The sequence below is a fragment of the Burkholderia sp. AW49-1 genome (assembly GCF_053427845.1).
This window is the reverse complement of sequence record NZ_JBSAXF010000005.1, coordinates 283,325-338,603: the sequence shown is the minus strand read 5'-3', so window position 1 is coordinate 338,603 and position 55,279 is coordinate 283,325. Positions and strand designations below refer to the sequence as shown.

Here is a 55,279-nt window from a genome sequence, read left to right as displayed (position 1 = left end):
ATGCGCTGTGCAAGCAGCGTCTCGAACACCGTGCGCATGCAAGTGCGCGTGTCGCGCGCTTCGAGCCACAACGTCGCACCGCCCTCCGGCGGACTGAACGCGAACACGTCGTCACCCGCGTGACGGACGATCTCGCTCATCTGGGTCATGCGTTCCTGCAACAAGCGGCGCAACGCGAGCGTGTGCTGCCTGACGCGATCGGACGCATACAGGCGTGCTAGCGCACGCTGGCGGATGGGCGGCACGCGAAACGAACGGGCGAGAAACGCATCGGCAATGGCGTGTGTCGTGTCGCGGGCCAGCACGTAGCCGTAAGGCGCCTCGGCGCCAACGATCTTGTCGAACCCGGAATACACCACAAGCCGCGCGGGATCGGCGAAATCGCGAAAGGGCGGCGGCGTATCGCCGAAATGCAGGCCGCCGTAGCGGTCGTTTTCGAACAGCCAGATGCCGCGCTGCGCGAACAGCGCCGCCAGCGCGCGCTTGCCGTCCGGCGACACGCTACGTCCGCTCGGCATGCTGACGCCCGAAGAGAACAGCGCGAGGCGAACCTGCTCACGCTCGACCAGCGCCGCGATCGACGAGACGTCGATATCGCCATGCATGTCCAGAGGCATTTCGATCACGCGAATCGCGTGCATGCGTAACAGGCGCAGCACGGCCCACGAACACGGCGATTCCACCAGCGCGACCGAGTTACCCAGCCGAAGGCCCGCCAGCGTCGTGTCGAGGGCGCTGCGCGGATCCGGCCCGATGTAAAAATCGTCCATTGACCATGCACCGCTGCTCGAAGCACCAAGATGCGTCGACAGCGCCTGCCGCAGCGGCTCTTCACCGAAGGGCTGATAGGACGGAGGGCCCGCTCGTGGATACTGCCGCACGAGCTCGCGCTCGGCCGTGAGCAAGGGCGCATCGAGCGACAGCAACAGCGGTGGTGCATCGCTCGACAAGGCGAGCATGCCCGGCTTGCGCGCGTTCACGTACACCGAGTCGAGCAGATCGGCACCGCGCCAGGGGGCAGATTGTGGCGCGGCGACGCAGAAGTAACCGCACTTCGGCACCGAAACGATTTTGCCCTCGCGCTCCAACAACCCGTAAGCGTACTGAATAGTGGGCACCGAAACGTCGAGCTGCCCCGCGAGTTCGCGCAGCGACGGAAGTTTCAGATTGCTCTCCAGCGCGCCCTTCTCCATCAGATCGAGGACGTAGCGGTAGACCGCCTGATAGGCGAATTTGATTTCTTTGGCGATTGACATGGCAAGCCATCCTGCTACGTGCCGACGCACGCACGTTCCACTAGGTAACGGAGCCGCTGCGGGAATGCGTGCAGACAACGTCGCGGCTTGTCCACATTGCGCCAAACCACGTCTTGCGTCCGTAAAGCCCGGTGGCCACGATACCCAGTAGCCCCGCGAGCAGGCTGAATGTCACGCAGGCCCAGGGCGTGAAACGCGTCGCCGCGATAAGCGCGAGCGGCGACACGCTTGCCCAGATCGCATAGGTGATGTTGTACGAAAACGAAATGCCCGAGACGAGAATATCGGTCGAAAACAGCGAAACGATCACCGAAGGCACCGCGCCCACCACGCCCGAAAGCAGGCCCGCGGCCGCATAGGCGAGCGCAAGCTGGACGCCGCCGTTTTCACCGTGGATCAGCGTGGCGTAGAGCGCCGCAGTGCCGATCGGCAACAGCACGCTGTAGAGCGCCACCGCCTTCCACGCGCCGATCCGGTCCACGACTTGCCCCGCAAGCACACAGCCCACGTTCAGAAACACAATGCCGATGCTGCTGAGCATGAACGTCTGTTGCGCGGAATGGTTGAACCGCGTCTGCATGAGGGTGGGCGTCACGACCACCAGCATCACGACCGCCGAGGTCAGCAGCACCGTCAACAGCATGGCCGGCATCAACGCGCGGCGCTGTCCGCGCAGTGCCTCGCGCAGCGGGAAGCGAGCTGCGCTTTGTTCGCGAGCCTGCAACGCCAGGAAGCGCGGCGTCTCGCTCAGACGGCGGCGCACCCAGACGCCGGACACACCGCAGATCCCACCCAGCACGAAAGGTACGCGCCAGCCGTAGGCCAGCATCTGCTCGGGCGTGAGCATGCGCGCGAGCAAGGTCGCGGTGAGTGCGCCGAGCAGGTAACCGACCGTCAGCCCCGCCTGCAGAAAACCCAGCGCGTAACCGCGCCGGCCCATGGGCGTGTGCTCCGCGACGAAGGTCCATGAACTGGGCACTTCGCCACCGACGGCCGCGCCCTGGCACACGCGCAGCACAAGCAGCAACAATGGCGCGACGAAGCCGGCCTGAGCATAGGTCGGCATGATGCCCATCAGCAGGCAGGGAATCGCCATCAGAAAAATGGTCAAGCTGAATGTGCGCTTTCTGCCGTTTCGGTCGGCGAAATGCGCCATTGCGATACCGCCAAGCGGCCGCGCGAGATAACCGGTCGCGAATATTGCCACGCTCTGCAACAGGCGCAGCCAGTCCGGCATTTCCGGCGGAAAGAAGACTTTGGCCAGCGTTGTCGAGAAAAATACGAACACGATGAAATCGTAAATCTCAAGCGTGCCGCCGAACGCGGCCAGCGAGAGCATCCTGTGGTCTACGCTGGCGGCACGGTGCGAGTTCGGGCCGGAAACGGTGGTCGTGGACATAGGCTGACTGGTGCGGAAAGATAATTCGTTTTTTGCAGATAATCGCTCGGGAAATCAAGTGCGTCCTGAAAATAACAGCACACAAGCATCATCCGCATGCGAACCGGTAAAATCGGTGAATTCGAACAACGAGACTTGACCGTTTCGCGGCCGGTTTACGCATTCAATCACTCATTAATTCACGCATCGTGCATGAAAACGCGTTCAGACAGCGGATTAAAAGCCTTATTAGCGTGTATTGACGACTTCCCCCGGCATCGGAAAAACGGGAGTCGGCGCTTGAATCGCTGGCACGGAAAAGTACAGCACACGACGTGCGGCGGCAAGAGAGATGTCTATCAGGATGTATTTTTCTAAGGATCTCATCGGGCGAAATCTCAGACCGGATGGCCCCTTGTTTGAGAGCCGAACGACCGTGCGGTACTGTACCACATCGTTGGCAAAAACAAGCCTCGCAAATCGATCACGGGCGCATCACACAATGGCCGTGCATTACCTCCATATCCGATTGCATCACCCGATGAGGGGCCAAGCTTCGGGGCTGATAATATTCCCGGGAAGCCGGCTCTCAACGCGATGACATTGCACGTGGAAAGCGTGCCTTATGTGCGACCCGATTCTGCTGAATACCTTTAGCCAGAGAGCTTGACCACGCACGAAAAGCAAACGGTATTGATTGCTGGCACGCTCCAACTGATTACAGGCGACTGCGGGCGACATGAGTCGGCTATCCTCAATGTCATTTGCGAATGCGAACAGGCCATGGCAGATGAGCGCGAAGGTACGATTGGGCCCTGGATCGCCTCGACTATCGGGGACAGCCCTTGCGCTCGTTTTCATTGACGATACGGCCGGCAAATTCCTGTGCGGTTGGCTCGGCGCGCGCATGGGCATGGTCCGGGCGGTGCGGCTCACGGAAAGGGCTACCGCTGCGTGCAGCATCGCGGTAATGTAACTTTCGCTGTCGCCGACCATTGCGCTGCCGCCGATTCTGGGCATGATGCTCAACGACACGCACAGGACGAACACCATGACGAAATCTGCCTACCCGTCCATCGCCCTCGTCGGTCCGGGCGCAATCGGAACGACCGTCGCCGCAGCCCTTCATGAAGCCGGCCGCACGCTGGTGATTTGCGGCCGCTCGGCGCACGCGCAGCTGAAGTTGCGCTTTGACGGCGGCGAGATCGTCGTGCCCGGGCCGGTCCTGACCGATCCGCAAGCGGTCAAGGAAAGGGTCGATCTCGTGTTCGTCGCGGTGAAGTCGACGCAGACGCCGAGCGCGGCACCCTGGATCGCCGCGCTATGCGATGCGAATACCGTCGTGTGCGTGCTGCAAAACGGCGTCGAGCAAAAGGCTTCGTTCGCACCGTATGCGGCCGGTGCCACGGTCGTGCCGTCGGTCGTCTGGTTTCCGGCGCAACGCGAAGCAGATGCATCGGTGTGGCTGCGGGGCAAGCCTCGACTCACCGTGCCCGATACGCCGGCGAGCGACGTGGTGGTCTCCGCCTTGCATGGCACGCGCTGCTCGCCCGAGGTTGCGGAGGATTTCATCTCGCTCGCCTGGAGAAAGCTTTTGCAAAACGCGGTGGCGGGACTCATGGTGCTGACCGGCCGTCGCGCCGGCATGTACGCGCGAAGCGACATCACCGAACTGTCGCTCGCCTACCTCCGGGAATGTCTCGAGGTCGCGCGTGCGGAAGGCGCGAAGCTGGGCGATGAAGTGCCGCAGGAAATCATCGATGGGTTGCATGGCTTTCCGCCCGATTTAGGTACGTCCATTCTTGCTGATCGGCAGGGCAACCATCCGCTCGAATGGGACGCCCGAAACGGCGTCGTGCAACGCTACGGACGATCTCACGGAATTCCGACGCCGATAAGCGACCTCGTCGTGCCGCTTCTCGCGGCCGCTAGCGACGGCCCGGGCTAATGGCAAGGAAACCGCGGTCCGGCCCGACCGGCGTGAACCTTCATCGGGGTCGAGGCTCCCCACAAGACAGCCCCATTTGGAAGTGGACCATTCCGGTGTGACGGCGTCGTCAAGACCAGGCGTCGTGCAGTCACCTGAGCATTATGCTGCGAAGGCCCTCCTGACCGGAAAACTCCGTGGCAATCCAAGTGTCCCTACCCGGAGCAACTGCGCAGGCCGACACCACGCAGGCTTCATGCGTCCGTATGCTTTCCGCTTAACGTGGTAATCGGCTTCTCGGGTTCCCGCGCGAGCCGCTGCGCGAAGACTGTCAGTCCCTCGAGCAACGGCGTAAGCGCGTCCCACTGCCGGTACACACCGCGCACGCCTGGCGCCGCGCGCTCGTGTTCGGACGGTTTCCGGGCGCCGACGTGGCGCAGCGCGTCTGCGGCCGCGAACATGGTCTTGCCGAACTGCTCGGGCGGAATGCGTTTCACGGGCTGGCATTCGGGCCTGACGGCGCCTGCGCCCGAGCACCCGGCGATCGCATGCCGCCGCGTGCCGCGCTTGCCCGCGGGTTGTCGTGCGAGAGCAACGGCGCCGTGCTGGTCTGGCGCGATAGCGAAGATGCGCAACCGGGCTGGGAGATCGATGAAATCGACACGCGCGACGGATTCAGTTCGCCGAAGACAACCTGCGATCTGTTCGACGGTTACGTGCACGAAGTTGGCGAGAACAGTGCGGACGTCCTGCATTTTGCGTATCTGCAAGGGTTTACCGATACATCGATGACCCACGAAATCGGGCATTTATCGATAGTTTTGTTGTGAGAGCCAAGCTGCGCATGATGCGGCGGCGTTCAACCCGCATCCATGACGTCCCGCGCGTTCCGGACGATGTATTCGCGACCATCTTCCTCGGCCAGCTTCACGTATTGCGCCAGCTTGCCGGATTTGATGTCCTTGAGCACCCACAACGCGGCAATCCGCTGATATTTATGTCCGGTGCGCCACGCACGTTCCGCAAGCGTTTCGGCATAAGCGGACTTCAGTGAGCCCAACGCAAGCAAGGCACGCCGGCGCACGTATTCGTCCTCGTCGTTCACCAGGCGCAACAGCAGTGCTTCGGCCTCTGCGGCATGCGAACCCAGCCCGCCGAGTCGCGCGGCCAACTGCCATTTGGCGTTCGGCTCCGACGCGTCGATCGAGGCACGCGCGAGTGCCAGCAACGCGTCGGGTTGCGTCCAGAGCATGCTCGAAATGTGTTCCAGCGCGTGGTCGCGGGCAATCGCGTACAGCAGATCGGCGCACGTGGTTGTGGTCCACGCGGCTGGCGCAAGCGAGTCGACGACGGCAAGCGACGCGTCCCACAGCGCTTCCCAATGGCCGTACTCACATTCCCACTCGACACTTCGCTGGCGGACTGGGTATAGCGCCGCCCATTCCCTGAATTTTTCGACCTGTTCGTGCAGTGTGTTCAACGCGTGCATGGAAAGTGTATTGATTGCGGCCTGCGTCACGGTGCGATGCATGCGGCGTGAAACTGCGCCATCAGGCGCCGAACGTCGCACTGGCAGCCCGCAACCGGATGGATCGAGCCGCCCCGCTCGCTACGGTCGTCGCGGCGCGCGGCAACCGGCATGCCGCGAGACTCGCATCCCGCGCCGGCTGTTCGGCGGCGCTCGCGCGATCCTGCGCTTGTGCTGGCGCGGCGCCGTCCGAAGCAAGCGTCCGGGACAAGCGGATCGGCGTCGTCCGCTACCGGGCAATCTCCGGGCGATATCGGGCCGCATCTACGGCAGTGGGCAGGATTGTGCCAGTTTTGGTCGTGTTCAGCGTGCCGGATTGTGCGCCACGCATTCACGTGCGAGGGCGCGCCCTGCCCTGATTCGCTTGGAGAGCCGTTCGACGAGGCGTGTGAGGTTCAAATCAGGAGCGTTTTCGTATCTGCGAGTTTTTATGAAATATAAGGCTATTGTGATAAGAAAAGTTATCCGCATATTTTTGATAAAAATCAGAAGTGCCCGCCGCGTGACGCACGATCCGGTATAGGGCATTCACAGCGGTTCATTGCGCAAACCTTCGAATTCACAACGATCGACGCGTGTCGCCGTGTATGAAAAACGGCGCTCGAGCGGTCGCGTCGACTTATCTCCGCAGGCACCCTCGCCGCTGCGGCCATCCCCGCGCTTCCCTGCATTTGTTCCCGCGACGCAAGACTGTTGGTCCATGGTGGGTATTCGAACTCCGGCCCGCCGCGCCTAGAGTTGCGTCCATCGGATTCATCGATCCGGTCGGCGCTGAAGCCGAAAACCAGTCACCTGTCGAGGCATACCATGAGCACTTCCAGAGTCATCATCGTCACCGGCGCATCGCAAGGCATCGGTGCCGAAACGGTCAACGCATTCCGCGCCCAGGGCCATCGCGTGGTCGCGACGTCCCGTTCGATCGGGCCGTCGGACGATCCCGATCTCGTTACCGTCGCGGGCGACATCGGCGACCCGGCTGTCGCACGGCGCGTGGTCGACGCCGCCATCGAGCGCTTCGGCCGGGTCGACACGCTCGTCAACAATGCGGGCATCTTCATCGCGAAGCCGTTCACGCAATACACGGCGGACGACTACGCAGCCGTCACCCGTGTGAATCTGGACGGCTTCTTCCACATCACGCAGCGTGCGATTGCGGCGATGCAGCGAAACGGAAACGGCGGCGGTCACGTTGTCACCATCACGACGAGCCTCGTCGATCACGCGAACAGCAACGTGCCGTCGGTGCTCGCGTCGCTGACGAAAGGCGGGCTCAATGCGGCGACGAAGTCGCTCGCAATCGAATATGCGAAGGCCGGCATCCGAGTGAACGCGGTGTCGCCCGGCATCATCAAGTCGCCGATGCACGCGCCCGACACGCACGCGACGCTCGCATCGCTGCATCCGGTCGGCCGGATGGGCGAGATGAGCGACATCGTCGGCGCGATCCTGTATCTCGATTCGGCGCCGTTCGTCACCGGCGAGATTCTGCACGTGGACGGCGGCCAGAGCGCCGGGCACTGAGCGGCAACGTCGTGAGCATGCGCCGGCGCGGATGGTGCGGGCGCCCCGATGCCGGCGCAGGCGTGGCGTCGGCGCCCCGCTCTGCCCGGTTGACGGCATGGCTGGCCGCGGCTAACGAGTCCGCCTTCCGGGTGCCTGTCCGAGATGTTCGACGAGAAAGTCGACGAAGACGCGCACGCGCGACGACAGATGGCGTGCATGCGGATACAGCAGCATGAACGGCCGCGATCGCCCGCCTTGGCCGGATAGCACTTCGGTGAGCGTGCCATCACGCAGATCCCGCTCGACGATGAAGCGATAGGTCTGGAACAGGCCCGCACCGCTGCGCGCGAGCGTGACGCCGGCGAGGACGTCGCCCGACGTGCCGTAGCCGCCCGTCGTCGCGACGTCGATTTCCGCCGATCCGTCGCTGAACAGCCATGGAATCGGGCGGCCACTGCTCGGAAGCTCGAACTGGATGCATTCGTGCGCGTGCAGATCGTCGACCGTGCGTGGCACGCCTGCGCGCTTCAGGTACCCCGGCGTCGCGACGACGACGAGTTCGGCGTCCTCGAGCTTGCGTGCGACCAGGCTCGAATCCGCGGGTGCGCGGCCGCGGATCGCAAGGTCGAAACCTTCCTCGGCGAAGTCGATGTTGCGATTGCTGAGATGGGTTTCGACGCGTACGTCCGGGTATCGCTCGCGAAACGCGGGCAGCAGCGGCAGCACGCGATAGTGTCCGTATGGCGTCGGCATGCTGATGCGCAGCACGCCGGCCGGCGTTGCCTGCTGCCCCGTCGCTTCGCGCTCCGCGTCGACGAGCTGCGACAACGCATCACGGCATTGCTCGAAATAGCGCCGCCCGGAATCGGTGAGTCGGATCTGGCGCGTCGTCCGGACGAACAGGCGTACGCCGAGACGTTGCTCGAGCCGCGCGACCGACCGGCTCACCGCGGCCGGCGTGACGCTCGCGGCCGTTGCGGCGAGCGTGAAGCTGCCGAGTTCGGCTGCCAGACAGAACAGCTCGATGCTGCCGAGCAGGAGGTCATCGAATTTTCTCTGCATGGTGGGCGGTTCCTGCTTCCTCGTGCTGCCTGGCGCGATTGCAAGACGGCGGATCCGGCGTGTTTCGCGGCGGGATGCCAACGCTCCGAGTGTGCACGAATCCCCGCCGGGAAACCATCGTACCGGCGACACCGGTGGTACGCGTTCGCGCCGTGTTGCACCGCGGGCGATTCGTTACACCGTGTGTCGAGTCAATTGCGCGAACGATATTTACCGACCCCGACCGCCTCACTAGAGTGGTGACTGAGGAAGGCCCTGGCGAGTCGCGCGTCCACACCACGGCCGATTCATCGACGATCCCCGAAGGAGAATGCCATGACGATCGAACAGAAGCTGGCCGAACTCGGCTTCACGCTACCCGAACCGCCGCAACCGCTCGGCAGCTACACGGCCGTCAGCGAGGCGGGCAACCTGTTGTTCATTTCCGGGCAATTGCCGCTCGTCAACGGAAAGGTGGCCTATACGGGGCGCGTCGGCGAACAACTGAGTGTCGACGACGGTCGGCGCGCCGCGCAGCTCGCGGCGCTGAACGTGCTCGCTCAGATCAGAGGCCACCTCGGCGGATTCGACCGCCTGCATCACATCGTGCGTGTCGAAGGGCACGTCGCGTCTGCCGACGGTTTCCACGGTCAGCCGGCCGTGATCGACGGCGCCTCCGACCTGTTCGCCAACGTGCTGGGCAACAGGGCCGGACACGCGCGCTCGGCCTTTTCCCACCGCCAGTTGCCGGCCGACGCGGCGGTGGTCCTGGTCGTGATCGCCGAAGTCCGCCCGGCATGACCGGATTGCCGAAGGCCCCGGGCGGCCGCGATTCCGGCGCGGCCATCTGCCCTACCATCGCTGAATCTTCCGGTCCGAGTCGTCTTTTCAATATAAGGGTTTGATCGTGCAAGAGCCCTGTCCGGCAAGGCTCGCCATGATCTCGATACATTGGAATACAAAATATCGCATACGATTTAATCGAATCCGCTTGACGCGATCAACCGCCTCGACCAAACTGCATCGCATGCGATCTAATCGCATCAGAGAAAAACCTTCCCATTGACGGAGTGAACGATGAGCAAGATCGAAAAAGTGCTGTACACGGGCAAAACGCATACGACTTCCGGCGGACGCGACGGCGCGGCTCGCAGTTCCGACGGCCGCCTCGACATCCAGTTGTCGTCGCCGGGCAGCGCCGGGAACGGCACGAATCCGGAACAACTGTTCGCGGCCGGCTGGTCGGCCTGCTTCATCGGCGCGATGCAGCTCGCGGCGCGCGCGGCGAAGGTTACGCTGCCGGCCGATCTCGCGGTCGATGCCGAAGTGGACCTGGGCACGGGGGGCAACGCGTATTTCCTGCAGGCTCGCCTGAACGTGAGCGTGCCGGGGCTCGATCGCGACGTCGTGCAGCGCATCGTCGACACCGCACACCAGACCTGCCCGTATTCGAAGGCGACGCGAGGCAACATCGACGTCGAGATCCGCATCGTCTGAGCCATGCACCGGGCGGCCATGTGCTGCCCTCCCGAATGTCCTGCCATTTTCTTGTCGAGGTGAATGATGAAAACCCAACTGATCGCTGCCCTTCTCGTTGCCGTGTCCGCTGCCATTGCCGCGCCGGCCTTTGCCAGTGACGCCGTCGTGACGCGTGCACAGGTGCGTGCCGAACTCGTCCAGCTGCAGCAGGCCGGCTACGTGCCGGGCCGCGCGAACGATCCGCACTACCCGGACGACCTCCAGGTCGCGCTGACGCGTATCCACGCGAACGACGCCGTCGCAGCCGATACGGCGACGTCCGGTTATGGCGCAGACGCCGCCGCCGTCACGCAATCGGGCAGCCGTCCTGTCACGCGCATTGCCGAGCGTTCGATCTACTTCGGCCATTGAACGAAGTCGCGATCGACACCGATCGCAGGCATGCGGCACATCCCGATTACACTTTTCTGTCGAGGTAAATAATGAAGACCCAACTGATTGCAGCCCTGCTCGTCGCCGTGTCGGCCTCTGTTGCCGCACCGGCCTTCGCGACCGAAAGCACCGTGACGCGTGCGCAAGTGCGGGCGGAACTGGCCGCCCTCCAGCAGGCCGGCTATTTGCCGAATCGCCCGAACGATCCCAATTATCCGGACAACCTGCAGGCAGCGCTGAAGCGGGTGCGCGACAACGACGCAACGGCGGCCGACACCCGGACAGCCGGTTACGGCAACAATGCCGACGCTGCGACGCAATCCGGCAGTCGCATCGCGATTCGCACGGCCGAGCGATCGATCTATTTCGGTCACTGAGCGTCGCGACGAAATCGGCGACACCGTCGGTCAAAAAAAAGCGCATGCGATGTAATCGCGTGCGCTTTTTGTTCGTCCGCCACCTGCGCGGACGATCGCGTCTATGCTGTGCGACGGGCGGCCTTCAATCAAGGAGCAGACGATGCTGAAACCAACGACGGAGCAGAAAGAAGGCGGATCGCATCCGCTCGACAATGCCGTATGGCATGCGCTCACCGGGGAGCAACATCGTTTCGCCCTCGGCGACGCGCTTGCGCGTCGATTTCCTCCTGCACTCGCACCGTTTGCGAGCATAGCCGAGCGTAGCCCGACCGCTTTCGACGCGTTGCGCGGATTGATCGACGAGCATGGACCGGCGGCACTCGTCACGCCGGACGAGATCCCGACGCCGGCCGGATTTTCCGTGCTCTGGCGGGCGATGCTGCATCAGATGATCTGGCAGGGAACGCTCGACGGCGCGCCTGCCCTGGAACATGTCCGGCTCGCCGAAACCGATGTGCCGGAGATGCTCGAACTGATCGCGGCGACGGAACCAGGCCCGTTCGGCCCGCGCACGATCGAATTCGGCGGCTATATCGGTGTACGCCGGCAAGGCCGCCTCGTGGCGATGGCCGGTCAGCGGCTGAGGGCCGGCGGTCATGCGGAGATCAGCGCCGTGTGCGTGGATGCGGCGTTCCGGGGCCAAGGCCTCGCGGCCGGACTGATCCGGTCGTTGGTCGCGACCATCCGCGCGCGCGCGGAAACGCCGTTTCTGCACGTGCTCACGTCGAATCACGGCGCGATCGAGCGTTATCGCGCACTCGGCTTCGTGACGCGTCGCGACATGCATTTGCTGGTGCTGGGGCACGAGGAGACCGGGACGGGCCGGCCATCAGGACCGGTCGCGGCGGTGCGTCGGTCCTGACGGCGGAAAATGGACTGAAATTGTGGAGGGACCAGCGGCAATCGCACCGCAGGCTCGACATCGAGCCTGCGTTCATTCGTCTATTCGTCGATCGACTTGATCAGGTTGCCGCGCAGCGTGACGATGGCCTTCTGCATCTTCGCGAATTCGTCGGGTTTCAGCCCGGTGGCTTCGACCAGATTCATGTCGAGCCCCTTCTCGCGCACGCGGCGGCCGCTTTTCGTCAGGCTCACGAGCACCTGGCGCTCGTCCGATGGATCGCGGTGCCGCTCCAGATAGCCCATTGCCTCGAGCTTTTTCAGGATCGGCGTCAGCGTGTTCGATTCGAGGAACAGCTTTTCGCCGAGTTGCCCGACCGTCTGGTTGCCCTCCTCCCACAGCGCGATGATCGTGATGTATTGCGTGTACGTGAGGCCGAGCTCTTCGAGGATCGGCTTGTATGCCTTGCCGAACGCGAGATTCGTCGAGTAGATCGCAAAACACAGGAACTCGGACAGCTTCGGTGTGACGGGAGATTGTGCTTCGGTCGGTTTCATGGGCGTTCTCCAGCGACAGCGGTTCGTGTCGCAGATGGACGCATTATATATCGCATGCGATCTTATCGCGAGCATGATTATCGTTTCCGATCAGCACGATGCGACACCCACGGCGCCGGCTTGGGTTCAGTCTCGCCCGCCGTCGTTTCGACCCCGTCGGTCACCGGTCCGCTGACGGCTGATCGACAGCAGCGAGCACTGCACCGGATGGGCTATTTCGGTCGCGAGGCCGCCTGCGGCAAACAGCATGATCATCAGCCAGCGCTTCATGCGTCCTCCACGACCGAAAGGCTTGCGCCGTCGGCGACGGCTGCATCGAGCGCATAGGGATCGACGCCGTCGAGGCAGCCGAGGTTGACGCGCCAGCACGCGGGATCCTTGCGCGTCTGATGGAACGGATAGACGCCGCAGCGGCTGCAGAAATAGTGACGGGCCGTGTGCGTGTTGAAGCGGTAGAGCGTCAACGCGCCCTCGCCTTCGACGATCTTCAGGTCGGCCGCGGCGAACATCGGGCTCATCAGCGCGCCGCGACGGCGGCACAGGCTGCAGTTGCAGCGAGCCGCCGGCGCAAGCGCGGTCCGGACTTCGAATTTCACGGCGCCGCAATGGCAGGATCCGTTGAACCATGTGGCAGACATGTCGTGCTCCTCAGGAGGTCATGTCCGCTTTATAACGGGCCTTCGCCGATGCGTTGTATCACGCTGTATCCACGCCGCGCGCAGATACAGAACGATGCAATTTTGCCCCGCCCATGCACATTGCGGCCCGTCCGCCGAGCGTCGGCGCGCCGCAGGTAACCGGGAAATCAGTCCAGCGCGTGCTGTAACCGTGCAATGGCCGCCCGTGTCTCGCGCTCGAGCGTCGCGACCAGTTCGGCTGCCGGCAGCGATCGCGCGAGCATCGCCGCCTGCCCGGCCCATTGCGCGCCGTAGCCGAACTCGCCGTTCGCCTTCGCGGCCGCATGCAGTGCCTTGCCCGCGTCGTATGCGATCGGATAGGCCGGCGTGGCCGGTGCGTGCGGATCGTCGCCGAGCGCGGTCAGCCGGTTCGCGATGCCGCGCGCGATCCGTCCGGAGATCGCGGTCGTAAATGTCGTGCGGCGCGCCGCGCCGCCGAGGATCGCGCGGCGATAACCGTCGTCGATCGACGTCTCCGGGCACGCGACGAAGGCGGTGCCGAGCTGCGCGGCCTGCGCGCCGAGCGCGAGCGCGGCGGCGATGCCGTCGCCGTCCATGATGCCGCCGGCGGCGATCACCGGCAGCGCGCATTCGCGCACCAGCAGGCGCGTCAGCGCGAACGTGCCGAGCCGGTCGTCGGCTGCCGTCGGGTCGAATACGCCACGGTGCCCGCCGGCCTCGATGCCCTGTGCAACGATCGCGTCGATGCCGGCCGCGGCGATCTGCCTGGCCTCGTCGGGATTCGTCGCGGACGCGAACAGCGTGATGCCCGCGCGCTTCAGCACGGCAATGGCCTCATCGGACGGCAACCCGAAATGAAAGCTGACGACCGCCGGTTTTTCTTCGATCAGCATCGCGAGCATCGCATCGTCCGCGACGAAGCTCGTGTAGATCTCCGACAACGAAGCCGGCGGCATCGCGCCCTGCTCGCGGAACGCGGGTGCGAGCCAGTCGAGCCACGCGCGTTCGACGGCTGCGTCGGCGCGGGCCGGCTGGTGGCAGAACAGATTGATGTTGAACGGCCGGTCGGTGAGCGCGCGCGTGTCGCGGATCATCTTGCGCGCGCCGTCGGCGTTCGTCGCGCCGACGCCGAGCGAGCCGAGCCCGCCCGCGTTCGACACGGCGGCCGCCAGCGCGGGCGTGCTGACGCCGGCCATCGGCGCCTGGATGATCGGGGTGCGGATGCCGAGCGTGCGCAACAGCGTCCGGTTGTCGGTCGGTCGATTCATGTCGTTGCCTCCTGCAACGTCCGGGATCGGAATGCTGCGGCCAGTTGCCGGCCGAAGCCGCTGGGTCGGGTCCGGCATGCGGCACGTTCACGGCGCGGCGCGGCGCGCATCCGAATGGTGCGCGAAACAGTCACCCGCAATTGCGCCCATGCTACGCCAGCCTGCGGTCCGCGAGCCAGCCCAACCTTGCTGCTATCGACTGCGTACCCGATAGGCGAGCCCCGCGCAGCCAGCCAGCAGCGCGGCCGTCACGAAGAACACCGAATGCAGGCCGAGCACGACGCCGATCTGTCCACCGATCACGGGGCCGACCACCTGGCCGCCGAACTGCGCGGATTGCAGGTAGCCGAGCATCTGGCCCGTCGCGCGCTCGTCGACGGACTGCCGGACCAGTTTGCCGATCGACGGCAGCAGCCCGGCGAGCGTCATCCCCATCAGCACACGCAGTGCCGCGAGTTGCCACCAATGCGAGACGAACGCCTGCGGCACCATTGCGAGCGCGGTCAGCAGCAGGCAGCCGACGATTACGTTCCAGCTACCGATACGGTCGGCAAGCGCGCCGAGCCGCGCGGCGGTCAGCATGCTGCCCAGCGCGGAACAGGCCATCACGACGCCGGCGACGCGCGCCAGATGACGGCCGTCGACGCCGAGCCCGCCGATATAGACCGTGATGATCGGCTCGATCGACATGTTCGCGAGCAGCACCATCATAGCCGTCACCAGGAGTGCGGCGACCGCCGCCCGATCGGTGCGCCGTGTCGTGTCCCCGGTCGTTGCGCGGGCGTGTCGCGCCAGTGCGTCGGTGTCCGCGTGAAAGTCCTCCTTCACGACCAGGATCGTCAGCAGCGCGGCGACGGCGATCATCGCCCCACCCGCGAAAAACGTCCCGCGGATGCCGAGCCAGCCCGGCAGCAGGCCGCCGACGAGCGGCCCGACGAGGTTGCCCGCGAGCGCGCCGGTCGACAGGATGCCGAGCGCCCAGCCCGCGCGCTCGCGCGGCGCCTGGGTGCCCACCATCACGGTCGATGCCGATGCATAGCCGCCGATGAGCCCGGCGACGAGCCTCAGTGCGACGAGTTCCTGGACGTTGTGCGCCATGCCGATCAGCGACATCACGACGGCCATTCCGAGCGCAGCGCGCACGAGCATCGGTTTGCGGCCGAAGCGATCCGCAAGACGGCCCCACAGCGGCGCGGTGACTGCCGTGCCGAGAAACGTCGCACCGAACGCGACGCCGGACCACTCGATCACGGCCGATTGCGCATCGACGCCGAGCTGCCGCACGTACAGCGGCAGGAACGGCAGCAGCATGCTCAGGCTGACGAGCGTCGTGAACGAGCCGAACACGCACACGGCGAGATTGCGCTGCCAGTAGCGCGCGTTGCGTTCGGCGTAGCTGGCGGCGGCCGGGCCGGCGCGCACCGTGCCGGGTGCCGGGATGGTCGTGCTCATCGCGCCCTCGCCGTGGCGGCGACGTCGACCGCGAGCGCCAGCAGCAGTGCGGCGGCACCGACGGCGAACAGCGTGTCGTATCGTCCGCCGCTCGATGCGAACAGGTAAGACAGGCCGTACGCCGCCATCGCCTGCATGATCGCGAAGCTGGTCGTCGCGCTGCGCCATGCGCGTTTCGCAACCGACGGATGATGCGCGAGCAGTTCATTCACGCGGCCGAGCGCGAGCGGGACGATGCCGGGTGTGAACGCACCGACCAGCACGCTCGATACGATCAACGCGGGGGAGCCCATCCCGAGCAGCGGCAGCACGACGGCGACGGCCTCGATCGCGAATGCAATGCGCAGTGCGCGACCGAATCCCGCTCGATCGGCGAGATGCCCGCACGCGAGCGGCCCGACGATCGCGCCGAGGCCGTACAGCACCCAGTACTGCGCGCCCGCGTCCACGCCCTTGTCGAGTCCGCGCGCAACGTAGTCGACGAGGAAGATCATGTGCGGGACCAGCCCGACCGCGTTGAGCCCGTATTCGACGTACAGCGCGCGCAGGCTGCCGGTCGGGAGGTTTCTCGCGTGGGTGGCCGGCGACGCGACCGCCGCGGGCGGCGCATCGTCGGCGGGCCAGCCGCGCCACGCGACGGCGGTCAGCAGCAGCGACACGATCGCGAGCCCGAGCCACGTCGCGGTGAGACCCTGCCGCAGCAGGATCGGCACGATCGTGCCCGACGCCGCGATGCCGAGACCGATTCCGGTAAAGATGCCGCCGCTCGCGAAACCGCGGCGCGCCGGCGGCACGTGCGCGAGGATCGCCGGCGCGGCCAGCACCATCAGGGCGCCCCCCGACAGGCCGGACGCGAAGCGCCACGCGAAGAACCACAGGAACGACACGGGCGCGGCGCATGCGACGAACGCAAGGGTCGCGAGCAGCATCATCGCGCGCAGCACGGCGGTCGGGCCGGCGCGGCGCGCGAGCGAGCCGGCGACCAGCGCGCCGGCCAGATAGCCGCCGAGGTTGGCCGCACCCAGATAGGCGGCCGTCGACGCGGGAAACCAGTGCGCGCCGATGATCGCGGGCAGCAGCGGCGTATACGCGAATCGCGCCAGACCGATGCCGATCAGGCTCGCACTGGCACCGGACACCGTGCCGCGCCACACGTTGAATGCGGGGACGTGCTGCCGGTCGAGAAGCGCTTGTTGCATTGAAGGACCTCCATTCGCTGGGCAGACGCATGCGCGTCCGACGGTTGAAGGAAGTCTAGATTGAACCGGATTTCGGGAGAATCCATGCATTGCGGAAGCCATTCTTCCGCAACGCGGTTCAATCTTCGTCGGTGATGGTGGCCAGCCGTGCAAAGTGCTCGCGCAATCTCGGTGCGGCGAAATCGACGAACGTCCGCACCTTCGGCACCGACAGCCGTCCGTAAGGCGTGACGAGGTGGATCGGCAGCGGCGCATGCTCGCTCTCGCGCAGCACGATCCGCAGCGCGCCGTCCCGAACCTGCTCGGCGACGTGATACGAGAAGAGGCGCGTGACGCCGTGGCCGGCGAGCGCCGACGCGAGTGCGCCGCGGATCGTGTTGACGATGAAGCGCGGAGCGAACTGGACCACCTGCGGCAGCGCCGACTGGCCGGACGGCGGGAAGCTCCAGGAATCGAGCCCGAAGTGCGTCATCGAGATGATCCGGTGCCGTGCGAGATCGGCCGGCGCGGTGATCGGCGGATGCTCCGCCAGATAGTCGGGTGACGCAACGACGACGCGCCGCACCGCGCCCACCGGAATCGCGACGAGCGTCGAATCCGTCAGATGTGCGATGCGCAGCGCGACGTCGATTCCCTCGTCGATCAGGCTGACGGGGCGGTCGAGCAGTTGCAGGCGAATCGACACGGCCGGATGGCGGTCGATGAACTCGTCGATGAGCGCGCGCAGCACGTCCTCTCCCGCGGCGACCGGTGCCGTGATCGTCAGCAGGCCGCGCGGCGCCGAGCGTTCGTCGGCGATCAGCATGTCCGCTTCCTCGAGGTCCGCGAGGATACGGCGGCACGCTGCGGCGTAGCGTTCGCCGGCCTCGCTCAGGCGAATCGTCCGGGTGGTCCGGTACAGCAGCGCGGTGCCCGTGTGTTCCTCGAGAAACGCGATCGCGCGGCTGACTGCCGCCGGCGAGCGGCCGAGACGGCGGCTCGCGCCTGCGAGACTGCCTTCGTCCAGCGTGGCGACGAACACCTTCATCGCATCGATTCGGTCCATGGCGTGTGAGTGGGCGCGAGTGGTCGTGTCATTGGCGGCGGGAACGCCAGCGAGCAGTCTACCGTACGCGTTCGGCGATGCCCGGTCGGCCTCGTCGTGCCGCTTCGTGAAATACTGCGGCCACGCGTCCTCCGGAACTCCGCAATGAGTGAAATGCCCGCCATGCCCTCGTTCTGTTGCCCGATCGTGCGTTTCGCACTGACGTGCGTCGTGGCGTTGCTGGTCGTCGGGCCGGCGACGGCCGCCTCGGCCACGGATGCCACGCACGTGCCAGGCGGGTCGCCCGTACCGGCAGCACGCACGTCGCAACGCATCCTGTTCGTCGGCGACAGCCTCACGCACGGCCGTTACACGCCCGTGCGCTCGTACGGCGCGATGCGGTCCGGCGGCAAGGACGTTGGCGGCACCGCGCAGGTCGTCGACGAAAACTTCGGGCAGACCGGGGCCCGCGCCGAACGCGAGCCGGGCCCGTGGGGCGGGATTCCGGGGATCTTCGCGCGCTTCGCCGCCGAAGCCGGACTCGACTACGCGGTTCATCTGGAAGCGATGTCGGCGACGAGTCTCGCGAAACATGACCGCGTCGCATCGGACGTGATCGACCGGCCTGCCTGGGATGTGGTGGTCCTGCAGGAACTGAGCGCGAAGCCGCTGCCGTTCGCGCTCACGCACAGCCGCGCCAGCGATCCGGCCGGTTTCCGTGCGAGCGTCGCGAAGCTCGCACGCGGCATTCGCGCGGCGGCGCCGCAAGCGCGTGTCTATCTGTATGAAACCTGGCCACGCGCCGATCTCGCGAAAGCGCTGGCGGGCGAGCCGGACAGCGCCGGTTTTCACGCGCGGTACGTCGATCGTCTCGCCGACCTCGTCGCGGCGTATCGCGATGCATACGAAGGCGCGCGCCGCACCGATCCGTCGATCGCCGCCGTCGTGCCGGTCGGCCGCGCGTGGCAGCGTGCGTGGACGACCGGCGTCGCCGATCCCGACCCGTATGCGCCGTCCGGCGCGCCGCTGCTGTGGTACGGCATGCGCGCGCAGAACGACCCGCCGATCTCGCGGCCCGATTATCTGCATCCGGGCGTGCTGGGCGCTTATCTGAGCGCGCTCGTGCTGTTTCAGCAGATCGCCGGGGTCGACGTCCGTACGTTCGGCCCGCGGGAGCAAGCGGCCGTGCAGCTCGGCATCGCGCCGGACATGGCGGCAAGGTTGCAGGCCGTTGCGTCGGATACGGTCCGCCAGGAACGCGCCGACGCCGCCTCTGCCCCCGCTGTCGATGCCGGTCAGACGGCGACAGCCGGATGCCCTGATCCGTGCGCGTCGCAATGAGCGGCGATGCGGCGCGTCCGACGCGCCACGCCGAGCGGTAGACGCATGACGAATGCGGAGCGTTGCGCTTGCCGCTCCGCACGGCATCGCGGTCGGCCGAACGCACGCAGTGTCACCCATGGTTTTCCCTGCCCTCGCCTTCCAGCAGCGGCCTGATCTTCGTCCGAAGCCCGCCCCGCGGGCGTTCCGCAGCCTTTCTGCGCAGGAAAGGATGCTTGAAGCATCCGCAATTATCGTGTCGCGCAAATTCGCCGACGATGTTTCCGACGATCGGCGCCACCCACGCAGCCGGCTTTTCGCGGGCCTGGCACGCAGGCGCGCCGCGTTGCGCGAGCGGACCCGCAAGACCGGCCGCGAGCAGCCGGGCGTCGCGCCACGGCAAATCGATAATCAGGAGACACGATGAACAGCCAATCCCTCGACCTCGGCGGCACCGCGGGTGACCCCGCGTCCGCCGTACCGTCCGTGGCCCGGGCCGGCGCCGGCGCGACGGCCCTGCCCGCCCGTGGCGTCACGCTCGGCGAATTCATGGACGACCTGCCCGTCGGTGCGCTGCACCGCTTCGTCGTCTGGGTGATCGGCATCGGGCTGTTCTTCGACATGTACGAGATCTTCCTCGTCAGCACGATCGGCTCCGCGTTGCAGAACGAATACGGGCTGAGCCGGCAAAGCGCCGATTTCAAGCTGCTGCTGGCATCGGCATTCATCGGGATGTTCGTCGGCGCGATGTGTCTCGGCAGCCTTGCCGACCGCATCGGCCGGCGCAAGGCGTTCCTGTTGACGCTCGTCTGGTACAGCGCGTTTTCGCTGATCGGCGCGTTCTCCGTGAATGCGGACATGCTGGTTGCATGCCGGTTCCTGACGGGCATCGGCGTCGGGGCGATCTATCCGGTCGCCGACAGCTTCCTGTCGGAAATCCTGCCGAAGGACAAGCGCGGGCGGCTCGCCGCTTGGGGCTATACGACTTCGTACGTCGCGGTGCCGCTGGTCGGCTTCCTCGCGCTGTGGCTGAATCCATTGCATGTCGCGGGGATGGCCGGCTGGCGCATCATCCTCGCGATCGGCAGCCTCGGCGCGGTGTACGTGTTGCTGGTCCAGCATCGGCTGCCGGAAAGCCCGCGCTGGCTGCTCGCGCGGGGCCGCGTCGCGGATGCGCATGCCGCGGCGCGGCGCTTCGCGGACAGCGCGGGCGTGCGCGTGCCCGAGCAGTTCGCGGCATCGGCCGAGCCGCAACGGCCGCTGAGCCTCGGCGAGCGTATCGCGCTGCTGCGTCGCCGGCCTTACGGCGCGCGCTACCTGATGCTTGCGGTGTTCCACCTGTTCCAGGGCTTCGGCTATTACGGCTTCGGCACGCTCGCGGGCACGGTCGTCAAGAGCCGTGGGTTCGATGTCACGGACAGCACGCTGTTCATTGCGCTGTCGTTCATCGGGTATCCGATCGGCTCGCTGCTGTCGATTCCGTTGTTGAACTGGATCGAGCGGCGCACGCTCGTGATCGGGTCGATCCTGTCGATCGCCGCGTTCGGGCTGTGCTTCGCGTATTCGGGCAATACGGTGCTGATCGTCTGCTTCGGTTTCCTGACGACATGCGCGTCGAACGTGTTCAGCAATGCGTATCACGTGTATCAGGCCGAAATCTTTCCGGCACGGGCGCGCTCGACCGCGATCGGCAGCACGTATGCGTTGTCGCGCATCGTCAGCGGCGCGCTGCCGTTCGTGCTGCTGCCGGTGCTGGCCGCACATGGCGCCGGTGCGATGTTCGGCGTGATCTCGGTCGCGCTCGGGATCGTTGCCGTCACGCTGCGCGTGCTCGGGCCGCTGACCACCCGGCGCAGCCAGGACGACATCAACCCGGTATGACACGGCGACGGCACGGGGCACGCGCATGCGTGCCCCGTGCACTGCGCATGCGGCGCGCTATTGAGCGGATTCAGCGTGCCGACATGAAATCGAACAGCTTCGCGATGTCGGAGGTCAGCACGGTGCCTGCCTTCACGCCGACCCACAACGTGCGCGTCGCCCATGCGTCGTCGAGCTTCACGATCCCGAGCCGCGCCGCACGCTCGCCGGTCACCGCATCGCGCGGCAGCACGCCGATCCCGAGCCCGGCCTCGATCATCCGGCTCACGCCGTCGAAATTCGACACCTGGATGCGCAGCTTCAGCGAGCGCTCGGCCGCGAACGCGGCGTCGGTCATCCGCGCGAGCAGCGAACTGCCGTCGCTCAGGCCGACGTAGTCTTCATCGAGCGTATCCGCGAAGCGGATGCCGTCGTGCGCGGCGAAGCGATGCCCGCGCGGCACGAGCAGCACCAGTTCGTCGCGCCGGTACAGGCGGCGTTCGATGCCGGGCGCCGGCACGTTGTCCGCGAACACGCCGAGATCGGCCTTGCCGGCCGCGAGCGCGTCGACGATTTCGTGACTCAGCCGCTCCTCCAGGCTGACCTTGATGCCCGGGTTGTCGGTGAGAAACGCGGCGAGATCGGCCGGCAGGAACTGGACGATGGCCGACGTATTGGTCCACACGTGAATGTGGCCGCGCACGCCCGCAACGTAGTCGCTCATCTCGTGCGCCATCCGGTTGACCTGCTCGATCACCTTCGTCGCATGGTCGAGCAGCGCCCGGCCCGCCGGCGTCAGCTCGACGCCGCGCGCATGCCGGACGAACAGCGCGCTGCCGGTCACGCTTTCGAGTTCCGCGATCCGCTTGCTGACCGCGGACAACGTCAGCTGGCCGTGTTCGGCCGCCTTGGTCAGGCTGCCGTGCTCGGCGACGAGCGCGAACACGCGCAGCGACTGCAGATCGAAATGAAGCGGGTTCACCATGATGAAGGTCCTGGGAAGCGCCGTGCGGGGCGCGCGAACGGCGCCAGGCTGGCCTGATGGCGATCATACGCCCGGCCGCGCACGGCGCGAAATCGCACAAGACGACGCAATACGGCGCGATCAGCGCGGCGCGATTGCCTGCAACGCAGCGAGCATCGCGCTGTCCGGTTTCGCGAGATCGTCGAGTACCGTGAAGTGCTTCACGCCGGGCAGCCATGCGCGCGCGATCCGTTCGCCGGCCGCTTCGCAGGCGTCCGCGTATTCGTGTGCGTGGCGCACGAGCTCCGGCAGCTCGGCCGTGCCGACCGCGACGGCAGTCGGCGCGCCCGGCCCGATGTGATGCAGCGGGCTGTACGCGGCAATTTCCTGCGCGGTGAGCTTCAGCTTGTCGTCGAGCACGCACAGAGAGATCGGTTCGAGATCGACGAGCGGGCTGATCGCGAGCGCAGACACGACGGCCGGATGCGCGCGATGCACGGCCGTCAGGTGGCCGCCGGCCGAGTGGCCGCTCAGATGGATCGGTCGTCCTGCCGTGCCGATGCCGTCGGGATCGGCCGCGAGATGGTCGAGCAACGCGCCGATCTCGCCGACGATGTCGGTCATCGATGCGGCCGGTGCGAGCGTGTATTCGGCGAGCACGACGTCGAAGCCGCGTGCGAGCGGCCCGGCGGCCGCGTACGCGAAATCCTCTTTCGCGCAGTGCTGCCAGTAGCCGCCGTGAATGAACACGAACAGCGGCGCGTCGGCCAGGCCGCACCGCAGCCAGTCGAAGCGCTGCGCCGGACGCGCACCGTAGCGCAGGTCGCGCTGCCCGGGCGTCGCATCGTAAAGCGCCGCGCTGCGTGCCTGGCAGGACGCGAGCACCGCGGGAAAATCGGGAATGGCTCTCGTGTTCAGGTAGGCGGCGTCGAGCGCCGCGCGGTCCATGCCGCGATAGAGGATCGTCATTCGGGAAGCGCCTGGTCGGATTGCAGATGCGCGGGACGTTCGCGGTGCCCCGCCACGAAGGCGCCGGACGGGCCGACGCCGTTGCGCCATTATGCGTAGCGCAACCGGCGCCGGCTATCCGGAATCGGCGGGGGCGGCATGCGCCTGTCCGCTTTCGGCGGAGGACTGTCGAGCAGCGCACGCGTCGTACCGGCGCATGCGCGAACGGGCGGACCGGCGCGACGAAGCGGCGATGGTATCCGCTCGGCGCAACGGATCGGCACTCAGATCAGTTCGGATATCTCGATGAGGTTCAGATCCGGGTCGCGCACGTACACCGACCGGATCTTCTGCGTCGCGCCGGTGCGCTCGACGGGCCCTTCGACGATCGGCCAGTCGACGCGGCGCAGATGCGCGATCACGTCGTCGAGCGGCACCGTCGCGATGAAGCACAGGTCGAGCGCGCCGGGCACCGGCACGTGCGCTTTCGGCTCGAACTCCGCGCCGCGCACGTGCAGGTTGATCTTCTGGTTGCCGAAGCGGAATGCGAGCCGGCCCGCACCGAAGGTTTCGAGCTGCATCTGCAGCACTTCCGTGTAGAAGTGCCTGGTCCGCTCCGGATCGACGCAGGTCAGCACGAGGTGGTCGAGGTGGTCAATCAGCGCCATGTGGTTCGCTCCTGTTTCCACGCGTTCACGAGAAAGCCCGCTGCATCGGCATGTCGCCGCGTTCGGCGCGCGGCAGCGGATGAAGGTCCGAGCGGCGCCCGGCCTTCAGGATCTGGCTCGGCACGTCATGCCCGATCAGCGCGGGCAGCCGCGCCGCCGCCGCGAGCACGGCCGCGAGGTCCACGCCCGTATCGTAGCCGTCGAGCGCGAGCATGTGGACCAATTCCTCGGTGCACGCATTGCCGGTCGCGCCCGGCGCGTACGGGCAACCGCCGAGCCCGCCGAGCGACGCGTCGAAGCGGTCGATACCGGCGTCGAGCGCGGCGAGCGTGTTGGCGAGCGCCATTCCGCGCGTGTTGTGAAAGTGCAGCGTGAGCTGCAGCGCGCCGAAGCGCTCGCGTGCGCGTTCGGCCAGCTCGCGCACCTGCGACGGGTATGCCATGCCGGTCGTGTCGCACAGCGTGACGCCGTGCACGCCGAGATCCGCGAAGCGCTGCATCCACGCGAGCACGGTTTCCGCGCGCACGTCGCCCTCCATCGGGCAGCCCATCGCGGTCGACAGCGACACGTTGATCGCGACGCCGGTGCCGCGCACCGCGTCGATCACGTCGCGCAGCTGCGCGAACGACTGCTCGCGGGTCATCCGCAGGTTCGCGCGGTTGTGGCTCTCGCTCATCGACATCACGAGGTTCACCTCGTCGACGCCGCACGACAGCGCGCGCTCCGCCCCGCGCACGTTCGGCACGAGCACCGTGTAGACGACGCCCGGCGCGCGCACGATGCCGTGCATCACGGCCTCCGCGTCGCGCAGCGCGGGGATCGCTTTCGGCGACGTGAACGACGTGACCTCGATCTTCGCGTAGCCGCATGCGCTCAATGCGTCGACGAGCGCGATCTTGTCGTCGGTGTCGACGAACGTCGCTTCGTTCTGGAAACCGTCGCGTGTCGCGACTTCGTGGATGTAGAGTCGTTGGGGAGGCTTGCTCATGTGTTCGTCCCGCTGGCGGGTTAGCCGGTTCAGATCACGCCGCGCGCGCGCCAGTCGTCGCGCGTCGCGGCATCGATGCCGATCGATTCGAGTACCGAGTCGGTGTCGGCGCCGAGGGCGGGTGCCGGACGCTCGATGCGTCCCGGCGTCGCGCAGAGTTTCGGCACGATGCCCGGCACGAGCACGGGCGTGCCGTCGGGCAGCGCGGCGTCGACGATCATGTCGCGTGCGCGGTAATGCGGATCGGCCGCGATGTCGGCGACGTCGTAGATTCGCCCGGACGGGATGCGTGCGTCGTTCAGCGCGGCGAGCACGTCGTCGAGATCGTGTCGCGCGCTCCATTCGCCGATCGCCGCGTCGATGCGTGCGACCTGCGCGACGCGTCCGTCGTTGTGCGCGAGCGCCGGATCGTGGCCGAGATCGGGGTGCCCGATCAGTTCCATCAACCGCCGGAAGATGCTGTCGCCGTTGCCGGCGATCAGCGCGTATTTGCCGTCGCGGCAGCGGTACGCGTTGGTCGGCGCGATGCCGGGCAGGCTGCTGCCGGCCGCCTCGCGCACCGCGCCGAACGCCGCGTATTCGGGCAACAGGCTTTCCATCATGTTGAAGACCGATTCGTACAGCGCGACGTCGACGACCTGCCCTCGGCCGCCCTGCTGCTCGCGATGGCGCAGCGCGAGCAGGACGCCGATCACGCCGTGCAGTGCCGACAGCGAATCGCCGAGCGACACGCCGACACGCACCGGCGTGCGGCCGGGCTCGCCGGTCAGGTGCCGCAGGCCACCCATCGCCTCGGCGATCACGCCGAAGCCGGGGCGGTCGCGATACGGGCCGGTCTGACCGAAGCCCGATACGCGCAGCATCACGAGCCCCGGGTTGATCGCGGACAGCGTCTCCCAGCCGAGCCCCCAGCCTTCGAGCGTGCCTGGCCGGAAATTCTCGATCAGCACGTCGGTCCCGGCGACGAGGCGGCGCACGACGTCCTGCCCTTCCGGCGTGCGCAGGTCGAGCGCGAGCGAGGTCTTGTTGCGCGACTGCGCGGCCCACCAGACCGACGTGCCGTCGTGCAGCAGCCGCCATTTGCGCAGCGGGTCGCCGACGCCGGGCGGCTCCACCTTGATCACGTCCGCACCGAATTCGGCCAGCATCCGGCCCGCGAACGGCCCGGCGATCAGTTGGCCGAGTTCCAGCACGCGGATACCGTCCAGGGGGCGCGTCATGACCGTCTCCGATGAAATCGCGTTATCGATGACGGCGATCATGACGACGTTCGCGCGCGGCGAAAATCGATCGATGCTCAACCAGCCTTTCCTGAACGGAAAGGCGCGCATGGCGGCGAGCCGCGCGGCACGTCGTGACGGTGGAGGAGCGCGGAGAAACGAAGGCGAGAGGGCAGCGGTGTGTGGCGTCGGCAGGGACGTACCCGCCCGCGCGACGTAAAGACGTGACGACGCGTCGCGGCAGGACGCCGCAGCGGAATCGGAGAATCGGGGAAGCGGGGTTCAGGCGATGCGCGACCGGAACCGGTATGCGCGCCGCCGGCGCGTGTCGGCCTTCGGCCGCGCGTCGGCGGGAATCAGCGGGGATGCGTCAGCGGGAGACGAGATTCAGTAAGCGGACATCTCGACGCAAGGATCGACCTTGGACGGCGAGCAAATGACCGAATACTTGGCGCTTTCGCGCATCAGCGCCTCGCCTTCGTGCAGTGCGATCTTGATCTCGGGGTGACGCTCGTACGCGAGGAATGCGGAGCAGAAGACCGCGGACATCACGACCAGCGAAAACACAAATTTTTCAAGGGATTGGAAACGTTCGGGCATGGTTCGACCTTTCTTCTAGCCCGCGATTATATCTCGAATTAAGGGTTTTCCCTATATGAGGCTCCGCATACCGAGGATGGCTTCGACCGATGTCAGGCGGTGTTTGCGCCCTTTTTCACCGTGACACAGGTTCGAGCATGGGACGAGACGGAGGGACTGGTCGCCTGCAACGGAAAGCCGGCGACGGTTCGGCACGCGTCGTCCGCACCGCATGTCGGCGGGAGCGGCGACGAAGCCCGTCTCCGATGCGTCACTGCGGTGCCGACGCACCGCTGGCCGCATTGCCGGGCCATGCCTTGCCGATCTTGTCGATCAGCGACTTGGCGGCGCCGGTCGCGATGGCGGCGTCGACGCCCGAGGTCTGCCACGAACCGTCGGCGGCCTGCACGAAGGTCAGGTTCGCACGCGACGGCGTGTAATCGCTGTTGCGCCACGTGATCACGACGTCGCACGCGTAGGTGCGTTCGCCGGTCTTCCTGCAGTCGCCGTCGGGCTTCGCCGAGATCACGTCGGCCGACACGGGCAGCGGCTGGCCGAATAGCGCGTTCAGGCCGCCGTGGTTTTCCGCTTCGAGCGCGCGGCGCACCGCGGCATCGACGTCGCTCGATCCGGGGCCGTCGTGGAGCAGGTGGCAGGCGGCGAGCAGCGTGGCGGCACAGCCGAGCGTCAGCAGCGTGGGAAACTTCATGGAACTCCGCGGATCGGGTGAACGTCGGGCGGCATGCGGCGATGGCCGTTTAAGCATCGCCGAGCCGGTATGCCGCGTAGTCTGCAACGTCCGCGCGTGGTTCGCGGTATCCATTTGTAACCAATTGCACGGGCGGCAGCAACGGCGCGAACGCCCCGCTGCCCCGCCGCCTTCGTGCGCGGCTACTGCCGCTCCTGCTTCACGCGACTCACGAGCTGCGTCGGGCTCACGAACTGCAGCGCGATCACGACCCACACGAGCGTGATGGCCATGTAGATCATCGCCATCGCGTCGATCGACTGCGGTGCGCGCACGCCGGTCGAGAACACCGCGTAATACAGCGCGACGACGAGCGTCTGCGTGCTCGGGCCCGCGGTGAAGAAGGTCAGCTCGAACATCCCGATCGTGCGCACCAGCACGAGCAGCCCGGCCGCGAGCATGCCGGGCACCAGCAGCGGCAGCAGCACGTAGCGGAAATAGCGCCACGTGTTCGCGCCGAAGATGCGCGCGGCGGCTTCGAGATTCGGATCGATCTGCTCGATGAACGGCGTCATCACGAGGATCACGAACGGCAGCGCCGGCACGAGGTTCGCGAGGATCACGCCGGGCAGCGTGCCGGCGAGCCCGACCTTGTACATCACGGTCGCCATCGGGATCCCGTACGTGACGGGCGGCACCATCAGCGGCAGCAGGAACACCAGCAGCGCGAAGCGCTTGCCGCGGAACTGCACGCGCGCGAGCGCGTAGGCGGCCGGCACGCCGAGCGCGACCGACAGCAGCACGACCGCGCCGACGACTTCGACCGTCACCCACAGCACGCTGGCGAGCTGGAAGTCTTCCCACGCCTTCGCATACCAGTGCAGCGTGAAGCCCTGCGGCAGCGGCGTGCCGAACCAGCGCGTCGCGACCGAGTTCACCGCGACGGTCGCGATCAGCAGCATCACGTTCAGCAGGAAGAACGCCATCAGCCCCCACACGAGCGCCTTCCACGCGCGGCCGGCGAGGCTGTCGCGCAGTTTCCGCGGCTTCATCGCGTTGACGGGCTGCGCGCCGGGCGGGCTGTGCTTCGGCGGCCATGCCGGCGCCGCATGATTGTCGGTCGCCATCAGCCCTTGCCTCCCGAGACCGGACCGGTATAGAAGAAGCGGCGCGCGCCGAGCATCGACGCGACCACCAGCAACTGCACGAAGCCCATCACGATCGCGATCGCCGATGCGAGCGAATAGTCGTAGCTCTCGAACGCGGCTTCGGCGGCCGCGATCGAGATCACGCGCGTCGGCCCGGCCGGCGCGCCGAGCAGCACGGCCGACGGGAATACCGAGAACGCCTGCACGAACGACAGACATGCGGCCATCGTGAGCCCCGGCACGAGCAGCGGCAGGTAGATCCGCCGGAACTGCTGCCACGGGTTCGCGCCGAGCGTGGCCGCGGCGCGCGCGAGCGTCGGGTCGATGCCGCTGATGTACGACAGCATCAGCAGGAACGCGAACGGAAAGCCCGACACGACCAGCGACAGCAGCACGCCCCAATAATTGTGCGTGAGGCGCACTTCGTCCGTGTACAGGTGCAGCCCCTGCAGCGCCTGCGGAAACCAGCCGTTCGGTCCGAAATACGTGAGCATCCCGTCGGCGACGAGCACCGTGCCGAGCGTGACGGGAATCACGAGCAGCGTCGTGACGAACTTCTGGTACGGCGAGTTGCGGCGCAGCGCGAACGCGACGGGCACCGAGATGCCGACGTTGATCAGCGTCGCCGGCACCGCGAGCTTCAGCGTGACGAGCACGGTCGGCCACATCGCGGTGTCGGTGAAGAACTGCACGTAGTTCGCGAGCGCGCTGCCGCCGTTCATCGGCTGGAACGACAGGACCAGGCCGTACGCGAACGGATAGATGAACAGCGCGACGATGAACGCGAGCGCCGGCGTGACGAGCCACGACTTCGCGTCGCGCGGCGCGCCGCCGGTCGCAAGCGCGCTCATGCGTCCTCCGGACCGGGCGTTGCGGCGCACGCGGTGCAGCGGCCGTTCATTGCGCGTCTCCCGCATAGACGAGCGTGCGCGCCGGCGCGACGCGCAGCCGCAACCGCTCGCCCTCCGCGAATTCGCCTGCGACCCGCGCCCAGATCGGGCCGAACGGCGTGATCGCGCGGATGAGCGAGTCGCGGCCGCCGTATTCGACCGTTTCGACGGTCGCATCGAATGCGTTGTCGGCCCCTTCTTCCGCCCGCTCGATGTCGTCGGGGCGCAGCGCGACCACCACGTCCTTGCCGTCGAAACCGTCCATCGGCACGCCCGCGATGCGCACGCCCGCCGCGGTGACGTTCACGCAGTCGCCGGCCATCCCTTCGAGCGTGAACGGCAGCACGTTGCGATAGCCCATGAAGCGTGCGACGTGCAGATTGTGCGGGCGCGTGTACACGTCTTTCGGCGACGCGACCTGCTGCACGACGCCCTCCTTCATCACGACGATCCGGTCGGCCATCGACAGCGCCTCGTCCTGGTCGTGCGTCACGTAGATCGTCGCGCGTTCGAGCTGCGTATGGATGCGGCGGATCTCGGCACGCATCTCGATGCGCAGCTTCGTGTCGAGGTTCGACAGCGGCTCGTCCATCAGCACGAGCGGCGGCTCGATGACGATCGCGCGCGCGATCGCGACGCGCTGCTGCTGCCCGCCCGACAGCTGCCCGGGCAGCTTGCCCTCGTGGCCGACGAGCTGCACGAGTTCGAGCGCCTGCTGCGCGCGCCGCCGCGTTTCCTGCTTCGGCACGCCGCGCATCTTCAGCCCGAAGCCGACGTTCTCCAGCACCGACATGTGCGGAAACAGCGCGTAGTTCTGGAACACCATGCCGAAGCCGCGGCGCTCGGGCGGCAATACGTCGATGCGCGTGTCGTCGAGCCAGATGCCGCCGCTCGTGAGCGGCTGCAGCCCGGCGATGCAGTTCAGCGCGGTCGACTTGCCGCAGCCAGACGGGCCGAGCAGCGCGATGAACTCGCCGCGCCGGATGTCGAGATCGAGCCCGTTCAGTGCGGCGACCTGCGCGCCCTCCGCATTGGTGAAGCTGCGGCACACGCCGTCGAGCCGCAACCGTTCGAAACTGTGCTTCATTACGCGAACTCCGTCGGCGCGGGCGCCGCGGCGCCCGCGGGTTCATGCGTCATTTCGACTTCTGCGAACCGATCTCGCGGTCCCACTTCTGGAACGCCGCGACCATCGCCTGCGCGTTGAGCGGCTGCACGTGCGGACGATCCGCGAGCAGCTTCGCGTACTCGGGGCGGCCGAACTTCCTGATCACCTCTTGGCTGTGCGCGGGCGCCATCTCGAGCGTCACGCCCTTCACCGCCGGGCCCGGATAGAAGTAGCCGTCGTCGTAGGTCATCGCCTGCTGCGCCGGTTCGAGCAGGAAGTTCATCAGCTTGAACAGCACGTCGAGCTTGTCCTTCGCCACGCCCTTCGGAATCACCATGTAGTGCGCGTCGTTGACCCACGTCATGTTGTCGAATGCCTGGACCCGGAAGTCGGCCGGCACGATGCCGAGCGCGCGCGGGTTGAGGTCCCAGCCTGTGACGGTCACCGTCATGTCGCGCGTGCCTTCGCCGAGCTCCTTCATCACGGCCGACGTGCCGCCCGGGTAGTACGGCACGCAGTCGTTGAGCTGCTTCAGGAACGCCCAGGTCTTGTCCCAGCCGTTGATCGGGTCTTGCGGGTTCTTGTCGCCGAGCACGTACGGCAGCCCCATCAGGAAGGTGCGGCCGGGGCCCGAATTCGCCGGGCGTGCGTAGATCAGCTTGTTCGGATGCGCCTTGCACCACGCGAGCAGCTGCTCGGGCGTCTTCGGCGGATCGCTCACCTTGGCCGGGTTGTATTCGAGCAGCGGGCCGGCCGGCATGTAGGTCACTTCGAGACCGAAGCCCTGCGCGAGATCCTGCATCTTGCGCGGGCCGGGCGCGTATTTGTCGAGCACGCCGGGGAACGCGCCCGCGCTGTCGGGCAGCAGCTTCAGCCACAGGTTCTGCTCGATGCCGGCAGCCAGCGCGTCGGTGCCCGTCAGCACGAGGTCGATGTCGGCACGGCCCGCCGCCTGCATCGCCTTGATCTTGCCCGGCAACTGCGGCGCTGGCGCGTTCGTGAAGGTGACGTTCGAGACGAGATTCGGGTTCTTTTCCTTGAACGCCTCGATGGCCTTCTGCGTGAGCTGCAGGTTGCCCGCGACGTCGACGACATTCAGCGACACGGGAGCCGCGACGGTGGCCGCGGCCGACAGCGTCAGGCCCAGCGCCAGGGCGATCCGGCGGACACGGCGCGCGATCGTGGTGGTGTTCATGTCTCCTCGCTTCGGTCGGTGGATGGGACCGTTCTTTCGGGAAATCATGACGGCGTTATACGATGTCGGTCAACAAAAAACCGACCCGCGCGGGGCGGGAATTTCCCTAACAAAAACCTTCCGTTTGTCGAGGATGTGCTTCTTGGCCATTGCGACGGATACGTCGCATGTTAGGACGTCGTATATCAACGGACGCCGAACCGGAATCGGTTCGGACGGACGCGCCGGCATGAAAAGCGTGCGCGGCGCGTTGCGGACGGCGCTCAGGCCGCACGGAGCGCGATCACCTCCCCGATCAATCGCTCCGCATCCCGCCATTCGCCGAAACCCGAAGCCGGGTTCAAGTGTCCGACTTCGCCGAGATCGACGAGCCGGCTGCCCCACCCGGCCGCCAGCGCCTGCGTGCGTTCGAATCGCGCGAGCGGATCGTTGCGGCTCGCGGCCACGATGCTCGGAAACGGCAGCGGCCGGGTCGGCACCGGCGTCCAGCCGTGCGCGTCGAGCGCATCCGGTGTCGGATAGCCTGCGGGCATCGGCGTATCGAGATCGGCCGGTGCGGCGAGCAGCGCGCCGTCGATGGCACGCGTGGCCTGCAGCGCCCAATGCACGGTGATCATCACCCCCGCGCTGTGCGCGACGAGGATCACGGGGCCGTCGATTGCGGCCAGCGCCGCATCGAGCGCCGCGACGCGCGCGGCCCGGCTCAGCTTGTCGGCTTCGAGCGGCGCGACGGCGCGGGCGTTCGGCAGGCGCCGTTGCAGATGCGTCTGCCAGTGATCTTCGACGTGATCGCGCAAGCCGGGCACGATCAGGATGGTGGGCGCGGTCGCCAGGGTCATGCTGCCTCCGGGAGGGTTCGGTTCAGGAAAGATGTGACGCGCGTCGTTCGCGTTCGACGCGCGCGAGATCGGCCGCGTAGCTCGCGCGTCCGATCGCGAACAGCGCGGCGGCCGCGAGCGGCACGGCGGGAATCCATTGCAGTGCGCCGACGAGGCCGGCGCGATCGGCGACCCACCCCGTCAGCAGCGGGCCCGGCGCCATGCCGAGCAGGTTGTTGGCGAGCGTGAGCGTGGCGAACGCCGATGCGTGAATCGCGGCCGGCGTGAGGTTCGCGACCATCGCGCCCGATGCGCCTGACGCACCCGCGCCGACGAGCATGCCCGCGCAGATCAGTGCGAGTTGCAGCGGCCCGGGCGGCAGCCGGAACGCGACCGCGAGGCATACGCCCGTCAGCACGCAATACGCGATCGCGGTCAGCCATTTGCGCGAGCCGTCGGCGCGTCCGACGCGGTCGGTGACGATCCCGCAGCCGACCATCCCGACGCCCGACAGCAGCACGAAGCCGGCCGCAAGCACGGCGGCACGGTCCGGCGCCATCGCGTAATAGCGGTTCAGGTAGCTCGGCAGCCAGGCGAACAGCGCGCCGGGCACGAACAGGTGCAGCCCGCTGCCGACATACGCGCAGATCACCGAACGGGATGCGAACAGCCCCGACATCAGCGCGCGCACGCTGCCGCGCAGGTCGCGCGGCGCATCGGCATGGGGCCGGCACGGCTCGACGCGGCATGCCGCGAGCCGCCGTTCGGTGACGATGCCGCGGTACGCGACGAGCAGCACGATGCCGAGCGCGGCCATCACGCCGAACGACCAGCGCCAGCCGAGATGCGCGCCGACGAGGCCGCCGAGCGCCATCCCGAACACGGAGCCGAACGCGCCGCCGGCCATGAACGCGCCGGTCAGCGTCGCGCGCAGGCGCGCCGGAAAGATGCTGAGGATCAGCGCGACGCCGACGCTGCCGTACGCGGCTTCGCCGAGGCCGACGAGCCCGCGCGCCACGAGCATTTCGGCGTAGTTGGTCGACAGCGCGCAGCCGAGCGTCGCGACGCTCCACAGCGCGGCCATCAGCACGATGCTGCGCACGCGGCCGAAGCGGTCGGCGAGCACCGACAGCGGAAACGTCAGCAGCCCGACGAGCAGCGCGACGACCCCGGACAGCGAACCGAGCTGCGTGTCCGACAGCCCCCACGCGTGCTTGAGCAGCGGAAACACGGCATTGAGCACCTGCCGCGACATGTAGTCCGACAGCAGCAGGCCGACGGTCAGCCCGAACACGAGCCAGGCATAGGCCGGCGCGCGCCGCCCGGTGGCCGCCACGTCCTGCAGCGACGGCTCGACGTGATGAATCAGCATGCGTGTCTCCTCCGGCACCGGTGCGGCAATGCGCCGGCGCGGCTTGCGCGGCCCCGCTCCGTTCGTCGGAGCTTGCCTCGCGCACCGCGCGAGGGTGGGTGCCGCGCCACATCGATCGGCGGGCGGCGCTTGCGCGCCACCCGGATGCGCGGTGCGTCAGGCCGCGCGCAGCGGCACGCTCAGCTGGCCGGGCCGGCGGTTCGGCGCCATCCCGAGCTGCGCGAGCGTTTCGTCGACGCCGTCGTACTGCACGCCGATCCGGTAGATCGCCTTCGCCTCCTTGCCGGTCGCGATATCGCGGCCGAGTTCGCGCGCGATCCGAACGCACTGCTCGACCTGCTGCACCGACGTCATCCGGTTGCCCTTCTGGTCGATGATCGTGTCCTCGATCCCGCAGCGCGGATGCAGCCCGAGCGCCATCGCGACGGTGTTGATCGGCAGCACGTTCTTCATCAGCGATTCGAGCGTGATGCACGCGCCGTCCGGGCAGCGCCGCACGAATTCCATGAAATTGTACGGATTCGGGCCGTCGAAGCCGCCGCCGATACCGACCCACGTGACGTTCAGCGGGCCGCGATAGACGCCGCGACGGATGATCCGCTCGAGCGTCTCGAGCGCGTGCATGCCGGTGAGCTGGAAATGCGGCTGGATGCCGGCCGCCTGCAGCCGGCGCAGGTGCTCGTCGACCCAGCCGGGGCCGGCCGGGACGGTCATCTCGCGGTATGCGTCCCACAGCGCCGCCTCGTTCAGCGACGTGCCGGCGATGTCCTTGCGGTTCATCAGCTCGGTGATGTTCATCTGCACGGTGTTGATCGCGACCGTCACCTGGTCGGGCTTCGGCGTCAGCTCGGCGAGCATGTGGCGCGTGTCGTCGGACAGCCATTTCGCTTCCGCGCCGTCGCCTTCCGGCGCGAACGAGATCGAGCCGCCGACCTGCAGGATCATGTCGGGCACCGCCTCGCGCAGCCGGCCGAGCAGCTCGTTGAATTTCGACAGCCGCTTGCTGCCCTTGCCGTCGAGCTCGCGCACGTGCAGGTGCAGCACCGTCGCGCCTGCGTTGTAGCAGTCGACGGCCTTCTGTACGTGCTCGTCCATCGTCACCGGAATGTCTTCCGGGAAATCCGCGGGCATCCATTCGGGGCCGTACGGCGCGACCGTGATGACTACCTTGTCCTGGTTTTCCGGGTGCAGCGAATCGTCGAGAAATTGCATGTCGTCCTCCAGATGGAATCGTTGTGTTCGGGGCGTACGGGCGTGCGTGTCCCGTCGCGCCGGGCGGCAGGCCCGGCGTGTTGCATGGGGTTTCAGGAACCGGTCAAGGCGCGGGCGCGTTCAGATCAGAACGGCACGTCGCCGACGATGCCCGCGCGCTCCATCTTGCGCACGCAGGGCGGATAGTCCATCACCGCGTAATGCTGCGTGCTGCGGTTGTCCCAGATCGCGACGCTGTTCTTCCTCCAGCGCCAGCGCACCTGGTATTCGGGGATATAGGCCTGGCTGACCAGGTATTGCAGCAACTGGCCGGCGCCGGGATTCGCGTCCTGCCCGTAGCGCACGCGCCCGGGCGTGTGGAAGTTCGTGAAGTGCGTCGTGAACGCGTTCACGTACAGCACCTTCTCGCCCGTTTCGGGATGCGTGCGCACGACCGGATGCTCGGCGTCCGGATACTGCGCCTTCAGCGCGAGACGCTTGTCGATCGGCATCGCCGCGCCGAAGCTCGCCTCGATGCTGTGACGCCCGCGCAAGTCCGCGATCTGCTGCTTCACGTGTTCCGGCAGGTTTTCATACGCGAGTACCATGTTCGCCCACATCGTGTCGCCGCCAACCGTCGGACCGTCGATGCAGCGCAGCACGCAGCCTAACGGCGGCGCCACGCGCCAGCTCGCATCGCTGTGCCACGCATTCTCGTAGCGGTCGTTCGGCTGGTCGGGCGACTTGTAGATCCGCACGAGCCCCGGATGCTCGGGGTCGCTGCCGGCGACCGGATGATCCTCGAGCTCGCCGAAGCGGCGCGCGAACGCGACGTGCTCGGCGCGCGTGATGTCCTGGTCGCGCAGGAACAGCACGCGATGGCGCAGCAGCTGCGCGCGGATCTCGGCGAACAGGCCGTCGTCGTGCACGGCGTCGGCGAGGCTCACGTCCAGCAGCTCCGCGCCGATCGCACAGGTCAGGGGTTCGACTCGCATGCGCGTCTCCTCAGACGATGAATACCGACGAGCCGGTCGTCTTGCGCGATTCCAGGTCGCGGTGCGCCTGCGCCGCGTCCTGCAGCGCATAACGCTGATTGATCTCGATCCGGATGCGGCCGGCCGCGACGTGCGCGAACAGTTCGCCGGCCAGGTCGTTCTTCTCGGCCGGATCGGCGATGTAGTCGGCCAGCGCCGGGCGCGTCAGGTACAGCGAGCCCTTCATCGCGAGGCGCTGCGGGTCGAATGGCGGGATCGGGCCCGACGCCGTGCCGACGCAGACCATCAGCCCGCGCCGCTTCAGCGAATCGAGCGAGCCTTCGAAGGTGTCCTTGCCGACGCTGTCGAACACGACGTCGACGCCGACGCCGTCCGTCAGTTCGCGCACGCGTTTCGCGACGTCCTCGCGGCTGTAGTCGATCGTGTGGTCGCAGCCGTGTGCGCGGGCGACCGCGGCCTTGTGCTCGCTCGACACGGTGCCGATCACGGTGAGCCCGAGCAGCTTCGCCCATTGCGACACGATCAGCCCGACGCCGCCCGCGGCCGCGTGCAGCAGGATCGTGTCGCCCGGCGCGAACGCGTGGATGCGGCGCAGCAGGTAGGCCGAGGTCAGCCCGCGCATCGTCATCGCCGCGGCCGTTTCGCATGCGATGCCGGCGGGCAGCTTGACGAGCGGCGCGGCCGGAATCAGCCGTTCGGTGCTGTACGCGCCGAGCGTGTTGAGGAAGCCGGTGTAGGTCACGCGATCGCCGACGGCGACGTTCGTCACGCCGGGGCCGACGGCCTCGACCACGCCGGCTGCCTCGACGCCGATGCCCGCCGGCAGCGGAACCGGATACAGGCCGCTGCGGAAGTACGTGTCGGCGAAGTTCAGGCCGACGGCCTCGTGCCGCAGGCGAACCTGCCCGGCGCCCGGCTCGCCGACTTCGACCGCTTCCCAGCGCAGCACGTCGGGGCCGCCGGTTTCGTGGAATCGCACTGCATGTGCCATCGTGTTCTCCGTAAGTATTCAGTCGGATGCGCGTCACGCATCGTCGGATTCGTCCGCGCCCGGCGTCGTCGCGGCTGCGCCGCTCGCCGGGGGCGCGTCCAGTTCGTTCCAGTCGGCGTCGCCCAGGTAGCGCCGCGCGGCCGGGAAAATCACGCCTTCGATGCGTCCCATCTGCTCGAACGCACCGCGCGCATAGTCGGCGAGCGCGGCATCGAACGCGGCCGACGGCAACCCGTCGGCGGCGAGCCGCGCCAATGCGTCGAGCGCGTGCGCATCGCGGCGCCGCTGGCGGTCGAGCTCGTCGAGTTCGGCCGCGGCGCTCTCCGCCCGCATGCGCAATGCCGCGAACAGGCGTGCTTCGGCCGACGCGCCGAAGCGCGCATGCTGCAGCGCCGCGAGCGATGCGAGCGCCGCCAGCGGGCCACCCGCGTCGCCGGTCGGCCGCGTTGCCGCGTCGGAGGCTTCGCTCGCCATCGTCAGCGCGTGCAGCCGCTCGCCGAGCGCGCGATGCGCCGCGAGACAGCGGGAAATCACGCGTGCCTCGGCCGGCGCACGCCGCGCCGGGCACACGAGCACCGGCACGCCGCTCGTCGCCAGCAGCACCCGCCGTTGCGCGGCCGTGGCAGCATCGGCATCGTGCGGCAGCGCCGCGACGGCGATCAGGTCGCAGCCGAGCTCGCCGGCGAGCGTGGCCGGTAAAGTGTCGCCGGCCCCCGGATGGCCGGCCCCCGGATGGCCGGCCCCCGCGATCGCATGGGACAGGCCCTGCGCCCGTGCGGCGGCTTCCACTTTCGCACCGTGTCCCGGCATCCGCGCTCCGGATAAACGCGAGTCCGGCGCGGCGGCGGACAGCACGAACGTGACCCGCGCGCCGACCGCACGCGCCAGTTCGAGCGCATGGCCGATCGCATCGATGCCGCCGGGCACGCCGTCGACCGTCACGAGCAGATGGCGATACATCGTGCCGCCCCGCTTATCCGGCGCTCGGTGCGCTGCGTCGCGCGCCGGTCGATACGATGTTCATGGTCCCTCCTCGTTGCATTCGTCGGTTGCGTTCGTCACGCATCGGAACCCATGCTATCGACCGGGCGGCGGTGCGGCCCCACTCGTCGCGGGGGGGATTGACGCGCGAACGCGGTTCGGTCGATCCTTCCCCCCACGCCCACCCCGGACGCTGGCCCGCACGGCATCGCCGGATTCCGACTCCTGCCCCGATGGCCCACCCACCCGATCGCGCCGACGCGCCCCCCACCGAACTCGTGCTGAAGACGACCGCGCCGCGCGTGCCGGCGCAGTTGCTCGCGCGTGCGCGGCTGAGCCTTGCCGCGCCGGCGTTCGACGCGCGGCCCGTCACGCTCGTGCAGGCGCCGGCCGGCTACGGCAAGACCTCGCTGCTCGCGCAATGGCGGCGCGAATCCCTCGCGCTCGGTCGCGCGGTCGTGTGGCTGTCCGCCGACGAGCGCGACGACGCACCGCGCCTGCTGCAGGGGCTCGTGCAGGCGGTGCGCACCGGTTGCGCGCGGCCCGGCTTCGGGCGCCTGATTCCGGACGGCGCGGCCCGCGCGCTGGAGGGACTGACCGCCTGGCTGGCCGAAGTCGCGCAACTGTCGATCGACGCGCTGCTGATCGTCGACGACGCGGAGCGGTTGCCGCCCGCCGGCCTCGACGCGCTGACCTACGTGCTGCACAACGCGCCGCAGAACCTGCGGGTGGTCGTCGCGGCCCGGCGCGGGCTCGATCACGCGGCCGGCGACCTGCTCGCCGGCGGGCAATGCACGCTCGCGGGCCCCGACTGGTTGCGCTTCACGCTCGACGAGACGATCGCGCTGGTCGGCGCGCGCTTTGCGCAGCGGGTCGACGCCGACGCGTGCGCGCGCCTGTTCGAACGCGTCGACGGCTGGCCGCTCGGGCTGCAGCTCGCGATGGCCGCGATGGCGCGCTCGGCCGATCCGCGCCAGGCCGTCGACGCGCTCGCCGCGCGAATGGACGGCACCCGCGACCGGCTCGTCGAGCTGCTGCTCGCGAATCTGTCGGTCGACGACACCGCGTTCCTCACACGCACGAGTGTCGCCGATCGCCTGCATCCGTCGCTGTGCGCCGCGCTGCTCGACGACGCGAACGCCCCCGACCAGCTCGCGCGCCTCGCACGCGACACGCCGCTGTTCATCGCGTCCGACGATTCCGACTGGTGCCGGCTGCATCCGCTCGTGCGCGATACGTTGCGCGACCGCCTCGCGGCAAGCCCCGACGCCGAGCGCAGCGCGCTGCACGCACGCGCGGCCGCGTGGCTCGACGCGCACGGGATGACGGAGGAGGCCGCGCGCCACGCGTACGCGGCCGGCCAGTTCGACACGGCATACGCGCTTGCGCAGCGCTGCCTCGAGGACGCGATCAAGCAGGGCCGCATCAACGACGTGCTCGACTGGCTCGCGCTGCTGCCCGATGCGGAACTCGACAAGCGTCCCACGCTGCGGATCGCGGTCGCCTGGGCGCTGGCACTCGGCGAGCGCCATGTCGAGGCGCAGCGCCAGATCGCCGGTATCCTGGCCGATGCCGGCACGCCGGCCGCGATGCGCTACGAATGCGCGCTGATCCTCAGCGCGGCGGCCTATTACGCCGATGAAATCGACCGGTTCGTCGAGCTGTTCGAACCGTGGGCCGACTTCACGCCGCCCGCGGCGACGTGGCTCGCGCAGATGCATGCGAACCGCCTGTCGGCGCGCGCGATCATCGTCGGCGAACCGGCGCAGGCACGCCGCTTCCAGCAGGCGGCGCCGCGCGGCGAGACGGCGGCCGGATTCGGCTACGTCGCGCGCTGGGGCGAACTGATCACCGGCCTGAGCTACCTGCGCGAAGGCCAGATCCGGCTCGCGGACGACGCGTTGTCGCCGGCGCTCGCGCGTGCGGAAGCTGACCTCGGGCGCCGCCATCCGCTGACCTGCATGCTCGCGGCGATGTGCGCGGCGATCGCGTACGAGGCCGATCGCGTCGACCAGGCCGCCGCGCTGCTCGCGAACCGGCTCGACGTGCTCGAGCACGCGGGCACGCCCGACACCGTGCTGCTCGGCTACCGGACGGCCGCGCGCATCGCGCTGCTGCACGGCGTCGAGCATCGCGCGATCGACCTGCTCGAGGCGCTCGACGCGATGGGTGTCGCGCGCCGGCTGCCGCGCCTGTCGGTCGCGAGTCTCGCCGAGCAAGTGCGCATTCACGCGGCCCGCTATCGCGAGGCGACCTGCCATGCGCTCGTGGAACGCATCGATGCGATCGCCGCGGCGGAGTTTTCGTCGCACGGGCCGCTGTGGCGACGTCCCGTCGTGCTGCTGCAGGCGACGGCGCACGCGTGCGCCGCACTTGCCGCGCGCCGCTGGGACGATGCGTGCGCGGCGCTCGACGAAGCGGCGGTGCTGGCGCGCGAGATGAGCATGGGGCGCGAGCGCATCGAGATCATGGCGCTCAGCGCGTTCGCGCTCGAACAGTCCGGACACGGCGGCCGCGCGCTGCTCGACGAGGCGATGAACCTTGCCGACATGTTCGGCCTCACGCGCACGCTCGCCGACGCACATCCGGCCGTCGCCGACTGGGCGCGCCGCATCGGCGACGAGGCGCCCGCGGGCGACGGCCCCGTCCGGCCCGCGCAGCCGCAACCGCGCATCGTACCGCCCGCGCCACGCAGCCCGGCGAGCCCGCGCGCGGTGCCGAGCGTCGTGCTGACGCCCAAGGAACGCGCGATTCTCGAACTGCTCGCGCGCAACCTGTCGAACAAGGAAATCGCGGTGGCGCTCGCCGTCGGCGAGGAAACCGTGAAGTGGCACCTGAAGAACCTGTTCGGCAAGCTCGACGCCAGCTCGCGCAAGCATGCGGTGCGCCGCGCGCTGGTGCTCGGATTGCTCGAAAGCGCGCCTTGAACGCCGTCTGCACGCGTCTGTAGCGGCCTTGCCCCGCCGTTGACGGCAGCGTCGCCGCCGCCCGCCCCCCGATTCTCCGCAACCCTGCCCCCCGCGCATGGGGGGGAGCGGCCGCGCGTCGTTGCGTAACCTTTCCGCACGGCTCGCACCGGCGTCGCATCACGCGCCTTCCCGCCTGCCTCGATGCTTCCCCTGCTTCACCCGCCCGGGCTCGATCCCGTGCGGTCCATTACGATCCTGGAGACTTCGATGAAGACGAAACTGGCCGCGCTCGCGGCGCTTGCCGGCTGTTCGGCGTTCGCGCATGCGCAATCCTCCGTCACGCTGTACGGCGTGGTCGACACGGGCCTGCTGTACCAGAGCACGTCGGCCGCGTCGTTCAGCCCGCATGCGCCGAACACCGGCAAGGTGTTCCGCATGAAGGACGGCGGCATCTATTCGAGCTTCTGGGGCATCAAGGGCAGCGAGGACCTGGGCGGCGGCTACAAGGTCAACTTCAAGCTGCAGGGTTCGTTCGACAGCGGCACCGGCAAGATGCAGCTGAGCGACACGCCGGGCGCCGTCGCGATCTTCAACCAGGTTGCATCGCTCGGCGTGTCGGGGCCGTTCGGCACGTTCACGGCAGGCCGCCAGATCGTGCCGATGATCTACGCGATGGCCGACACCGACGTGCGCAACGCGCAGTTCTTCGGCAGCGTGCTGACCGCGTGGCTCGGCCTGAACACCGCGGCCGGCTGGCCGGGGACGAGCACCAACGGCGCGATCGGCGCGCTGTACGACAGCAACGCGCTCGTCTATCAGTCCCCGACGTTCGCGGGCGCGTCGATCGCGCTCGAATACGCGCCCGGGGGCGTCGCCGGTCAGTTCCAGGGCGGCACGCGCGAGTCGGTCGTGCTGCGGTACTCGAACTACGGACTCAATGCGTCGGCCCTCTACTACAACGGCCACGACACGAATCCGGCGCCGGGCGTCGCGCCGACCGGCGTCGACAACAACCGCTTCGTCTACGTCGGCGCGAAATACACGATCCGCGATTTCTCGGTGTCGGCGTCGTACGGCAACGGCCGGAATCCGTCGCATGCGGACAAGGTGAACCTCGACATGCTGTCGGCCGGCGTCGGCTATCGCTTCACGCCCGCGCTGCAGGTCGCCTCGGCCGTGTACTACCTGAAGGACCGCAACCGCGCCGAGAACCGGTCGACGGCCGTCGTGCTCACGGCCGACTACAGCCTGTCGAAGCGGACGATGGTCTATGCGCAGGTCGGCCACGTGAACAACCGCGGCACGATGGCCCAGATGCTCGTATACGGGCAGCCGGTCGCGCCCGGGGTCGGCACGACCGCCGCGATGCTCGGGCTGCGGCACAACTTCTGACGAAGCGGCAACGCGACGCGGCAACGACGCGGCGGCGCTCGGGCAAGGCGCGCGGCCGCCGTCTGCAACGATCGCGGGGATCGGCTACAGTGGGCGTTTTCGGCGCGCCCCGCCCGTCTGTCGAAGTGTTCGTCCCGTTCCTGTCGCGATGTCAGGGGCGGTCGGCGATGCGCGGCAGGACGGCGGAGCGCGGATCCTCCACGTTGACGAGCGAACTCCATGCCCGATCTGTCCGCCTTCCCGATCACGAAGAAATGGCCTGCCCAGCACCCCGACCGTCTGCAGCTGTACTCGCTGCCGACGCCGAACGGCGTCAAGGTGTCGATCATGCTCGAGGAAACCGGCCTGCCGTACGAGCCGCACCTCGTGCGCTTCGACACCAACGACCAGCTGTCGCCCGAATTCCTGTCGCTGAACCCGAACAACAAGATCCCGGCGATCATCGATCCGAACGGCCCGGACGGACGGCCGCTGCCGCTGTTCGAATCCGGCGCGATCCTGATCTATCTGGCGGACAAGACGGGCCAGCTGATCCCGAAGGATCCCGCGGGCCGCTACGAGACGATCCAGTGGGTGATGTTCCAGATGGGCGGCATCGGCCCGATGTTCGGGCAGGTCGGCTTCTTCCACAAGTTTGCGGGCCGCGATTACGAAGACAAGCGTCCGCGCGACCGCTACGTTGCCGAATCGAAGCGCCTGCTCGCCGTGCTCGACGCGCATCTCGCGAACCGCAAGTGGATCATGGGCGACACGTACACGATCGCCGACATCGCGATCTTCCCGTGGGTGCGTAACCTCGTCGGCTTCTATGAAGCGGGCGACCTGGTCGGCTTCGGCGAATTCAAGCATGTCGCGCGGGCGCTCGATGCGTTCGTCGCGCGTCCGGCCGTCGCGCGCGGGCTCAACATCCCGGCACGCGACTGAGCCGCGTCGCGGGCGCACCTCGCGGCCCGCGCTCTGCCTGGCCCGCCGCATCGCGCGGCGGGCGATTCTCCCGCTTCCTTCGGGCGTTTTCGTTTCCCGCTCGCTGCGTTCATTCGACGCGCCGATTCGGCGGCGCTATTTTTCGGCGGACGTCGACGCCCCTTCCCCCAATCCCGCCAGCAGCTTTTCCAGCAGCGCTGAAAGCTGCGCCTGCTCCGCCTCCGACAGCGCGGCCAGCATCGCGCGCTGATTGTCGACGTGCGCGACCACCGCATCGTCGATCAGCGCGCGGCCGGCATCGGTCAGCGCGACGAGCGTGCCGCGGCCGTCGGCCGGGTTCGGCCGGCGCTCGACCCAACCGGCCTTCTGCAGCCGGTCGATGCGCGCGGTCATCCCGCCCGACGACATCATCAGCGCGTCGTACAGCGCGGTCGGCGTCAGCGCGAACGGCGCGCCGCTGCGCCGTAGCGTCGCCAGCACGTCGAATTCGCCGGGCTGCATCCCGTAGCGCGCGAACAACGGATTGAGACCGTCGCGTGCGATCACCAGTGCGGCCTCCTGCAGCCGTCCCATCACGAGCATCGACGACGCGTCCAGATCCGGACGCTCGACGCGCCATTGCGCGAGCGCATGCGCGGCTCGATCCATTAACCCTCCTCGGCTCACCAGTTATCTTGACGTCGAGATAAATCGGCATTTATCTTGATGTCGAGACACTTTACATGAAAACGCGCGGCACCCCGGACGGAGGTGTCGCGCACCGATACCGAGGGCCGTTCCATGAATCGCTTCACTTCTCCCGGATGGCGGCTTGCCGCCATCGTGCTGGTCGGACTGAACCTGCGGCCGGCGCTGGCCGCGATCGGTCCGCTGCTCGACATGATCCAGCGCGCGACCGGCATCGGCGACGGCGCGGCGAGCCTGCTGACCACGATCCCGATCCTGCTGATGGGCCTGGGCGCGTTGAGCGCGCGGCGGCTGCAGCGCGTGACGGGAATCGCGGGCGGCGTATGGCTGGGCGTCGCGCTGATCGGCTTCGCCTGCGCGTCGCGCATCGGCGCGCAGCACGCGTGGCTGCTGCTCGCGAGCGCATGCTGCGCGGGACTCGGGATCGCGATGGTGCAGGCGTTGCTGCCGGGATTCGTGAAGGCGCATTTCGCGACGCGGATCGGCGGCGCGATGGGCGTCTATTCGACGTCGATCATGGGCGGTGCGGTGCTCGCGAGCGTCGTCGCGCCGTTCGCCGCGGCCCGCTGGGGCTGGCTGGTCGCGCTCGCGGGCTGGGCGCTGCCGGCCGCTGTCGCGGCGCTCGCGTGGCCGCTGGCCAGCCGGGGCGGCCACGCGTGGGCGTCCGGGCCGACGTCGCGGTCGATGGTGCAGGCGCGGCCGTCGCGCTCGCCGCGCGCGTGGCGGCTCGCGCTGTTCTTCGGGATCGCGACGGGCGCCTATACCCTCGTGCTGGCATGGCTGCCGCCGTACTACATGCGGCTCGGCTGGTCGCCGACCGCGGCCGGCAGCCTGCTCGGCGGCGTGACGCTCGCCGAAGTCGTCGCGGGGCTCGCGGTCTCGGCGACGATCGACCGCCTGCCCGATCGCCGGCCCGCGCTGCACGCGGCGATCGCGTCGCTGCTCGCGGGGCTGCTGGTGATGCTGGCCGCGCCGCAGACACTTGCGTTGCCGGCTGCGCTGCTGACGGGTGCCGGTATCGGCGCGCTGTTTCCGTTGTCGCTGATCGTCACGGTCGATCATGCGGCGACACCGGCCGATGCGGCGTCGTTGACGGGGTTCGTGCAGGGCGTCGGCTATCTGATCGCCGGGCTGTTTCCGTTCGCGGCGGGCATCGTGCGCCAGCATCTCGCGGATCTGTCGCCCGCGTGGGTCGCGATGGCTTGCCTGTGCGTGGTGCTGTTCGCGCTGGCGACGGGGTTCGCGCCGCGGTTTGCGCGGCACGTTGCGCGGGCGTAGCGCGAGTCAGACGCTGCGCGTGAAAACGTTGACCCGGTTCGTGGCGGGTGCGCGGTTCGCCGGTGTTGTGCAGTTACGTCAGATGGCACGGTTGGCGCCGTTTGGCCAAAAGCGTTGATCAGCGGGTCTACTCGCGAGAAAACCCGTCGCCGCGATGCCTCGCGTTCCATGCACGCGCAATCAACTGCCGCTCGCATACAGCGTCGAATCCGTGAACTCTTGCGCATCGAGCACGCGCCCGATCAGGATCAGCGCGGTGCGCTCGATCCGCGTGCCCTGCACCTTGCCGACGATGTCGGCCAGCGTGCCGGTCACGCGTTCCTCGTCGGGCCAGCTCGCCCGGTAGATCACCGCGACCGGGCAGGCGGGCCCGTAATGGGGCAGCACTTCGTCGACGATCCGCGCGAGATGCCGCACGCCGAGATGGATCGCGAGCGTCGCGCGATGCGCGGCGAGCGCGCCGAGCGCTTCGCCTTCCGGCATCGTCGTCTTGCCCGCGAAGCGCGTGAGGATCACCGTCTGCGCGACACCGGGCAGCGTCAGCTCGACGCCGAGCGTCGCCGCGCACGCGGCCGTGGCCGTCACGCCGGGCACGATTTCATACGGAATCCCGAGGGCTTTCAGCCGGCGGATCTGTTCGCCGATCGCGCCGTACAGCGACGGATCGCCCGAATGCACGCGCGCGACGTCCTGGCCTTTCGCATGCGCGGCGGCGAGCAGCGCGACGATCGCATCGAGGTCGAGCTCGGCCGTATTGACAACCTGTTCCGCGCGATGGCCGTCGAGCACGGCTGGCGGCACGAGCGAGCCTGCGTACAGAATCACCGGGCACGTGCGCACGAGACGCTGGCCCTTCACCGTGATCAGTTCCGGGTCGCCGGGGCCCGCACCGATGAAATACACCGTCATCGAAAAATCTCCGTCAATTCATGGGGCAGTCGGCGCGCGGCGTCACGCGCGCGCGCTCGGGTCGAGCGCATCGAGCAGCGCGGCGGCCGAGTCGAACGCGCGATCGGCGTCGGGCTGCGCCGGCCGTCGCAGCATCACGACCGGCAGCCTGCGTTCGCGCGCGACATCGAGCTTGGCCTCGGTCGCGGCGCCGCCGCTGTTCTTGCTGACGACGACATCGATGCCCGCGAGCGCGAACAGCGCGCGCTCGCCGTCGAGCGTAAACGGCCCGCGCGCGGCGAGGATCTGCGCGCGCGCGTTGCCGGGATGCGCATCGAGGCAGCGCACCAGCCAGAACTGGTGCGGCGGAATCTCGTCGAGATGCGCGAGCGGTTCGCGGCCGAGCGTGAACAGCGGCCGCCGGAACGGCGCGAGCGCGGTCTCGATGCCCGCCCAGTCGTCGACCATCCGCCAGTCGTCGCCGGGTTGCGGCGCCCACGGCGCGCGGCGCAGCGCCCACAGCGGCACGCCCGCGTCGCGCGCGGCGGCCGCCGCGTTCGCGCTGATTCGCGCGGCATACGGATGCGTCGCGTCGATCACGAGGCCGATGCCGGCGCCATGCAGGTACGCGGCGAGCCCCGCCGCTCCGCCGAAGCCGCCAACGCGCACTTCGCAGCGCAAGTCGTCGGGCACCTTGCCGAGGCCCGCGAGGCTGTAGACGTGTTGCGGGCCGAGTGCGCGCGCGATCTTCAGCGCGTCGCCGGTGCCGCCGAGCAGCAGGATGCGCGCGCTCATCGTGCGCTCCCGACGAAGCGGCCCTGCCGATCGATCGCGAACATTTCGACCGCGACCGATGGCGGCACGATGTCGCGCGCGACCCGCAGCGCATGCGCGCAGACGATGTCGCCGAGCGGCACGCCGTCGGCCTGCGCGAGCTTGAGCGCTTCCTGGCTGGTGTTCGCCGCGCGCATCGCGGCCTGCAGAGCCGCGTTCGCGCCCGCCTCGGCCGCCCACTGCGCAAGCAGCGGCAGGTCGATGCTCGAATGGCGGCTGTGCAGGTCGAGATGGCCCGCCGCGAGCTTGCTGAGCTTGCCGAAACCGCCGCACATCGACAGGCGCGCGACCGGCGCGCGGCGCAGGTGCTTGAGCACCGCGCCGGCGAAATCGCCCATTTCGATCAGCGCCATGTCGGGCAGGCCGTAGTGCGCGCGCATCGCATCCTCGCTCGCGTTGCCGGTACACGCGGCGATGTGCGCGATTCCGTTCGCGCGGGCGACGTCGATGCCCTGGTGGATCGACGCGATGTACGCCGAGCAGGAGAACGGCCGCACGATGCCGGTCGTGCCGAGGATCGACAATCCGCCGACGATGCCGAGGCGCGGGTTCATCGTCTTCAGCGCGAGCGCCTCGCCGCCCTCGACGCCGATCGTCACGTCGAAGCCGCCTGCGTAGCCGAATTCGGCCGCGAGCGCGTCGAGGTGCGCGGTCATCATCTGGCGCGGCACCGGATTGATCGCCGGTTCGCCGACCGGCAGCGTGAGTCCGGCACGCGTGACGGTGCCGACACCCGGTCCCGCGTGAAAGCGCACGCCGGGCGCCGCCGCGAGCGCGACGCGCGCGAAGACCAGCGCACCGTGCGTGACGTCCGGATCGTCGCCGGCATCCTTGATCGTGCCGGCTTCCGCGCCGTCGGCCGTCGTCCGGCAGAACGCCAGCCGCATCATCACGTGCTGCCCCTTCGGCAGCACGATCTCGACGGCGTCGACCGCGACGCCCGCGAGCAGCAGGCGCGCGGCCGCGAGCGACGTCGCGGTCGCGCAGCTGCCGGTCGTGTAGCCGAAGCGCAGCGGTGCCGGTTGTTCGGGGGTTTCGTCGCGCATCACGCGGGGGCCGTGAGGTTCGTTGCCGTCGCATCGGGTTTGCGCACGTCGTACAGCGTGACGGGCAACGGCTGCCGCCACGTGTCGAAGCGGCCGAGCGGCTCGGCGTGCGCGAGCGACACGCGCGTGAGCGTGCCGCCGTGCGTCTCGCGCCACGCGGCGAGCGCGAGCTCGCCTTGCAGCGTGACCGCGTTCGCGACGAGCCGGCCGCCGGGCTTCAGCGCCGACCAGCACGCGTCGAGCACGCCGGGCGCGGTCGCGCCGCCGCCGATGAAGATCGCGTCGGGCGCAGCGAGCCCCGCGAGCGCAGCGGGCGCGCGCCCCGCGACGAGTTGCAGCCCCGGCACGCCGAGCGCGTCGCGGTTGTGCTCGATGAAGCGCTGGCGCTCCGCATGCGACTCGATCGCGATCGCCTGGCACGACGGATGCGCGCGCATCCATTCGATGCCGATCGAGCCGCTGCCCGCGCCGACGTCCCACAGCAATTCGCCGGGCGCGGGCGCGAGGCGTCCGAGCGTCAGCGCGCGCATGTCGCGCTTGGTGAGCTGGCCGTCGTGGCGGTACGCGTCGTCGGGCAGGCCGGGCGTGAGTGCGCGGCGAGGCGCATCGGGGCCGGCCTGGCAGTCGAGCGCGATCAGATTGAGCGCGGCGGTTTCGTCGATGTTCCAGTCTTGCGCGAGACCGTCGATGCGCCGCTCGAGCGGCCCGCCGAGGTGTTCGAACACGCTGATGCGCGTCGGACCGAAGCCGCGCGCGGCGAGTTCGGCGGCGACCGTGGCAGGCGTGTGGCCGTCGGCGCTCAGCACGAACAGGCGCCGGCCCGGCAGCAGGTGGCGCGCGAGCGTCGCGAGCGGCCGGCCGACGAGCGACACCGCGCCGACGTCCTGCAATGCCCAGCCGAGCCGCGCGGCCGCCAGCGACAGCGACGACGGCGCGGGCAGCACGCGCCATTCGTCGGGGGATAGTTCGCGCGCGAGTGTCGCGCCGACGCCGAACAGCATCGGGTCGCCGCTCGCCAGCACGCAGACGGGCGAACCGCGTCGCGCGAGCAGGCCCGACAGGTCGAATGGCGACGGCCACGCGGCGCGCTCGGCCCGCAGCCGCGCGGGCAGCATGTCGAGGTGCCGCTTCGCGCCGACGACCCACGACGCCTCGAGCAGCGCGCGCCGTGCGCTGCGCCCGAGCCCCGCGTAGCCGTCGTCGCCGATGCCCACTACCGTCAGCCACGCCGTCATGCACCCTTCCCCATCGTCCGGTTCCATCGAGTCGCCGTACGGCGCCGGTATGGCGCCGATGCGGCCGCCCGCATTGCGAAAGTCGGCATGGTACCGTGTTCCACCGCGCGTTTCATCTGCCGGGCCGCCGACGCCGGGCCGCATTTCGCTTCGGCCACGATGCTCGCTCGGCGGTCGCGAAGCGCGGGGGAAATCGGGTATGCTACGGCCGTTCGTTCGCCGGTGCCCTTCGGGGCCGAAGAGGGAACACAGGGCGCGCCGCGCGCCGCTGTGGCTGCCCCCGCAACTGTAGACAGCGAGCCGATCTCCCCCTCATGCCACTGGTTTCACCGGGAAGGCCGGGAGCCGGCGCCGACCTGTCAGCCAGGAGACCTGCCGGCATGAAAGTGCGTGCGTGCCAGTCGGCGTCGGGCGGGGTGTACCGATGCGTTGGCCGCGGCGCGACACTGTCCCGGTATCCCGTTGAGTTCCGCCCCCGATTCCATTCCTGCATCGACCGTCGTGCGCCCGTCGGCTTGCCCGGGGCTCGTGCGCGTCGTCGCGGCCGCCGACGGCGGGCTGTGCCGGATCAAGCTGCCGGGCGGCCGGCTCGACGCTCGGCAGGCGCGTGCGATCGCCGCCGCTGCGCGCGCTTACGGCTCCGGCGCGATTGATGCGACCAATCGCGCAAATCTCCAGTTGCGCGGCATCCGCGACGGCGCGGCCGATACGCTGGCCAACGCATTGCTCGATGCTGGCCTGGGCCCGCGCGCCGGCGATGCTGCCGACGACCGGGCCGCGCTCGCCGCGAGCGACGACGTCCGCAACCTGATGCTCAGCCCGCTCGCGGGGCGCGATCCCGACGCACTGCTCGACAGCCGCGCGCTCGCGCTGCCGTTGCTCGACATGCTGACGCACGAGCCGCGTCGCGGCGAGGTGTCGCCGAAATTCTCGATCCAGCTCGACGGCGGCGAATCGGTCGCGGCGCTCGATCATCCGCACGACATCTGGCTCGCCGCGTGGCGTCGCGGCGACGGGGCGGTCCGCATCGCCGCGGGCCTGGCCGGCTGCCCGCCGGTCGCGCCCGGTGATCCGCCCGCCTGGTTCGACGTCGCGCCGGAGCAGACCGTCGCGCTCGTTCGCGCACTGCTGCTCGCGTTCCTCGATCTCGCGCCGGCCGACATCACGCGGATGCGCGCGTTGCTCGCAACCGGCGGCGCATGCGCGTTGCGCGAGCGCGCGCAGCATTACGCGCCCTTCCCGCTCGAAGCCGATCCGGCACTGGCCGGCTGGCGGCGCAAGCAATCGGACGCCGCGCTGCGTGTCGGTGCACGGCCGTCGCGCGATGCGGATCGCTGCAGTGTCGGCGCGCAGTTCGTGCTCGGCCGGCTCGACGCAACGCAACTGGAACGGCTTGCGGCACTTGCCGACGCGCAAGGCGACGGCACGCTGTCGATGACCCCGTGGCAAGGCGTGTTCGTGCACGGCGTGCGGCACGAACGCACGCCGGCCTTGCTCGACGCGCTCGCGTCGCTCGGCCTCGTGTGCACGATGTCCGACCCGCTGGCGGCGCTGGTCGCGTGCACCGGCAGCGCGGGCTGCGCGAAGTCGCGCGCCGATACGAAACACGATGCGCTCGCGCTGGCCGCGCGCGTCGGCCATCCGGTCGACGTGCACCTGACCGGCTGCGAGCGTCACTGCGCGCTGCCGCACCCCGCGACGTCCACCCTCGTCGCGGTCGCGCCCGGACGCTACGACCTTTACCGGCGCGACGCCGCCGCGGGCCTCGGCGCCCCGCTCGCGCGCCATCTGACGATTGACCAGGCCGCGGACCGACTGACGGGCGCGCGGCACAGCCAGGACACCACCGATGCTTGACTACATTCGCGACGGGCAGGAAATCTACCGCCAGTCGTTCGCGACGATCCGCGCCGAGGCCGACCTGTCGAAGATTCCGCCCGATCTCGAGAAGCTCGCGGTGCGCGTGATCCACGCCTGCGGGATGGTCGATGTCGCCTACGACCTGCGCTTCTCGACCGGCGCCGGCACGGCGGGCCGCGCGGCGCTCGCGGCCGGCGCGCCGATCCTGTGCGACGCGCGGATGGTTGCCGAAGGCATCACGCGCGCGCGGCTGCCGGCCGGCAATCGCGTGATCTGCACGCTCGGCGAACCGGAAGTACCCGACCTTGCGCGGCATCTCGGCAACACGCGCTCGGCCGCGGCGCTCGAACTGTGGCGCCCGCATCTGGCCGGCAGCGTCGTCGTGATCGGCAATGCGCCGACCGCGCTGTTCCACCTGCTCGACATGATCGACGCCGGCGCGCCGCGCCCCGCTTTGATCCTCGGCTTTCCGGTCGGCTTCATCGGCGCGGCCGAATCCAAGGCGGCGCTCGACGCCGACAGCCGCGGCGTGCCGTACGTCGCGCTGCTCGGCCGGCGCGGCGGCAGCGCGATGGCCGCGGCCGCCGTCAACGCACTCGCGACGGAGGCAGAATGACGGCCCCGCGCGGACGCCTGTTCGGGGTCGGCGTCGGCCCCGGCGACCCTGAACTGATGACGATCAAGGCGCTGCGCGTGCTGCAGGCCGCGCCGGTGGTCGCGTATTTCGTCGCGAAGGGCAAGAAGGGCAATGCCTACGGAATCGTCGAGGCGCACCTGCTCGATGCGCAGACGCAATTGCCGCTCGTCTATCCGGTGACGACCGAGGCGCTGCCGCCGCCGCTCTGCTACGAGAACGTGATCGCCGATTTCTACGACACGGCCGCCGAGATCGTCGCATCGCATCTCGACGCCGGGCGCGACGTCGCGGTGATCTGCGAAGGCGATCCGTTCTTCTACGGGTCGTACATGTACCTGCACGATCGCCTCGCGCCGCGCTACGACACCGAGGTGATCCCGGGCGTGTGCGCGATGCTCGGCGGCACGGCCGTGCTCGGCCAGCCGCTCGTCTATCGCAACCAGAGCCTGTCGGTGCTGTCCGGCGTGCTGCCGGAGGACGAATTGCGCACGCGGCTCGCGCAGGCCGACGCGGCCGTCGTGATGAAGCTCGGCCGCAACTTCGACAAGGTGCGGCGCGTACTCGACGAACTGGGGCTCGCGAAACGCGCGCTGTACGTCGAGCGCGCGACGATGGCGGCGCAGCGCATCGTGCCGCTCGACGAAGTCGATCCGATGGCGTCGCCGTACTTCTCGCTGCTCGTCGTGCCGGGGGAAAAATGGCAAGGATGACGACTCCGCCCGCGATCGTGATTCTCGGCGCGGGCGCACTCGATACCGCGCGGCGTATCCAGGCGCGTTATCCGGGCGCCGTCGTGCACGGGCTCGCGTCGCGCGTCGAGGCCGACGTGCCGTTCGACGAGCTCGGCGCGCACCTGCGCGAGCTTTACGCGCGCGGCCTGCCGATCGTCGCGCTGTGCGCGGCCGGCATCGTGATCCGTTGCGTCGCGCCGGCGCTCGCCGACAAGGGTGTCGAGCCGCCGGTGCTCGCGGTCGCGGAAGACGGTTCGGCCGTCGTGCCGCTGCTCGGCGGGCTGACCGGCGTCAACCTGATCGCGCGCGAAATCGCCGAATGCCTCGGCGTCGCGCCCGCGATCACGACGAGCGGCGAGCTGCGCTTCGGCGCGTGCGTGCTCAACCCGCCCGACGGCTATGCGCTCGCCGATCTCCAGCAAGGCAAGCGTTTCGTGTCCGACCTGCTCGCGGGTGCGGCCACGCGCGTCGACGGCGCGGCGCCGTGGCTCGACGACGTCGCGCTGCCGCGCGACGATGCGGCCGCGCATGCGATCCGCGTGACGCCCGATGCGTGGCGCGGATCGCGCGACGAACTCGTGATCCATCCGCGCAGCGTGGTGGTCGCCATCGAGGCGCGCGGCGTGCGGGCCGATGCGTCGCCATCGCTTGCCGAGCGCATCGACGCGCTGCTCGATACGCACGGTCTCGCGCGGCTGGCGCTCGCCGCACTCGTCGCCCCGGCGTCGTTGCTCGGCGATGCGCGGGTCGAGGCGGCGGCACGGACGCTGGGCGTGCCGCTGCGCTGCGCCGATGTCGAACGCGACGAAGATGCCGATGCGGCTGCCCTGCTGGGTTCGACGTTGCGTGTGGCGCACACACTGCGCGCAAGGTCCGACGGTCTCGCGTGCGCGGTTGCGACGCAACCCGTCGATCCCGCGACGCTCGGCCGTGCACGCGGCCGCCTGACGGTGCTCGGCCTCGGCCCGGGCGATGCGGCATGGCTCACGCCCGCCGCGCGCACCGCGCTCGCGCAAGCCACCGACATCCTCGGCTATACGACCTACGTGACGATGGCCGGCCCGTTCCGCGCGGATCAGCGCGTCCACGGCACGGACAATCGCGAGGAAATGCAGCGCGCGCGCCATGCGTTCGAACTGGCGGCCGAAGGCCGGCGCGTCACGGTCGTCTCGTCGGGTGACCCGGGTGTCTTCGCGATGGCCGCGGCCGTGCTCGAAGCGCTCGACGAAGCGCGCGATCCGCGATGGGCCGCGGTCGAACTGCGCGTCGAACCCGGCGTATCGGCATCGCTCGCGACCGCCGCGCAGGCCGGCGCGCCGCTCGGCCACGATTTCTGCGCGATCTCGCTGTCGGACAACCTGAAGCCGTGGGACGTGATCGAGACGCGCCTGCGGCACGCGGCGCAAGCCGATCTCGTGATGGCGTTCTACAACCCGATCTCGCGTGCACGGCCGTGGCAGCTCGACCGTGCGCTCGATGCGGTGCGCGCGCACCGCGCGGCCGATACGGTCGTCGTGCTCGGCCGCGATATCGGCCGGCCCGGCGCGACGCTCACGACGACGACGCTCGGCGCGCTGCGCAGCGATCAGGTGGACATGCGCACGATGGTGATCGTCGGTTCGTCGACGACGCGGCGTTTCGCGATCGGCGACGGGCGTGAGTGGGTCTACACGCCGCGCTGGTATCGTTGAGCGTCGCTGCGCAACGCGCAGTTGACCATCCGCGCGAGACCGGGCGGAAAAATCGCCCGCTTCGCGTTTCGATATGCGATCGAATCGGCAAGATCGTTACGTATCGAGAATCGAATAACGAAAAGAACACCTAAGTATTCACGATTCGGCGCGAATCCTCCAAGATGAGCACGCCGCCGGCCGGGCATACCCGATCGCCCGCCCGGCGGCGATACGCGGGCCAGCGTATCCCTCTTCCACTTGGAGAACACAATGAACAACAACGTGTTGCCGCGATTCAACCCGCGCGCGCTCGCCGCGGGCTGCCTGCTCGCCATGGCGAGCGTGTCCCACGGCGCCGGCGTCTATGCGCCCTTCGTCGACGTGACGCTCTACCCGACGCCGCTCGTCGACCGGATCGGCGTCCAGCAAGGCATCCAGCAGTTCACGCTCGCGTTCGTGGTCGCGGGCAGCGGCTGCGCGCCGTCCTGGGGCGGCGTGCAGCCGATCGGCAACGGCGCGAGCGGCGACCTGCTCACGTCGCTGTCGACGTCGATCGCGAGCTATCGCGCGAAAGGCGGCGAGATTGCCGTCTCGTTCGGCGGCGCGAACGGCACGCCGCTGATGCAGGCATGCTCGAGCGTCCCCGCGCTGAAGACGGCCTATCAGACCGTGATCGACACCTACGGCCTCACGCACGTCGATTTCGACATCGAGGGCGCATCGCAGCAGGACAGCGCCGCCGTCGCCCGCAACTTCCAGGCCGTCGCGCAACTGCAGTCCGACTACGCGGCGAAAGGCAAGCCGCTGCACGTCACGCTGACGCTGCCGACGATGCCGACCGGGCTCACGCAGGACGGCGTGAACGTCGTCACCGCGGCCATCGCGAACAAGGTCGCGTTCGACGCGGTGAACTTGATGACGATGGACTACGGCCCCGCGAACATCGACATGGGCGCGGCCGCGATCAGCGCCGCGCAGGCGCTCTATACGCAGCTCGATACGGCGTTCAAGTCGGCGGGCCAGCCGAAAACGGGCGCGCAGCTGTGGCAGATGGTGGGCGTCACGCCGATGATCGGGATGAACGACGTGCAGGGCGAAACCTTCACGCTCGCGAATGCGCAGAGCGTGTTGAATGCGGCGATCGGCAACGGCTACGGTTTCTTCGGCAACTGGTCGGTCGGCCGCGATCAGCCTTGCCCGAACAACGGTGCATATGTGGCGCCGACCTGCTCGGGTATCGCGCAGCAGCCGTACGCGTTCGCATCGATCTTCCGCAGACTCGACGGCAAGTGGGGCGCGGGCGTCACGCAGGATCCGAA

At 68.5% G+C, this 55,279-nt stretch carries 54 protein-coding genes, 2 pseudogenes and 1 riboswitch (2 of these 57 cut by a window edge); of the genes and pseudogenes, 22 read left to right on the top strand and 34 right to left on the bottom strand.

Going from position 1 to position 55,279, the window contains the following annotated elements:
• Positions 1-1,256 carry the 5' portion of an aminotransferase-like domain-containing protein gene (locus tag ACV22W_RS11650; RefSeq protein ID WP_448019281.1) on the bottom strand. Its footprint begins 211 nt before the window's first position, so the window shows 1,256 of its 1,467 coding nt (coding positions 1-1,256); the start codon lies at positions 1,254-1,256; the stop codon falls past the left edge of the window.
• Between the two features lie 40 nt (positions 1,257-1,296).
• Positions 1,297-2,655 carry an MFS transporter gene (locus ACV22W_RS11645; RefSeq protein WP_448019279.1) on the bottom strand — a complete coding sequence of 453 codons (1,359 nt, stop codon included), beginning with the start codon at positions 2,653-2,655 and terminating at the stop codon, positions 1,297-1,299.
• 799 nt (positions 2,656-3,454) lie between these two features.
• Between ACV22W_RS11645 and ACV22W_RS11640 the strand changes: the two are divergent.
• A pseudogene (locus ACV22W_RS11640) lies at positions 3,455-3,670 on the top strand (MFS transporter); the annotation flags it as partial.
• A 15-nt stretch (positions 3,671-3,685) separates the two neighbouring features.
• Positions 3,686-4,582, top strand: coding sequence for an oxidoreductase (locus ACV22W_RS11635; protein WP_448019310.1), 897 nt, complete (start codon positions 3,686-3,688; stop codon positions 4,580-4,582).
• Positions 4,583-4,815: 233 nt separating this feature from the next.
• Here the strand turns inward: ACV22W_RS11635 and ACV22W_RS11630 are convergent.
• Positions 4,816-5,058 (bottom strand): annotated as a pseudogene (locus ACV22W_RS11630) (DUF1641 domain-containing protein); the annotation flags it as partial.
• Positions 5,059-5,109: 51 nt separating this feature from the next.
• Between ACV22W_RS11630 and ACV22W_RS11625 the strand changes: the two are divergent.
• Positions 5,110-5,391: a hypothetical protein gene (locus ACV22W_RS11625; RefSeq protein WP_448019278.1), complete on the top strand. Its 282-nt coding sequence runs from the start codon at positions 5,110-5,112 to the stop codon at positions 5,389-5,391.
• Positions 5,392-5,420: 29 nt separating this feature from the next.
• On the opposite strand, the gene ACV22W_RS11620 is transcribed toward ACV22W_RS11625, so the two are convergent.
• Positions 5,421-6,092, bottom strand: coding sequence for a HEAT repeat domain-containing protein (locus tag ACV22W_RS11620; protein WP_448019277.1), 672 nt, complete (start codon positions 6,090-6,092; stop codon positions 5,421-5,423).
• A gap of 804 nt (positions 6,093-6,896) precedes the next feature.
• On the opposite strand from ACV22W_RS11620, the gene ACV22W_RS11615 reads away from it, so the two are divergent.
• A complete protein-coding gene (locus ACV22W_RS11615) occupies positions 6,897-7,610 on the top strand; it encodes an SDR family NAD(P)-dependent oxidoreductase (protein WP_448019276.1) in 714 nt (237 codons plus the stop codon).
• A gap of 111 nt (positions 7,611-7,721) precedes the next feature.
• Here ACV22W_RS11615 and ACV22W_RS11610 read toward each other — a convergent pair whose 3' ends face one another.
• Entirely contained in the window at positions 7,722-8,654 is a 933-nt protein-coding gene (locus tag ACV22W_RS11610; protein ID WP_448019275.1) for a LysR substrate-binding domain-containing protein, read from the bottom strand.
• A 315-nt stretch (positions 8,655-8,969) separates the two neighbouring features.
• On the opposite strand from ACV22W_RS11610, the gene ACV22W_RS11605 reads away from it, so the two are divergent.
• From ACV22W_RS11605 to ACV22W_RS11585, 5 genes are all read left to right on the top strand, one after another.
• A complete protein-coding gene (locus tag ACV22W_RS11605; protein WP_448019274.1) occupies positions 8,970-9,434 on the top strand; it encodes a RidA family protein in 465 nt (154 codons plus the stop codon).
• Positions 9,435-9,710: 276 nt separating this feature from the next.
• Positions 9,711-10,130 (top strand): organic hydroperoxide resistance protein, encoded by a 420-nt coding sequence (locus ACV22W_RS11600; RefSeq protein ID WP_448019273.1) that lies wholly within the window; start codon positions 9,711-9,713, stop codon positions 10,128-10,130.
• Positions 10,131-10,196: 66 nt separating this feature from the next.
• On the top strand, positions 10,197-10,523 hold the full coding sequence (locus ACV22W_RS11595; RefSeq protein ID WP_448019272.1) for a DUF4148 domain-containing protein: 327 nt from the start codon (positions 10,197-10,199) through the stop codon (positions 10,521-10,523).
• A gap of 71 nt (positions 10,524-10,594) precedes the next feature.
• A complete protein-coding gene (locus ACV22W_RS11590) occupies positions 10,595-10,921 on the top strand; it encodes a DUF4148 domain-containing protein (RefSeq protein WP_448019270.1) in 327 nt (108 codons plus the stop codon).
• A 142-nt stretch (positions 10,922-11,063) separates the two neighbouring features.
• Complete coding sequence (locus tag ACV22W_RS11585; RefSeq protein WP_448019308.1) at positions 11,064-11,825, top strand: GNAT family N-acetyltransferase; 762 nt, start codon at positions 11,064-11,066, stop codon at positions 11,823-11,825.
• An 80-nt stretch (positions 11,826-11,905) separates the two neighbouring features.
• On the opposite strand, the gene ACV22W_RS11580 is transcribed toward ACV22W_RS11585, so the two are convergent.
• From ACV22W_RS11580 to ACV22W_RS11550, 7 genes are all read right to left on the bottom strand, one after another.
• On the bottom strand, positions 11,906-12,361 hold the full coding sequence (locus ACV22W_RS11580) for a MarR family winged helix-turn-helix transcriptional regulator (RefSeq protein ID WP_448019269.1): 456 nt from the start codon (positions 12,359-12,361) through the stop codon (positions 11,906-11,908).
• Positions 12,362-12,487: 126 nt separating this feature from the next.
• A complete protein-coding gene (locus ACV22W_RS11575) occupies positions 12,488-12,631 on the bottom strand; it encodes a hypothetical protein (protein WP_448019268.1) in 144 nt (47 codons plus the stop codon).
• A complete protein-coding gene (locus tag ACV22W_RS11570; RefSeq protein WP_448019267.1) occupies positions 12,628-12,999 on the bottom strand; it encodes a GFA family protein in 372 nt (123 codons plus the stop codon). Before ACV22W_RS11570 ends, ACV22W_RS11575 begins: the two co-directional genes overlap by 4 nt.
• Before the next feature lie 167 nt (positions 13,000-13,166).
• The gene (locus ACV22W_RS11565; RefSeq protein ID WP_448019266.1) at positions 13,167-14,267 is read right to left on the bottom strand and encodes an NAD(P)H-dependent flavin oxidoreductase; all 1,101 of its coding nucleotides are present in this window, start codon (positions 14,265-14,267) and stop codon (positions 13,167-13,169) included.
• 192 nt (positions 14,268-14,459) lie between these two features.
• Entirely contained in the window at positions 14,460-15,719 is a 1,260-nt protein-coding gene (locus ACV22W_RS11560) for an MFS transporter (protein WP_448019265.1), read from the bottom strand.
• Positions 15,716-16,918, bottom strand: coding sequence for a YbfB/YjiJ family MFS transporter (locus tag ACV22W_RS11555; RefSeq protein WP_448019263.1), 1,203 nt, complete (start codon positions 16,916-16,918; stop codon positions 15,716-15,718). The genes ACV22W_RS11560 and ACV22W_RS11555 overlap by 4 nt, the downstream gene beginning before the upstream one ends.
• Positions 16,919-17,036: 118 nt before the next feature.
• Positions 17,037-17,963 (bottom strand): LysR family transcriptional regulator, encoded by a 927-nt coding sequence (locus ACV22W_RS11550; RefSeq protein ID WP_448019262.1) that lies wholly within the window; start codon positions 17,961-17,963, stop codon positions 17,037-17,039.
• 144 nt (positions 17,964-18,107) lie between these two features.
• Between ACV22W_RS11550 and ACV22W_RS11545 the strand changes: the two genes are divergently transcribed.
• The 3 genes from ACV22W_RS11545 (at position 18,108) to ACV22W_RS11535 (ending at position 21,143) form a co-directional block, all read left to right on the top strand.
• Entirely contained in the window at positions 18,108-19,283 is a 1,176-nt protein-coding gene (locus ACV22W_RS11545; protein ID WP_448019260.1) for a hypothetical protein, read from the top strand.
• A 118-nt stretch (positions 19,284-19,401) separates the two neighbouring features.
• Positions 19,402-19,689 (top strand): hypothetical protein, encoded by a 288-nt coding sequence (locus ACV22W_RS11540; protein ID WP_448019258.1) that lies wholly within the window; start codon positions 19,402-19,404, stop codon positions 19,687-19,689.
• On the top strand, positions 19,686-21,143 hold the full coding sequence (locus ACV22W_RS11535; protein WP_448019256.1) for an MFS transporter: 1,458 nt from the start codon (positions 19,686-19,688) through the stop codon (positions 21,141-21,143). Before ACV22W_RS11540 ends, ACV22W_RS11535 begins: the two co-directional genes overlap by 4 nt.
• Before the next feature lie 70 nt (positions 21,144-21,213).
• Here ACV22W_RS11535 and ACV22W_RS11530 read toward each other — a convergent pair whose 3' ends face one another.
• From ACV22W_RS11530 to ACV22W_RS11510, 5 genes are all read right to left on the bottom strand, one after another.
• The gene (locus ACV22W_RS11530; RefSeq protein WP_448019255.1) at positions 21,214-22,107 is read right to left on the bottom strand and encodes a LysR family transcriptional regulator; all 894 of its coding nucleotides are present in this window, start codon (positions 22,105-22,107) and stop codon (positions 21,214-21,216) included.
• 120 nt (positions 22,108-22,227) lie between these two features.
• The gene (locus tag ACV22W_RS11525; RefSeq protein ID WP_448019254.1) at positions 22,228-23,055 is read right to left on the bottom strand and encodes an alpha/beta hydrolase; all 828 of its coding nucleotides are present in this window, start codon (positions 23,053-23,055) and stop codon (positions 22,228-22,230) included.
• Between the two features lie 263 nt (positions 23,056-23,318).
• Entirely contained in the window at positions 23,319-23,702 is a 384-nt protein-coding gene (locus ACV22W_RS11520; RefSeq protein WP_448019252.1) for a VOC family protein, read from the bottom strand.
• 25 nt (positions 23,703-23,727) lie between these two features.
• On the bottom strand, positions 23,728-24,690 hold the full coding sequence (locus ACV22W_RS11515) for a hydroxymethylglutaryl-CoA lyase (protein ID WP_448019251.1): 963 nt from the start codon (positions 24,688-24,690) through the stop codon (positions 23,728-23,730).
• Positions 24,691-24,719: 29 nt separating this feature from the next.
• The gene (locus tag ACV22W_RS11510; RefSeq protein ID WP_448019250.1) at positions 24,720-25,910 is read right to left on the bottom strand and encodes a CaiB/BaiF CoA transferase family protein; all 1,191 of its coding nucleotides are present in this window, start codon (positions 25,908-25,910) and stop codon (positions 24,720-24,722) included.
• On the opposite strand from ACV22W_RS11510, the gene ACV22W_RS11505 reads away from it, so the two are divergent.
• Positions 25,909-26,130, top strand: a complete 222-nt coding sequence (locus ACV22W_RS11505; RefSeq protein WP_448019248.1) for a hypothetical protein — start codon at positions 25,909-25,911, stop codon at positions 26,128-26,130. The genes ACV22W_RS11510 and ACV22W_RS11505 overlap by 2 nt on opposite strands.
• 167 nt (positions 26,131-26,297) lie before the next feature.
• Here ACV22W_RS11505 and ACV22W_RS11500 read toward each other — a convergent pair whose 3' ends face one another.
• From ACV22W_RS11500 to ACV22W_RS11445, 12 genes are all read right to left on the bottom strand, one after another.
• Complete coding sequence (locus ACV22W_RS11500) at positions 26,298-26,510, bottom strand: hypothetical protein (RefSeq protein ID WP_059467484.1); 213 nt, start codon at positions 26,508-26,510, stop codon at positions 26,298-26,300.
• Positions 26,511-26,760: 250 nt separating this feature from the next.
• Positions 26,761-27,198 carry a hypothetical protein gene (locus ACV22W_RS11495; protein ID WP_059449716.1) on the bottom strand — a complete coding sequence of 146 codons (438 nt, stop codon included), beginning with the start codon at positions 27,196-27,198 and terminating at the stop codon, positions 26,761-26,763.
• A gap of 182 nt (positions 27,199-27,380) precedes the next feature.
• The gene (locus tag ACV22W_RS11490; RefSeq protein WP_059606820.1) at positions 27,381-28,304 is read right to left on the bottom strand and encodes an ABC transporter permease; all 924 of its coding nucleotides are present in this window, start codon (positions 28,302-28,304) and stop codon (positions 27,381-27,383) included.
• The gene (locus ACV22W_RS11485; RefSeq protein WP_448019246.1) at positions 28,304-29,176 is read right to left on the bottom strand and encodes an ABC transporter permease; all 873 of its coding nucleotides are present in this window, start codon (positions 29,174-29,176) and stop codon (positions 28,304-28,306) included. The genes ACV22W_RS11490 and ACV22W_RS11485 overlap by 1 nt, the downstream gene beginning before the upstream one ends.
• Before the next feature lie 46 nt (positions 29,177-29,222).
• Positions 29,223-30,302 carry an ABC transporter ATP-binding protein gene (locus ACV22W_RS11480; protein ID WP_448019244.1) on the bottom strand — a complete coding sequence of 360 codons (1,080 nt, stop codon included), beginning with the start codon at positions 30,300-30,302 and terminating at the stop codon, positions 29,223-29,225.
• 49 nt (positions 30,303-30,351) lie between these two features.
• On the bottom strand, positions 30,352-31,518 hold the full coding sequence (locus ACV22W_RS11475) for an ABC transporter substrate-binding protein (RefSeq protein WP_448019243.1): 1,167 nt from the start codon (positions 31,516-31,518) through the stop codon (positions 30,352-30,354).
• Between the two features lie 263 nt (positions 31,519-31,781).
• Entirely contained in the window at positions 31,782-32,357 is a 576-nt protein-coding gene (locus ACV22W_RS11470; RefSeq protein ID WP_175910988.1) for an RBBP9/YdeN family alpha/beta hydrolase, read from the bottom strand.
• 22 nt (positions 32,358-32,379) lie between these two features.
• Entirely contained in the window at positions 32,380-33,708 is a 1,329-nt protein-coding gene (locus ACV22W_RS11465) for an MFS transporter (protein ID WP_448019241.1), read from the bottom strand.
• 156 nt (positions 33,709-33,864) lie between these two features.
• Complete coding sequence (locus tag ACV22W_RS11460; protein ID WP_059524336.1) at positions 33,865-34,920, bottom strand: BKACE family enzyme; 1,056 nt, start codon at positions 34,918-34,920, stop codon at positions 33,865-33,867.
• A 125-nt stretch (positions 34,921-35,045) separates the two neighbouring features.
• Positions 35,046-35,894 (bottom strand): TauD/TfdA dioxygenase family protein, encoded by an 849-nt coding sequence (locus ACV22W_RS11455; protein WP_448019240.1) that lies wholly within the window; start codon positions 35,892-35,894, stop codon positions 35,046-35,048.
• Between the two features lie 10 nt (positions 35,895-35,904).
• Complete coding sequence (locus tag ACV22W_RS11450) at positions 35,905-36,885, bottom strand: quinone oxidoreductase family protein (RefSeq protein ID WP_059524340.1); 981 nt, start codon at positions 36,883-36,885, stop codon at positions 35,905-35,907.
• 33 nt (positions 36,886-36,918) lie between these two features.
• Positions 36,919-37,845 carry a universal stress protein gene (locus tag ACV22W_RS11445; RefSeq protein WP_448019239.1) on the bottom strand — a complete coding sequence of 309 codons (927 nt, stop codon included), beginning with the start codon at positions 37,843-37,845 and terminating at the stop codon, positions 36,919-36,921.
• Between the two features lie 254 nt (positions 37,846-38,099).
• Between ACV22W_RS11445 and ACV22W_RS11440 the strand changes: the two genes are divergently transcribed.
• From ACV22W_RS11440 to ACV22W_RS11430, 3 genes are all read left to right on the top strand, one after another.
• Positions 38,100-40,793 (top strand): LuxR C-terminal-related transcriptional regulator, encoded by a 2,694-nt coding sequence (locus ACV22W_RS11440; RefSeq protein WP_448019237.1) that lies wholly within the window; start codon positions 38,100-38,102, stop codon positions 40,791-40,793.
• A 249-nt stretch (positions 40,794-41,042) separates the two neighbouring features.
• Positions 41,043-42,167, top strand: a complete 1,125-nt coding sequence (locus ACV22W_RS11435; protein WP_448019235.1) for a porin — start codon at positions 41,043-41,045, stop codon at positions 42,165-42,167.
• Between the two features lie 219 nt (positions 42,168-42,386).
• Positions 42,387-43,091, top strand: a complete 705-nt coding sequence (locus ACV22W_RS11430) for a glutathione S-transferase N-terminal domain-containing protein (RefSeq protein WP_448019234.1) — start codon at positions 42,387-42,389, stop codon at positions 43,089-43,091.
• A gap of 135 nt (positions 43,092-43,226) precedes the next feature.
• Here ACV22W_RS11430 and ACV22W_RS11425 read toward each other — a convergent pair whose 3' ends face one another.
• Positions 43,227-43,739 (bottom strand): MarR family winged helix-turn-helix transcriptional regulator, encoded by a 513-nt coding sequence (locus tag ACV22W_RS11425; RefSeq protein WP_448019232.1) that lies wholly within the window; start codon positions 43,737-43,739, stop codon positions 43,227-43,229.
• 132 nt (positions 43,740-43,871) lie between these two features.
• Between ACV22W_RS11425 and ACV22W_RS11420 the strand changes: the two genes are divergently transcribed.
• Positions 43,872-45,056 carry an MFS transporter gene (locus ACV22W_RS11420; protein WP_448019231.1) on the top strand — a complete coding sequence of 395 codons (1,185 nt, stop codon included), beginning with the start codon at positions 43,872-43,874 and terminating at the stop codon, positions 45,054-45,056.
• A 180-nt stretch (positions 45,057-45,236) separates the two neighbouring features.
• Here ACV22W_RS11420 and cobM read toward each other — a convergent pair whose 3' ends face one another.
• Genes cobM through cbiE form a run of 4 tightly spaced genes read right to left on the bottom strand, consistent with a single transcriptional unit; the run spans position 45,237 to position 49,059 of the window.
• Complete coding sequence (cobM, locus tag ACV22W_RS11415; RefSeq protein ID WP_448019229.1) at positions 45,237-45,965, bottom strand: precorrin-4 C(11)-methyltransferase; 729 nt, start codon at positions 45,963-45,965, stop codon at positions 45,237-45,239.
• Positions 45,966-46,007: 42 nt separating this feature from the next.
• Positions 46,008-46,739, bottom strand: coding sequence for a cobalt-precorrin-6A reductase (locus ACV22W_RS11410; protein ID WP_448019228.1), 732 nt, complete (start codon positions 46,737-46,739; stop codon positions 46,008-46,010).
• A complete protein-coding gene (locus ACV22W_RS11405) occupies positions 46,736-47,824 on the bottom strand; it encodes a cobalt-precorrin-5B (C(1))-methyltransferase (RefSeq protein WP_448019226.1) in 1,089 nt (362 codons plus the stop codon). The genes ACV22W_RS11410 and ACV22W_RS11405 overlap by 4 nt, the downstream gene beginning before the upstream one ends.
• Positions 47,824-49,059 carry a precorrin-6y C5,15-methyltransferase (decarboxylating) subunit CbiE gene (cbiE, locus tag ACV22W_RS11400; protein ID WP_448019307.1) on the bottom strand — a complete coding sequence of 412 codons (1,236 nt, stop codon included), beginning with the start codon at positions 49,057-49,059 and terminating at the stop codon, positions 47,824-47,826. Before cbiE ends, ACV22W_RS11405 begins: the two co-directional genes overlap by 1 nt.
• A gap of 203 nt (positions 49,060-49,262) precedes the next feature.
• Positions 49,263-49,453, top strand: a riboswitch (cobalamin riboswitch).
• 107 nt (positions 49,454-49,560) lie between these two features.
• On the opposite strand from cbiE, the gene cobG reads away from it, so the two are divergent.
• From cobG to ACV22W_RS11375, 5 genes are all read left to right on the top strand, one after another.
• Positions 49,561-50,916 carry a precorrin-3B synthase gene (gene cobG, locus ACV22W_RS11395; protein ID WP_448019305.1) on the top strand — a complete coding sequence of 452 codons (1,356 nt, stop codon included), beginning with the start codon at positions 49,561-49,563 and terminating at the stop codon, positions 50,914-50,916.
• Entirely contained in the window at positions 50,909-51,535 is a 627-nt protein-coding gene (locus ACV22W_RS11390) for a precorrin-8X methylmutase (RefSeq protein WP_448019224.1), read from the top strand. The genes cobG and ACV22W_RS11390 overlap by 8 nt, the downstream gene beginning before the upstream one ends.
• A complete protein-coding gene (locus ACV22W_RS11385; RefSeq protein ID WP_448019222.1) occupies positions 51,532-52,266 on the top strand; it encodes a precorrin-2 C(20)-methyltransferase in 735 nt (244 codons plus the stop codon). Before ACV22W_RS11390 ends, ACV22W_RS11385 begins: the two co-directional genes overlap by 4 nt.
• On the top strand, positions 52,263-53,978 hold the full coding sequence (cobJ, locus tag ACV22W_RS11380; RefSeq protein WP_448019220.1) for a precorrin-3B C(17)-methyltransferase: 1,716 nt from the start codon (positions 52,263-52,265) through the stop codon (positions 53,976-53,978). Before ACV22W_RS11385 ends, cobJ begins: the two co-directional genes overlap by 4 nt.
• A gap of 252 nt (positions 53,979-54,230) precedes the next feature.
• Positions 54,231-55,279, top strand: partial view of a chitinase gene (locus tag ACV22W_RS11375; protein ID WP_448019218.1) — the 5' portion only. The gene runs 307 nt beyond the window's last position; the window shows 1,049 of its 1,356 coding nt (coding positions 1-1,049); its start codon is at positions 54,231-54,233; the stop codon falls past the right edge of the window.

Excerpts from the sequence above, each read along its gene's own strand:
- ACV22W_RS11645 (WP_448019279.1), bottom strand. The coding sequence starts at position 2,655 with ATGTCCACGACCACCGTTTCCGGCCCGAACTCGCACCGTGCCGCCAGC.
- ACV22W_RS11635 (WP_448019310.1), top strand. The coding sequence starts at position 3,686 with ATGACGAAATCTGCCTACCCGTCCATCGCCCTCGTCGGTCCGGGCGCA.
- ACV22W_RS11625 (WP_448019278.1), top strand. The coding sequence starts at position 5,110 with ATGCCGCCGCGTGCCGCGCTTGCCCGCGGGTTGTCGTGCGAGAGCAAC.
- ACV22W_RS11620 (WP_448019277.1), bottom strand. The coding sequence starts at position 6,092 with ATGCATCGCACCGTGACGCAGGCCGCAATCAATACACTTTCCATGCAC.
- ACV22W_RS11615 (WP_448019276.1), top strand. The coding sequence starts at position 6,897 with ATGAGCACTTCCAGAGTCATCATCGTCACCGGCGCATCGCAAGGCATC.
- ACV22W_RS11610 (WP_448019275.1), bottom strand. The coding sequence starts at position 8,654 with ATGCAGAGAAAATTCGATGACCTCCTGCTCGGCAGCATCGAGCTGTTC.
- ACV22W_RS11605 (WP_448019274.1), top strand. The coding sequence starts at position 8,970 with ATGACGATCGAACAGAAGCTGGCCGAACTCGGCTTCACGCTACCCGAA.
- ACV22W_RS11600 (WP_448019273.1), top strand. The coding sequence starts at position 9,711 with ATGAGCAAGATCGAAAAAGTGCTGTACACGGGCAAAACGCATACGACT.
- ACV22W_RS11595 (WP_448019272.1), top strand. The coding sequence starts at position 10,197 with ATGAAAACCCAACTGATCGCTGCCCTTCTCGTTGCCGTGTCCGCTGCC.
- ACV22W_RS11590 (WP_448019270.1), top strand. The coding sequence starts at position 10,595 with ATGAAGACCCAACTGATTGCAGCCCTGCTCGTCGCCGTGTCGGCCTCT.
- ACV22W_RS11585 (WP_448019308.1), top strand. The coding sequence starts at position 11,064 with ATGCTGAAACCAACGACGGAGCAGAAAGAAGGCGGATCGCATCCGCTC.
- ACV22W_RS11580 (WP_448019269.1), bottom strand. The coding sequence starts at position 12,361 with ATGAAACCGACCGAAGCACAATCTCCCGTCACACCGAAGCTGTCCGAG.
- ACV22W_RS11575 (WP_448019268.1), bottom strand. The coding sequence starts at position 12,631 with ATGAAGCGCTGGCTGATGATCATGCTGTTTGCCGCAGGCGGCCTCGCG.
- ACV22W_RS11570 (WP_448019267.1), bottom strand. The coding sequence starts at position 12,999 with ATGTCTGCCACATGGTTCAACGGATCCTGCCATTGCGGCGCCGTGAAA.
- ACV22W_RS11565 (WP_448019266.1), bottom strand. The coding sequence starts at position 14,267 with ATGAATCGACCGACCGACAACCGGACGCTGTTGCGCACGCTCGGCATC.
- ACV22W_RS11560 (WP_448019265.1), bottom strand. The coding sequence starts at position 15,719 with ATGAGCACGACCATCCCGGCACCCGGCACGGTGCGCGCCGGCCCGGCC.
- ACV22W_RS11555 (WP_448019263.1), bottom strand. The coding sequence starts at position 16,918 with ATGCAACAAGCGCTTCTCGACCGGCAGCACGTCCCCGCATTCAACGTG.
- ACV22W_RS11550 (WP_448019262.1), bottom strand. The coding sequence starts at position 17,963 with ATGGACCGAATCGATGCGATGAAGGTGTTCGTCGCCACGCTGGACGAA.
- ACV22W_RS11545 (WP_448019260.1), top strand. The coding sequence starts at position 18,108 with ATGAGTGAAATGCCCGCCATGCCCTCGTTCTGTTGCCCGATCGTGCGT.
- ACV22W_RS11540 (WP_448019258.1), top strand. The coding sequence starts at position 19,402 with ATGGTTTTCCCTGCCCTCGCCTTCCAGCAGCGGCCTGATCTTCGTCCG.
- ACV22W_RS11535 (WP_448019256.1), top strand. The coding sequence starts at position 19,686 with ATGAACAGCCAATCCCTCGACCTCGGCGGCACCGCGGGTGACCCCGCG.
- ACV22W_RS11530 (WP_448019255.1), bottom strand. The coding sequence starts at position 22,107 with ATGGTGAACCCGCTTCATTTCGATCTGCAGTCGCTGCGCGTGTTCGCG.
- ACV22W_RS11525 (WP_448019254.1), bottom strand. The coding sequence starts at position 23,055 with ATGACGATCCTCTATCGCGGCATGGACCGCGCGGCGCTCGACGCCGCC.
- ACV22W_RS11520 (WP_448019252.1), bottom strand. The coding sequence starts at position 23,702 with ATGGCGCTGATTGACCACCTCGACCACCTCGTGCTGACCTGCGTCGAT.
- ACV22W_RS11515 (WP_448019251.1), bottom strand. The coding sequence starts at position 24,690 with ATGAGCAAGCCTCCCCAACGACTCTACATCCACGAAGTCGCGACACGC.
- ACV22W_RS11505 (WP_448019248.1), top strand. The coding sequence starts at position 25,909 with ATGACCGTCTCCGATGAAATCGCGTTATCGATGACGGCGATCATGACG.
- ACV22W_RS11510 (WP_448019250.1), bottom strand. The coding sequence starts at position 25,910 with ATGACGCGCCCCCTGGACGGTATCCGCGTGCTGGAACTCGGCCAACTG.
- ACV22W_RS11500 (WP_059467484.1), bottom strand. The coding sequence starts at position 26,510 with ATGCCCGAACGTTTCCAATCCCTTGAAAAATTTGTGTTTTCGCTGGTC.
- ACV22W_RS11495 (WP_059449716.1), bottom strand. The coding sequence starts at position 27,198 with ATGAAGTTTCCCACGCTGCTGACGCTCGGCTGTGCCGCCACGCTGCTC.
- ACV22W_RS11490 (WP_059606820.1), bottom strand. The coding sequence starts at position 28,304 with ATGGCGACCGACAATCATGCGGCGCCGGCATGGCCGCCGAAGCACAGC.
- ACV22W_RS11485 (WP_448019246.1), bottom strand. The coding sequence starts at position 29,176 with ATGAGCGCGCTTGCGACCGGCGGCGCGCCGCGCGACGCGAAGTCGTGG.
- ACV22W_RS11480 (WP_448019244.1), bottom strand. The coding sequence starts at position 30,302 with ATGAAGCACAGTTTCGAACGGTTGCGGCTCGACGGCGTGTGCCGCAGC.
- ACV22W_RS11475 (WP_448019243.1), bottom strand. The coding sequence starts at position 31,518 with ATGAACACCACCACGATCGCGCGCCGTGTCCGCCGGATCGCCCTGGCG.
- ACV22W_RS11470 (WP_175910988.1), bottom strand. The coding sequence starts at position 32,357 with ATGACCCTGGCGACCGCGCCCACCATCCTGATCGTGCCCGGCTTGCGC.
- ACV22W_RS11465 (WP_448019241.1), bottom strand. The coding sequence starts at position 33,708 with ATGCTGATTCATCACGTCGAGCCGTCGCTGCAGGACGTGGCGGCCACC.
- ACV22W_RS11460 (WP_059524336.1), bottom strand. The coding sequence starts at position 34,920 with ATGCAATTTCTCGACGATTCGCTGCACCCGGAAAACCAGGACAAGGTA.
- ACV22W_RS11455 (WP_448019240.1), bottom strand. The coding sequence starts at position 35,894 with ATGCGAGTCGAACCCCTGACCTGTGCGATCGGCGCGGAGCTGCTGGAC.
- ACV22W_RS11450 (WP_059524340.1), bottom strand. The coding sequence starts at position 36,885 with ATGGCACATGCAGTGCGATTCCACGAAACCGGCGGCCCCGACGTGCTG.
- ACV22W_RS11445 (WP_448019239.1), bottom strand. The coding sequence starts at position 37,845 with ATGTATCGCCATCTGCTCGTGACGGTCGACGGCGTGCCCGGCGGCATC.
- ACV22W_RS11440 (WP_448019237.1), top strand. The coding sequence starts at position 38,100 with ATGGCCCACCCACCCGATCGCGCCGACGCGCCCCCCACCGAACTCGTG.
- ACV22W_RS11435 (WP_448019235.1), top strand. The coding sequence starts at position 41,043 with ATGAAGACGAAACTGGCCGCGCTCGCGGCGCTTGCCGGCTGTTCGGCG.
- ACV22W_RS11430 (WP_448019234.1), top strand. The coding sequence starts at position 42,387 with ATGCCCGATCTGTCCGCCTTCCCGATCACGAAGAAATGGCCTGCCCAG.
- ACV22W_RS11425 (WP_448019232.1), bottom strand. The coding sequence starts at position 43,739 with ATGGATCGAGCCGCGCATGCGCTCGCGCAATGGCGCGTCGAGCGTCCG.
- ACV22W_RS11420 (WP_448019231.1), top strand. The coding sequence starts at position 43,872 with ATGAATCGCTTCACTTCTCCCGGATGGCGGCTTGCCGCCATCGTGCTG.
- cobM (WP_448019229.1), bottom strand. The coding sequence starts at position 45,965 with ATGACGGTGTATTTCATCGGTGCGGGCCCCGGCGACCCGGAACTGATC.
- ACV22W_RS11410 (WP_448019228.1), bottom strand. The coding sequence starts at position 46,739 with ATGAGCGCGCGCATCCTGCTGCTCGGCGGCACCGGCGACGCGCTGAAG.
- ACV22W_RS11405 (WP_448019226.1), bottom strand. The coding sequence starts at position 47,824 with ATGCGCGACGAAACCCCCGAACAACCGGCACCGCTGCGCTTCGGCTAC.
- cbiE (WP_448019307.1), bottom strand. The coding sequence starts at position 49,059 with ATGACGGCGTGGCTGACGGTAGTGGGCATCGGCGACGACGGCTACGCG.
- ACV22W_RS11390 (WP_448019224.1), top strand. The coding sequence starts at position 50,909 with ATGCTTGACTACATTCGCGACGGGCAGGAAATCTACCGCCAGTCGTTC.
- ACV22W_RS11385 (WP_448019222.1), top strand. The coding sequence starts at position 51,532 with ATGACGGCCCCGCGCGGACGCCTGTTCGGGGTCGGCGTCGGCCCCGGC.
- cobJ (WP_448019220.1), top strand. The coding sequence starts at position 52,263 with ATGACGACTCCGCCCGCGATCGTGATTCTCGGCGCGGGCGCACTCGAT.